Below are 56523 nucleotides of genomic sequence, written 5' to 3'. Positions count from 1 at the left end.
CGGTGGTCGAGCCCTCGCCGAGCCCGTCCCCCAGCCCCTCGCCGACACCGACGCCGACGACCAGCCCGAGCCCGTCGCCGAGCCCGTCCGTGAGCCCCTCGCCGTCGCCCAGCGCGTCCGCGCCGGTGGTCCCGCCGCCGACTGGCGGACCGACGACCGGGCCGAGCTTCCCGGGCGAGCTGCCGCGGACCGGCGCCGACCTGGGGCCCGTGGCCGTCCTCGCCGCGGTGCTGCTCGCCCTCGGCGCGCTCGGCGTCGGCGTCGCGCGCCGCCGACGGAGCTAGTCGGGATGGCCCGAGCGTCGTCGAGCAAGCCCCAGACGGTCACCGTCGAGGGCCGACGCCTGCAGCTGACCAACCTGGAGAAGGTGTACTTCCCCGCCACGGGGACGACGAAGGGCGAGGTGCTGGCGTACCTGGCCCAGGTGGCGCCGGCGCTGCTGCGGCACGCGGCGTACCGGCCCGCGACGCGCAAGCGGTGGCCGGACGGCGTCTCCGGGCAGATGTTCTTCCAGAAGAACCTGGACGCGTCGACGCCGTCGTGGGTGCCGCGGCACGCCATCCGCCACCGCACGTCGACCAACGACTACGTCCTGGTCAACGACCTGGCGACGCTCACGTGGCTGGGGCAGACGGCGACGCTGGAGATCCACGTGCCGCAGTGGCGGTTCGGGCGCACCGGCGCGCCGATGCCGCCGGACCGCCTGGTGCTCGACCTCGACCCGGGGCCGGGCGCGGGCCTGGCGGAGTGCGCGGAGGTGGCGCGGCTGGCCCGCGACATCCTGCGGGGCATGGACCTGGACCCGCTGCCCGTGACGAGCGGCTCCAAGGGCATCCACCTGTACGCGGCGCTGACCGGCCACGACGAGTCGCTGACCACGGACGCGGTGTCCGCCGTGGCGCACGAGCTCGCGCGGCACCTGGAGTTCGAGCACCCCGACCTCGTGGTCAGCGACATGAAGAAGTCGCTGCGCGCGGGCAAGGTGCTCGTGGACTGGTCGCAGAACAACGGCGCCAAGACGACCATCGCGCCGTACTCGCTGCGCGGGCGCGACGAGCCCACGGTCGCCGCGCCGCGCTCGTGGGCGGAGCTCGACGACCCGGGCCTGCGCCAGCTGTCGTTCACGGAGGTGCTGGAACGGCTGGAGCGCGACGGCGACCTCCTGGAGCCCCTCGCGGCCGGGCACCTGGCGCAGCTCGAGCCGACGCCGGAGCGGATGGCCACGTTCGAGCGCACCCCCGCCGAGAAGCTCGAGACCTACCGCGCCAAGCGCGACCCCGACAGGACGCCCGAGCCCTTCGGCCCCGAGGTGCCGGGCGAGCGGGACGGCGCCCCGACGTTCGTGATCCAGGAGCACCACGCCCGCCGCCTGCACTGGGACTTCCGGCTGGAGCACGAGGGCGTCCTCGTGAGCTGGGCGCTGCCGCGGGGCGAGCCCACCGACCCGAAGCAGAACCACCTCGCGGTGCAGACGGAGGACCACCCGCTCGAGTACGGGTCGTTCGAGGGCAGCATCCCCGCCGGCGAGTACGGCGGCGGCGAGGTGACGATCTGGGACGCCGGCACGTACGACCTGGAGAAGTGGCGCGAGGGCGAGGTGATCGTCACCCTGCACAGCGACCGGCGCGGCTCGCGGCGCCTCGCGCTCATCCGCACGGGCGGGCGCGGCGGGGACGACCAGAACTCGTGGCTCATCCACCGCACCAAGGCCCAGCCGGGCGACGACGAGGACACGGCCGAACCCCCGACGGTGCCAGCCAGACCGGTGCCCCCACCCCAGGCGACCGAGGCCCCGGCCGAGGCGCCCCGCCCGATGCTGGCGTCGACCGCGCCGCCGGCGGAGCTGGCCCGCCTGGACCCGGCCGGCTGGGCGTTCGAGGTGAAGTGGGACGGCTTCCGCGCGGTGGTGCAGGTCGACGCACCGCAGGAGGCCGACGACGCCCCGCGGGTGCGGCTCACGTCGCGCTCGGGGCAGGACCTCACGCCGACGTTCCCGGAGCTGCAGGCGCTCGGCGGCATGGTGTCCGCCGACGACCTGCCTTTGGCGCTCGACGGCGAGATCGTGGCGCTCGACGCCGACGGCCGCCCGTCGTTCCACCGCCTCCAGCAGCGGGCGAACCTCGCCAAGCCGCGCGACGTGGAGAAGGCGCGCCGCCGCGTGGGGGTCGACCTCGTGCTGTTCGACGCGTTGTCCGTCGGCGGCCGCGCCGTCACCGACCGGCCGTACGAGGAACGCCGGGCCGAGCTGGCGCGCGTCGTCACGCCGCGCCGCCCGGTGCACGTGCCCGACGCGCTGGACGGCACGCTCGACGAGGCCCTGGAGACGTCCCGCCTCATGCGGCTCGAGGGCGTCGTCGCGAAACGGCGGGGCGCGCCGTACACGCCGGGCCGCCGCTCCCGCGACTGGCTGAAGATCAAGCACGCGCGCACGCAGGAGGTGGTGGTGGTCGGCTGGCGACCCCTGCACGCGGGCACGGGCCGGGAGGACGCGACGGTCGCCGGGTCGCTGCTGCTGGCGGTGCCGGACGACGGCGGCGCGCTGCGCTACGTGGGCAAGGTCGGCACCGGCTTCAAGGAGGCGGAGCGGCGCCAGGTCGTGCGGCGGCTGCGGCCGGTGGACGACGCACCGCTCGACGGCGTGCCGCGGGCCGAGGCCGTGCACGCGCGGTGGGCCGCCCCCGAGCAGGTGGCCGAGGTCGAGTACGGCGACTGGACTCGCGACCCGGGCGACCTGGGCGAGGCCGACGACGACCTCCCCGACGACGAGGGCCCGCGGCTGCGGCACTCCGTGTGGCGCGGGTGGCGCGACGACAAGCGGCCCGCGGACGTGCAGGTCGAGGGCTGAGCCGGCGGCGGGACCTCAGCGCACCGTCTGCCCGCGCAGGGCGTGCGCCACGGCGGCGGCGCGCGACTCCACGCCGAGCTTGGCGTACACGTGGGCGAGGTGGGTCTTGACGGTCGCCTCGGAGATGAACAGGCGCCGCCCGAGCTCGCGGTTGCTCAGCCCCTGGGCGAGCAGCGTGAGCAGCTCGGCCTCGCGCGGGGTGAGCGCGCTGCCGGGGTTCTGCGCCTGCTGCAGCAGGCGGGACGCGACGGGCGGGGACAGCACGCTGCGCCCGACGGCGGCGCCGCGCACCGCCGCGAAGATCTCGGCGGGCGGGGCGTCCTTGAGCACGTAGCCGATGGCGCCGGCGTCGACCACGCGCACCACGTCGGCATCCGTGTCGTAGGCGCTGAACACGAGCACCGGCACGTCCGGGTGGGTGGTGCGGATGCGGCGGGTGGCGGCCACGCCGTCCTCGGCCGCCCCGAGCTCGAGGTCCATGACGACGACCGCGGGCGCGAGCCGTCCGACGGCGTCGAGCGCCTCGTCCGCGGTGCCGGCCTCGCCGACCACGCTGATGTCGGGCTGCGAGTCGAGCAGGGCGCGCAGCCCGGCGCGGACCACGTGGTGGTCGTCGACGAGCAGCACGGTGATCGGGTCGCTCATGCGTCCTCCTGGCTCGTCGGGCCGGTCGCGGGGCCCGCGGACGTCGGGCGCGGCGCGGGGAGCTGCACCCCGACGACGGTGCCGTCCCCGGGCGCGCTCTCCACCGTGATCGTGCCACCGAGCTGCTCCACGCGCTGGCGCATGGCCCGGAGGCCGAACCCGCCGGCCGGCCCGGCGGCGCGCGAGGCCACGGCGTCGACGTCGAAGCCCCGCCCGTCGTCGAAGACGTCCAGCGCGACGGCGTCGGGCAGGTAGGTGAGGGTGAGCCCGAGCCGGGCGGGGCCGGCGTGCCGGTGCACGTTCGCGACGGCGCTCTGGGCGATGCGCGCGAGCGCGTGCGCCACCTCGGGCCCCACCGGCACCGGGTCGCCCACCACGGTGAGCCCGGCGTCGGGCACGTGGCGCCGCGCGGCCGCGCGGATCGCGGCCTCGACGTCGGCCGGCGCCACGCCCCCGGTCGCCGGGGACGGGTCGACGAGGTCGTGGACGAGCTCGCGGGTCTGTCCGAGGCTGGCCCGGACGGCGACCGCGGCCTGCCGCGCGTCGTCGCGGGCCGCGTCGGGGTCGACGTCCCAGCGCTGGTCGGCGGCCTCCAGCCGGAGCACGGCGGAGGAGAGCGACTGCGCCACGGTGTCGTGGATCTCGCGCGCCACGCGCTCGCGCTCCGCGAGGACGGCGACCTCGCGCTGGAGGCGCACGCGCTCGCCGGCCTGCCGCACGATCGCGTCGTAGGCGAGGCTGAGGAGCACCGCGACGACGAGCGGCGCGACGGCCGCGGCCCAGTCGCTGCGGCCCGACAGGTCGAAGAGCGCGACGCCGGTGACGACCGCGACGGCGCCCACCAGCACGTGCGCCGTCGGCACGGGCACCAGGCTGCGGCACACGAAGAACAGCGGGACGGCCGACCAGGCGAAGCTCGGCGCGACGAGCACCAGCGCGGCCCACGCGACCAGCAGGACACCGAGCACGGTGCCCGCGACGGCGCCCGGCCCCGCGCCCTCCGGCGCCGGGCGGCGGGTGAGCAGGACGAGCCCGGCGTAGGCCGCGACGACGCCCAGCAGGAGGGCGACCACCAGCCACCACCGGCCGTCCAGGCCGTGGTTGGTGAGGTAGCGCACCGCCGACGTCGCGACGAGGGCGGCGAAGGCGAGGTGCACCCCGCGGGTGAGTGATCCGGGCACGGTCAGCCACGCTAGCCGGGCGGGGGCGGTGCGCACCTCATCCGTTCGGACGATCCCGCGCGCCCCGGAGGCCCGATGCGCGCCCGCCGTGGTCGCCGCGAGGCTGGCGGCATGACCTCAGGCGCGACGCTCCGTCACCGCGGTGCGGCTGGTGCCCAGGTGCTCGGCCGCCAGCCGGGCCGCGGACTCCTCGTCGCCGCCGCGGACGGCGTCCAGGAGGGTCCGGTGCTCGTCGGCCATGGCCGCGAGGTCGGTGTGCTGGCCCAGCAGCCAGCGCACACGGCTGGCGGTCACGACGTGCAGCTCGGCGAGCACCGGGTTGCCCGCGGCGTCCACCACCCGCTCGTGGAAGTCGGCGCCCGCCCGTCGTGCGGCGGGCGCGTCGCCGGCCCGGGCGGCCGCGTCCTCGCGCTGCCACGCCTCGGCGAGCGCGGCGAGCTGCGCCTCGGTGCGGCGCCGCGCGGCGAGCCGGAACTGCAGCGGCTCGGTCGCCTCCCGCACCTCCTGGAGCTGGGCGACGTCGGCGTCCGTGAACTCCCGCACCACGGCCCACGTGCGCGGTCGCGGGGTCACGAGGCCCTCCGCCACGAGGGTGCGGAGCGCGTCGCGCACCGGGATGCGGCTCACGCCCAGCTCGGCGGCCAGGTCGCGCTCGACGAGCCTGCTGCCGGGTTCCCGCGTGCCGTCGACGATCTGCTCGCGGACGGCCCGCGCCACCCGGACGGACTCGGGTTCGAAGACCGCGGCGTGCTCGGAGGTCATGCGCTCATCCTGCCAGCCCATCCGGAGGAAAAATGGCATACCATCCCGTCGTGACTTCCCGCTCCCGAGCCGCGCGCCACCCCGCGCGCACGGGACGGCTCGCAGGCTCGGCGGCAGCCACGACCGCCGCCCTGCTCACCCTCGCCGCGTGCGCCGCGCCCGGTGCCGCGCCGGGCCCCGCGGGCCCGGCGGAGACTTCACCCACCGCGTCACCCGCACCCACCGAGCCCGCCACCGAGCCCGCCACCGAGCCCGCCACCGAGCCCGGGCCCGCGCAGCTGCTCCTGGCCACGCAGGCCGAGCGCGACACCCTCGCCGTCGTCGACCCGGCCGCACGCCGCGGCTCCGCCGTCGTGGACGAGATCGCCGTGGGCGCCGCGCCGTGGGACGTCGCCGTCGACGAGGGCTCCCGGCGCGCGTTCGTCTCCACCGCCGAGGGCGTCGCCGTCGTGGACCTGGACTCCCGCGTCCGCACCGACCTCTTCCCCTACGACCACCGGCCCGCCGACGTGGCCTTCGGCGAGTACCGCCGCGGCGGGCTCGGCCTGGCCGTCTCCCCCGACGGCGAGCGCGTGCACGTCGCCGTGAGCACCGGGGACGCCGCGTTCCTCGAGACGCTCGACGCCGGCAGCGGCGAGGTCGTCTCCTCCGTGCCGGTGGGCCTGCGCCCGTTCGACGTGCTGGTGAGCGACGACGGCGACGAGGTCTACACGGTCGACCACGACGGCTTCACCGTGACCGTCGTCGACCCCGAGCGCGGGCGCACCCGCGCGATCGAGGTCGCGCCGTCCGGTCGTGAGGGCGGCCTCGCGTCGTTCGAGAAGCCGCACTACGCCGTCCTCGACGCGAACGGGGACCTGCTCCTGCCGTACCAGGGCCGCGCCCTCGCGCGGGTGGACCCGGGCACCGGCCGCGTCACGACCACCGACCTGGCCGCCGACACCCACCAGCACGGCGTGGCCCGGGCCGACGACGGCACGCTCGTCGTCGCCGGGAACGGCCCGTTCGGCAACGCCGCGTCGGGGCCGAGCATCGAGGTGGTCGGCGCGGACGGCACGGACGTCGTGCTGCCCACGGAGCGCCGGCACGAGACGGTGGCGGTGTGGCGCGGGCCCGACGGGGCCGAGCACGCCGTCCTGGCCGGCGGGTACACGCAGCAGGGCGCCTGGGACGGCGCCACCGTCGTCCCGCTCGCCGAGGCGCTGGACGGCGCCGACGCGAGCTACGAGATCACGATCCCCGGGCGGCCGCAGACGGTCGCCCCTTTCGAGGAGGAACCCCGATGACCAGCTCACCCACCACCGTCACCGTGCTGCGCGACGTGCGGCCCTGGGGCGGCGAGCGCTCCGACCTGCACGTGGCGGACGGCGTGATCACCGCCGTCGTGCCGCACGACGCGGCGGCGCCCGCCGCGGGCACGGACGGCGTGGTGGACGGCGGCGGGCTGCTCGCGCTGCCCGGCCTGGTCAACGCGCACGCGCACGTCGACAAGTCGTGGTGGGGCAAGCCGTGGGTGAGCTACGGCGGCGAGGGCGGCACGCAGGGCCGCATCGCGCACGAGCGCGCGCACCGGGACGAGCTCGGCATCCCCGGCGTGGACGTCACGCTGGCCGTGCTGCGCGAGTCGGTGCGCACGGGGACGACGGCGGTGCGGACGCACGTCGACGTCGACCTCGGCGTCGGGCTGCGGGGCATCGAGGTGGTGCGGGAGGCCGTGGCCGCGCTGGGCGGCGCCGTGCACGCGGAGATCGTCGCGTTCCCGCAGGACGGCGTGCTGCGCCGACCGGGCGTCCTGGAGCTGCTGGACCAGGCGGCGGCCGCGGGCGCGGAGCACGTCGGCGGCCTGGACCCGGCGTCGATCGACCGCGACCCGGTGGGCCAGCTCGACGGCCTCTTCGCGATCGCCGAGAAGCGCGGCGTCGGCATCGACGTGCACCTGCACGACGGCGGCGACCTGGGCGCGTTCCAGATCGAGCTGATGATCGACCGCACGCTGCGGGCGGGCCTGCAGGGCAGGGTCAACGTGGCGCACGGCTTCGCCGTCGGCCAGCTGCCGGCCGCGCGGCAGGCGGACCTGGTCGCCGCGATGGGCGAGGCCGGCATCACGATGACGACGGTGGCCCCGATCGGGGCCGCGCCCCTGCCGCTGCTGCGCCTGCGGGAGGCCGGGGTGGCCGTCGGGCTCGGCACCGACGGCATCCGCGACCTGTGGTCCCCGTACGGCACCGGCGACCTGCTGGCGCTCACCACGCAGCTCGCCCGGCTGTCCGGCCTGCGCCATGACGAGGACCTCGTGACCGCGGCCCGCGTCGCCTCGGCGGACGCGGCACGGTTCGTGGGTCGCGACGTCCACGACCTGGTGGCCGGCGCGCCCGCGGACGTGCTGCTCGTGGACGCCGAGAACGTGCCGGACGCCGTGGTGCGCGCGCCGCGCCGCGCCCTCGTCGTCGCGGGCGGCCGCGTGGTGGCCCGCGACGACGAGGTGCTGGTCTGACGCCAGGTGTCGGTCGGCCTCAGGCGGGCGCGGCCTCGCCCGTGAGGTCGTCCGCGGTGGCCACGACCACCCCGTACAGGTCCGCGACGGTGGCGAGGGCCCCGCGGTGCAGCTGCGCCGCGGGGGCCTCGCCCGCCGCGCTCGCCAGGGGCCGCGTCGCGCACGCCGCGGCGACGACGGTGGGCCGCAGCCCGCGCAGGAACGCGCCCTGGGCGGTGAACGTCACGCACATGTGGGTCATGAACCCGACCACCACGACGTCGTCGTGCCCGGCGGCGGCGACGAGGTCGCCCAGCTCGGTCCGGACGAAGGAGTCCGGCGCGGTCTTGGTCACCACGGACTCGCCGGGCGCCGGCGCGACGCGGGGGTGGATCTGCCCGAGCTCGTCGTCCAGGTCGTAGGGCGACCCGGCGCCGCCGTCGTGCCGCACGTGGATCACGGTGGTGCCGGCCGCGCGGGCCCGGGCGAGGAGGTCGGCCGCGGCGTCGAGGGCCGGCTCCCAGCCGTCGAGCTCCATCACGCCCCGCGTGTAGGTGTTCTGGTAGTCGACCAGGATCAGGGTCGATCGGGCGAGCGACGCGGGGGCCTGGTCCAGGCCGGAGAGGTCGCGCAGCGTCGTGCTGGTCGTGCCGGTCATCGGTGGTCCTTTCGAGAGCGGGCGGGGCGTCGTCGGACGCCGCCCCTCCACGCTACGAAGCGGCTATCGTGTCGGCAATGTCGTGCAACCTGCAGATCCGGACATCATGATCGAGCGGCTCGTGGTCGTCACGCTGTTCGAGGGCGTCGACCTGCTCGACGTCACCGGCCCGGCCGAGGTCTTCGCGCTCCTGGCCCGGGAGCTCGACGGCCCCACGGGGTACGAGGTGGTCCTCGCCGCCGAGACCGCCGGCCCCGTGCGCACCTCCGCGGGCGTGCGCGTGCTGCCCGACGCCACCTTCGACGACCTCGCCGGGCGCCGCGTCGACACCCTCGTCGTGCCGGGCGCCGTCGAGGTCGACGACTCCCGCCGCGTCCGGGCCCTCGTCGACCCGGCCCTGGTGCCGCGCGTGCAGGCGCTGGCCGACGGCGCCCGCCGCGTGGCGTCGGTCTGCGTGGGCGCGCACGTGCTGGCGGCCGCCGGGCTGCTGGAGGGCCGCCGCGTCACGACGCACTGGTCCACCGCACCCCAGCTCGCCGCCGAGCACCCGGGCGTCCGCGTCGACGCCGACCCGATCTTCGTGCGCGACGGCGACGTCTGGACCGGGGCCGGCCTCACCGCCTGCCTCGACCTCACCCTGGCGCTCGTGGCCGACGACCACGGGCAGGAGGTGGCGCTGCGCGTGGCCCGCCAGCTGGTGATGTTCCTGCAGCGCCCGGGCGGGCAGAGCCAGTTCTCCGTGTCGGTGGAGCCCGCCTCCGCCACCCGTCGGATGGCCGGGCTGCGGCAGCACGTCGCGCGTCACCTCACCGACCCGCTGACCGTCCCCGACCTCGCGGCGCACGCCCACCTCGGCGAGCGCCAGCTCGCCCGGCTGTTCCGCGCCGAGCTGGGCACCACCCCGGCGGCCTACGTCGAGCGGGCGCGGGTGGAGCGGGCCCGCCAACTCCTGGAGACCACCGACCACTCCCTGGCGCGCGTCGCCACGTCGTGCGGGCTGGGCACCACCGACACGCTCGCCCGGGCCTTCCGGCGGCAGCTCGACACCACGCCCGCGCAGTACCGCGAGCGCTTCCGGATCACCGCCTGACGCCTCGGCCGGCGCGGCGCGGCCCGCCTCAGCGCCAGCGCTCGAGCAGCCGCGCGACGGTCGCCGTCGCGCGGTCCAGCACGCCGTCCGCGCCGGAGGAGGCCGCCGTCAGCAGCGCCGCGTCGACGAGGTGCGCCACGAGGTCGACGTCGCGCGGGTCGGCGCACGCGTCCTCGAACCCGGAGGCCGCCAGCACCGTGCGGGCGGCGGCCAGCAGCCTGGGCCGCGAGCGCCGCATGATCGGCTGCAGGGCGGGGTCGCGCATCGCCGTCATCATCGGGTCGAGCCGCCGGGCCACGACCGCGTCGTCGACGTGCGGGGCGTACAGGACCTCGACGAGCAGCCGCGCCGTCGTGGCCGCGGACCGGCGGCGGCGCGGGAGCGCGTCGGCCGCGGCCTGCGCGGACGCGCCGCGCAGCTCCTCGGCGGCCTCGACGGCCGCGGCGACGAGCGCGGCGCTGCTCGGGAAGTAGTACGACGCCGAGCCCTGCGGCAGGCCCGCCGCCTCGGCGACCCGGCGGTGCGTGATCGCGCCGAAGCCCTCGTCGATGAGCAGCACCGCGGCCGCCCGGACCATCCGGTCCTGCTTGTCGGCGCCGCGGTCCTGGACCATGCGGCGGCCCCGCGGACCGCCGGTCCCGGGGCCCGTCGCGGGCTCGCTCTCGGTCACCGGCCCATCGTAGGCGCCGGGTGCCGACTGCACCGGAATTATTCATACGCACGTATGGTTTAGCCCGATCGACAGACCCGCCGCCGGCGGCACGAACCGAGGAGATGAACCGACATGGCCACGGAAGGCCTCGTGATCGACTGGGCGCAGATGCCCACCTACAACACCGTGATGTCCGTCGCCGTGGGCGCCGGGCTGCTGCTGCTCGTCTGGCTCGGGCGCGAGCTGCTGCGCTCGCCGCGCAAGGTCGTGGCCGAGGGCTGGGCGCTCGCGTTCGGCGTGCTGGGCCTGATCCTCACCGCCACCGGGCTGCACATGACGCTCACGTGGCCCCTGGCGGCGGGCGGCTTCCCGTTCGACAACATCATCTTCGGCGAGACGAGCCTCGCGTTCGGCGTGCTCCTGCTCGCCGCCGCGTTCTACCTCTGGACCCGCGGCAAGGAGGCCCTCGCCCGCGAGGACGCCACCGACCACCTGCGCGCCGTCGCCCGCCCGGTCTCGGTCTTCGTGCTGGGCATGGGCCTCGGCCTGGTCGCCATCGCGGTCGCCGGCGTCACCTACCAGCTCTTCGCCGCCCCGCCGCAGGAGCCGATCTCGGGCGCCTTCGCGGCCTACCCGCTGGTCGAGGCGATCTTCATGTCCGGCCTCATCGCCCTGGTGGGCCTCGGCGCGATCCTCTTCCCCCTCGCCCTGCGCGACGGCGCCGGCCGCGGCCTCCGGGTCGTCATCGGCTGGGCCTGGGGCCTGGCCGGCCTCGCGTTCCTGCTGTTCGGCGCGATGAACTTCTTCACCCACATCGGCCTCATCGTCAACACGATGGGCTGACGCCGACGTCACACCGGCCGGGCCGGGCACGCGGGAAGCCCCGCGGCCCGGCCCGTGTTGTGCGCACCATGCGAGCGATCACCTACTCCCGCTTCGGCGGCGCCGACGTCCTCGAGCTCACCGACCAGCCCGACCCGCACCCCGGCGCCGACGCGGTGCTGGTGCGCGTGCGCGCGGCGTCGGTCAACCCCGTGGACTGGGTGGTGCGCCAGGGCCACCTCGAGGGCCTGATGGACACCCAGTTCCCCGTGATCCCGGGCTGGGACGTCGCGGGCGTCGTGGAGCAGGTCGGCCTCGACACCCCGGAGTACGAGGTGGGCGACGAGGTCTACGGCTACGTCCGCAAGGACTGGGTGCACGCCGGGACGTTCGCCGAGCTGGTGGCCGCGCCCGTGCGCACGCTGGCGCGCAAGCCCGCGTCGCTGAGCTTCGAGGAGGCCGCCGCCGTCCCGCTCGCCGGCCTCTCCGCCTACCAGTCGGTGCTGCGCTCCGGCGTCCGCGAGGGCCAGACCGTGCTGGTGCACGCGGCCGCCGGGGGCGTCGGGTCCTTCGCCGTCCAGATCGCGCGCAGCCTCGGCGCCCGCGTGATCGGCACGGCGAGCGAGGCGAACCACGACTACCTGCGCGGCCTCGGCGTCGAGCCCGTGACGTACGGGGACGGGCTGGCCGACCGCGTCCGCGCCCTCGCCCCGGGCGGCGTCGACGTGGCGCTCGACTACGCGGGCGGCGACGCCGTCGCGGTGAGCGCGCAGGTGCTCGCCGGCGGCGGCACGATCACCTCGATCGTGGACGCGACCGCCCGCACCGAGCACGGCGGGCACTACGTGTGGGTGCGCCCGTCCAGCACGGACCTCGAGGCGCTCGGCGCCCTGATCGACGCCGGCAAGGTCGCCGTGGAGGTGGGCCAGGTCTTCGACCTCGCCGACGCCGCCGACGCGCACCGCGCCAGCGAGTCCCGGCACGGCCGCGGGAAGATCGTCGTGCGCGTCTGAGCGCACGCCGGGTCCGGCGACGGCGGGGTGCGGAGCGGGGCACCGGGCGGCACGCTGGGCACATGACGCCCTTCCCCCCCGCCGTGTACGCCGAGCGCCGCCGCCGCGCCGCCGCGCAGGCCGCCGCCGCCGGGCTCGCCGGGGTGCTCGTCACCCCGGGCCCCGACCTGCGCTACTTCCTCGGCTACACCCCGGCCGCCGACACCGAGCGGCTCACGCTGCTGACCATCCCCGCCGACGGGTCCGACCCCGTCGCCGTCGTGCCGAAGCTCGAGGCGCACGACCTCGAGGTCGGCGCCGTCGGCGGTATCGACGCCGTGGCCTGGTCCGACGGCGAGGACGAGCACGCCGTCGCCGGCCGGCTGCTGCGCCCGGACGGCCGCTACGCGATCAGCGACGCGGCGTGGGCGCTGCACGTGCTCGGCCTGCAGCGCACGCTGCCCTCGTCGTCGTACGCCGCCGTGACCACCGCCCTGCCGATGCTCCGCGCCGCCAAGTCGCCCGAGGAGATCGCCCGCCTGGCCGCCGCCGGCGCCGGGGCGGACGCCGTCTTCGGCGAGATCGTGCGCCGCACGTTCGCCGGCCGCGCCGAGCGCGAGGTCTCCGAGGACCTCGACGCGCTGCTGCGCGCCCACGGCCACGAGCAGGTGGACTTCACGCTCGTGTGCGCCGGGGAGAACGGCGCCGACCCGCACCACGAGGCCGGCGACCGCGTGATCCGCGAGGGCGACATGGTGGTCATGGACTTCGGCGGGCTGGCGGACGGCTACGGCTCCGACACCACGCGCACCGTGCACGTCGGGCCGCTCACCGCCCGCGAGCAGGAGGTGCACGACGTCGTGCGGGCGGCCCAGCAGGCGGGGGTCGACGCCGTCCGGCCGGGCGCCGCGTGCCAGGACGTGGACCGCGCGTCGCGCCGGGTGATCACGGAGGCCGGGTTCGGCGAGTTCTTCGTGCACCGCACCGGCCACGGCATCGGCCTCACCACGCACGAGCCGCCGTACATGGTGGAGGGCGAGGGGACCCCGATCGAGGCGGGGATGTGCTTCTCCGTGGAGCCCGGGATCTACCTGCCGGGCGAGTTCGGCGTCCGGATCGAGGACATCGTCGTCGCGTTCCCCGCGGGCGTCGCCGGCCTGCCGGACGCACCCGGCTCCGGCGCGCGGCTCAACACGTCGCCGCACGAGGTGACCATCGTCGAGTAGCCCGCAGACCCCGTTCCAGCAGGTCAGCTGGGCGAGGCCTTGCCGTGCCGCCAGTACCCGACGAAGTCGACCTGGCCCTTCGGCCAGTGGCGCTCGGCCACCAGGTGGCGGCGCACGCCCGCGGCGAGCGCCTGCTCCCCCGCGACCAGCGCGTACCCGTCACCGGGCGGGAGCTGCTCCCCGCGCACGAAGGCGAGGGCGGCGCGGCCGGGGACCTCGCCGAGGGCGGGGTCGCCCGCCGCGGCGCGGTCCCGCTCCACCCAGCGCACGTCGACGCCCGCCGGGGCGCGGAAGTCCTGGCGGTCGTCGGCGGTGGGCACCTCGACGACCACGACCCCGCGGGCGTCGTCGGGCAGGGACTCGCAGACGCCGGCGACGGCGGGCAGGCCGCTCTCGTCGGCGACGAGCAACCGCCACGCGCACTCGGCGGCGGGCCGGTGGTAGGCGCCCTGGTCGAGGATGCCGACGCGGTCGCCGGCCTGCGCGGACAGCGCGAAGCCGGCGCCCGGCCCGAGGGGCTCGTCGGCCGCGGCCGGCCCGTCGTGGCCGTGCAGGACGAAGTCGACGTCGATCTCTCGCAGCTCGGGGCGCGCCGACCGGATCGTGTAGTTGCGCACCAGCGGGCGCCGCGAGCGCGGTGTCGCGAGGTACTGCGCGTACCAGCCGAGGTTGGAGGTGCGCGTGGGCAGGCGCAGCGCGTCCTGGCCCGGGCGCGGCAGGAACAGCCGGAACCACTGGTCGTGACCGACGAGCGTCAGCTGCTCGATGTCCTCGACGCCGAGCGTGACGCGCTGCAGGTGCGGGCTGAGGCGCTTGGCCGTCACGACCTCCGCGACGAGGACGTGCGGGTCGACGGGCTTCGACAGGGTGCGGGTGCTCACGGAAGTAAGGTTAGGCGACCCTCACTTCTTTGGCCAGGACGGGCCGGCCCGCGGACGTGACGGAGACTGGGCGGGTGCACCCCCGCCCGTCGCGAGCCGCCCTCACGCTCGCCGTCGTCGCCTCGCTCGGCACCGCCCTCGGCGCGTGCGCGCCGGCGACCCCCGCGCCCGCCGACCCGACGGCCAGGGCGGACGCCTCCCCCGCGCCCCCGCGACCGACCCCGACGCCGGCCGCCGGGGCGCGCGTCGTCGTCACGGCCGGCGACGTGACCCTGGAGGTCACCGTGCCGGGCGCGTCGGACGACGACCCGCGCGTCACGGTCGACCGCGACGACGACGCGGGGACGGCGGCGATCACGTTCGCGGCGGCGGCACTCGGCGACGACGCCGCCGGCCCGCCGCGGATCGCCCTCACCTCGGGCGGCACGCTCGCGCCACGCCCGGACGGCAGCATGGGCGTGCGCGCCGGGGGCACCGCGACCGGCGGGCTCGCGGCGCCGCGGGGCGCACGCCTGGTCGCGGTCGACGACACGCACCTCGAGGTGCGCGCCCCCGCCGGGTCCGACCCGACCGGCGCGACGACCGTCCTCGGCACGGACGGCGTGCGGTCGGCCGACTGGGGCGACCGGGAGGGCGGCCGCTCCCTGGCCGTCGACGCGACCGCGTGGGCGCGCGGCGCGGGGCAGGCGGGCGTCGACCTCGTCTGGGCGGAGCTGGTCGCCGAGGACCCCGAGGTCGACACCACGACGATGCACGACCAGCTCGAGTGCCACGCGATCGGCGCCCCCGGCAAGGCCACCTGGAACCTGGAGCCGTGGCGGCCCGACGTCGGCCTCGTCGCGACGATGGCGGCGCGCTGCAACCCGACCTCTTGACACATTCCGTTATAGGCATACATTGAGAAGGTGGCACGCGCAGCGACGACGACGGACGCGTTCAACGCGGTGGCCGAGCCCCGGCGCCGCGAGATCCTCGACGCGCTCGCGCAGCAGGAGCGCAGCGTCGGCGAGCTCGTCGAGCTGCTCCACGTCGCCCAGCCGGTCGTCTCCAAGCACCTGAGGGTGCTACGGGAGGTCGGGCTGGTCGAGGTCCGCGACGACGGCCGTCGTCGCCTCTACCGCGTCGACAGCCGGCCCCTGCAGGAGATCCACGCGTGGGTCGGCCGGTACGAGCGGCTCTGGGAAGAACGGTTCGCGCTGGTCGACGAGGTGCTCGCCGACCTGGCCCGCGAGGACGCCGACGCCACCGGGACCACGCCCGGGGCACCATCCGAGGAGACACCATGACCGCCACCACCCCGGCACAGCAGAGGGGCAGCGCCGTCCTGACGCTGCCGAACGACACCGACATCCAGGTCGTGCGCCGCTTCGCCGCGCCGGCCGCCGCCGTCTGGCGGGTCTTCACCGAACCCGACCTCGTGGCGCGCTGGTGGGCCGGGCAGCGCGGCACGGTGTCGAGCGTCGAGATCGACCTGCGCGTCGGCGGCGCGTACCGCTACGTCATGCAGGCCGACGGCGGCTTCGAGGTCGCGTTCCACGGCGAGTTCACCGAGATCGTGCCCGCCGAGCGCCTGGAGCACACGGAGGTGTTCGAGGGCATCCCCGACGGCGACGCCGCGGCCACCCTCAACACCTACTCCTTCGTCGAGGAGGACGGCGCCACCACGCTCACGCTGGTCACCCGCGCGCCGAGCCGCGAGGTCCGCGACGCCATCGTCGGGTCGGGCATGGAGGGCGGCCTGCAGGAGGGCTTCGACCTCGTCGACGAGCTGGCCGCCGGGCTCGCGGCCTGATCCGCACGCGAGGTCGAGGCGAGGGGCTCGCCGTCAGACGGTCGTGTAGCCGCCGTCCACCAGCCAGTACGCGCCGGTGACGAACGACGCGTCGTCGGACAGCAGGAAGCGCACCACCCGCGCGACCTCCTCCGGCTCGCCGAGCCGGCCGAGCGGGTGCCTGGCGACGAGGGCCTCGCGCGCCTCGGGCGGCAGGCTCGACTCGACGAGCGGCGTCTTGATGTACGCCGGGCCGACGGCGTTGATGCGCAGGCCCTGCGGGCCGTACTCGGCGGCGGCGTTCTTCGTGACGCCGACGACGCCGTGCTTCGCCGCGGTGTAGGCGCCGTTGCCGAGGGCGGCCACCGTGCCGTGGATCGACGCCATGTTGACGATGGCGCTCTCGCCGGCACCCTGCTCGAGCATCGCGGGGATCTGCGCGCGCATGCCGTACAGCACCCCGTTGAGGTTGATGCCGATGACGCGGTCCCAGTCGTCGAGGTCGGTCTCGCCGGCCGGCGCCTGCTTGCCGCCGATGCCCGCGTTGTTCACCGCGTAGTTCAGCCCGCCGAACGTCTCCTTCGCGAACGCGACCGCGCGGGCCGAGTCCTCCTTGACGGCGGTGTTCTGCTCGAACGCCGCGGCCTCGCCCCCGGCGGCCTTGATCTCGTCGGCGACGCGCTGCGCCGCGTCCAGCCGGATGTCCGTCACGACGACCTTCGCGCCGTGGGCCGCGAGCTCCTTGCTCACCGCCTCGCCGATGCCGGAGCCGCCGCCCGTCACGAGCGCGACCCGTCCCTGGAAGCTGCCGCCTGTGGCCATGTCCGTACTCCTTCGCACCACGCCCCGGCGGGCGGGGTGCGGGGTGCGCGACGACGGCCCGGACGGGACGAACGACCGCCCCGTCGGCCCTGGTGAGGGCGGGGGCGCTGACACCTCGACCGTAACCCCGGTCGACGGTCCGGGGACCCCGATCCCGGCCGAAAGTGACGCATCGCACCTCGCGCGTCAGATCCTGCGACCGTCAGGCCGAGGTCGCGCGGATCCCGGCCAGCACCTCGGCCTCCTCGTCAGCGGTGAGCCCCGTGACCGCGGCCCCCGGCGTCGCGGCCAGCCAGGCGAGCGTGTCCCGGGCGGTCTCCTCGACCGGCCGCGGCGCCAGCCCCGCGGCGATCGCCGGCGCCGCGTCGTGGGCGGGCATCCCGTCGTACTCCGGCCGCGGCAGCCACAGCGGCAGCGAGCGCTCCCCCGACCACGGGCGGACGTCGGCCGCCTCCAGGCGCGCCCGCCCCGCCCACTCCCACCGCGGCGCCGCGCCCACGCCGCGGGCCACCGCCGCGAGCAGGTCGCCGATCGGCGTCACCGGGCCCACGGCGTCGAACACCCCGGTCGTGCGACGCTCGGCGAGGTCGACGACCCACGACGCGAGGTCGCGCACGTCGATCACCTGCACGGGGTCGACCGGGTCGCCGGGCGCCAGCACGTCGACGGCGCCCTCGAGCGCGCGGCCCATCCGCGCGGGCCAGTAGGCGAACCGCCCGCTCGTGTCGTCCGGGCCGACGATCAGGCCGGGGCGCACGACGGCGGCCCCCGCGGTGCCCGCCAGCACGGCCTCCTCGCACGCGACCTTCATCGCGCCGTAGGCCTCGGAGCCCGACGCCGGGTCGACGTCGTCCGTCTCGGGAGCACGGAGCACGCCCGCCCCCGGGCCGCCGGGGTCGGAGTCGTCGGCGTAGACGTTCACGGTCGAGACGAACACCCAGTGCGCGCCGGGCAGCGCGGCCACCGCCTCGCGCACGTGCGACGGCGTGCGGGACACGTCGACGACGGCGTCGAAGCCCTCGTCCGCGAGCCCCGCGGGGAACGGCTCGGACCGGTCCAGCGGCACGTGCCGCGCGCCGTCCGGGACCGGGCCCGACCGGCCGCGGTTGGCGGCCACCACCTCGTGGCCGCGCGCCACGGCGTCCGCCGCGACGGCCTTCGACAGGAACACGGACCCACCCAGCACCAGGAGCTTCATGGGCCCACCCTGGCGCGAGCCGGCGCCCGGCGCCCGTCCTTTCTGCGCACCGCAGAAACCGGCCGGTCACCAGCGCTGCGCGACGTCCTCCGCCCAGCCGTCGAGCCCGTCGACGGTGATGCGCGACCCGTCGTCGGCGGCGACCCAGCCCGACCAGGTGCCGAAGCACTGGTGGGTCGACGACGCGACGACGCCGAGCTGGGTGCGGCTCACGCGGTCGTGCGCGGGGACGAAGGCGAGGTCCAGCCGCTCTCCCCGCACCTGCCACGGCGCGGTGTACGCGGCCGGGTCGAAGGTCCAGTCGAGCTCGTCGTGGATCTTGTGGAGGACGCCGTCCACGAAGACGCCGTTCTCGGTGGTCGGCCCCTGCCGGGTCCAGGTGCCGCCGAGCTGCAGCGCCACCTCGTGCCCCGCGCCGGCGGCGTCGACCCCGCGGCCGAGGCCCACGCCCCACTGCCACGCGGCGCGGTACGGCCACCGCCCCCGACCGTGGTCCAGCACGGCCCACGACCCGGCCGGCAGCGCGCGCTCCACGCCGTCCACGCGGAGCCCGCCGGCGGCCGGCCGGCCGACGTCCTTGACCGTGTACTGGAACCGGCGGTCCGACCAGGGCACCACCACCCCGAGCAGCTCTCGGCCCGCCGGCCGGGCGACGGTCACGTCGAGGTCCACGCGGGACGTCCGGGCCCGCAGGCGCGTGCCGCGGGGCTCCTCGTCCACCGCGATCGCCACCGCGCGCGTGCTCGACCGCACGGGCCCGGCGCCGAGCCGCCCGGGCAGCGTCGCCGACCGGTTCAGCGGCGCGATCGCGACGGCGTCGACCTCCGCCCCGGACGCCCGGTCCCACACCCACACCTGGTGCAGCGCGGCGTAGTCGAGCGCCGAGGTCGTGAGCGCGACGACGTGGTCCGGCGTGACGACGGCCCAGTACTCCCACCGCTTGGTCCGCCCGAGCCCGCGCAGCCCGCGGCCGACGCCGGACGTGTCGTGCAGGGGTGCGCGCGACCACCCGACCGCGTCCGGGTCCAGGCGCCCGTCGGGGAGGCACAGGGCCACGTCCGCGGTGATCTCGGGCTCGCTCACGTGCGGGGTCACGGGGCGAGGCTAGCGGGCCCTGCTACCGTCCGGGCGTGCCCGACTCCCCCGCCCCGCGCGTCCTCTTCCGCACCGCCACCCGCGACGACCTGCCCCGCGTCGTCGAGCTCATCGCCGACGACGCCGTCGCCGCCACCCGCACCGGGTCGTACGGTCCCGCGCACGTCGCCGGGTTCGAGGCGATCGAGTCCAGCCCCAACGACGAGCTCGTCGTCGCGGAGCTGGACGGCGCGGTGGTGGGCGTCATGCAGCTGACGTTCGTGCCCGGCATCTCGCGCAACGGCGCCACCCGGCTGCTGGTCGAGGCGGTGCGCGTCGACGCGACGCTCCGCGGCCAGGGACTGGGCCGCGCGCTCATGGAGCACGCGCACGAGCGCGGCCGCGAGCGCGGCTGCGCGCTCGCCCAGCTCACCTCCGACAAGCAGCGCCCCGACGCGCACCGCTTCTACCGGTCGCTGGGCTACGCCCAGTCGCACGAGGGGTTCAAGCTGCCCCTGTGACCTCCGGCCCTCCGGCCTCGGGGCCGGCGACCGTGGGAGGCCGACGCACGTCGCGGATCCCGACCATGCTCACCAGGCCGCCGAGCACCAGCAGGCCTGCGGTGACGAGCAGCGCGCGGTGGAACGACGCGACGTCGAGCACGCCGCCGAGGATGACGCCGGCGAACGCGACCGTCAGCAGGCCGGCGACGCGCGAGACGGCGTTGTTCACGGCCGACGCGATGCCGGCGTCCGCGGGCGGCGCCGCGCCGAGGATCGCGGCGGTCAGCGGCGCCACGGTGATCGACAGGCCCAGGCCGAAGACGAGCAGGCCGGGCAGCACCTGGGTGACGTAGGTGGCGCTCTCGTCCATCGCGAGCAGCAGCAGGTAGCCGACGCCGGCCACGACCGGGCCGACCGTCATGAACCACCGCGCGCCGTACCGGGCCGCGAGGGTGCCGAACCGGGTGGACAGCGCGAGCATCGCGATCGTCGACGGCAGCTGCGCCACCCCGGCGGCCGTCGCCGAGTAGCCCGCCACCTGCTGCAGGAACAGCCCCAGCACGAAGCCGCCCAGCGACAGCGCACCGTAGACGGCGAACGTCGCCACGTTGCCCCACGCGAAGTTCCGCGCGGCGAACAGCCGTGGCGGCATCATCGGGTCGCGGGCCCGGCGCTCGTAGACGACGAACGTCACGAGCAGCACGACGCCGAGCCCCGCGGCCGCCCACACCTGCTCGATCAGCCCGTACACCCCGGCCGCGAGGCCGGTCGCGGCGAGCAGCGCGCCCGGCACGTCGAGGCGACGGCCGGTGGTCTGGCGCACCTCCGGGACGGGGCGCAGCAGCAGGAGCGTCACCACGACCACGGGCAGGTTGATCCAGAACACCCACCGCCACGACAGCAGGTCCACCAGCCCCCCGCCGACGAACGGCCCGACGATCATCGCCGTGCCGGTCCACGCGGTCCAGCGTCCGATGGCGCGACCCTGCGCCTCGCCGTCGAACGTGGAGATGATCAGCGCCAGCGAGCTCGGGACCAGCAGCGCGCCCGCCACCCCCTGGAGCAGGCGGGCGCCGACGAGCACCGGCCCGGTCGGCGCGAGGGCGCACAGCACGGAGGCCGCCGCGAAGCCGACGAGCCCGGCGACCAGCACGCGCCGCCGCCCGTAGAGGTCCGAGAGGGAGCCGGCCAGCAGGATGAGCGACCCCAGGGTCACGAGGTAGCCGTCCACCACCCACTGCTGCAGGCCGAGCCGCGCCTCTCCCGACCCGCCGAGCTCGTCGCCGATGGCGGGCAGCGCCACGTTGACGACGGTCCCGTCGAGGAACGACACGAACGACGCGAGGATCGCGACCACGAGGACCCGGCTGCGCAGCCGGGCCAGCGTCGCGTCCGGCACGGACGGCTGGCTCACCGGATCACGGTACGGCGCAATACCGGTGACGCGCCGGGCGAGGCGCGCTAGCGTCGCCGCCGTGAGCAGCGACACCCGAGAGTTCCGGCGCACCACCATCGCGGACGTCCCCACGTCACGCCGCCTCGGCGCGGAGGCCTTCGGCGCGCCGGCAACCCCCCTCCCGGACCCGGACCCCGCCGCCTGGCCGTTGCCGAACATCCGGCCGTGGGTCGCGACGGACGACGGCGAGGTCGTCGCGGGCCTGGGCGTGCGCTCGTTCACGTCGTGGTTCCACGGGGCCCGGCTCCCGACGGCGGGCTTCGCCGGGGTCACCGTCGCGGCCGAGCGTCGCGGCTCCGGCCTGCTGCGCCCGCTGATGACGGCCGCCCTCGCCGAGGCCCGCGCGCTGGGCGACGTCGTCTCGACCCTGTTCCCGTCGTCCACGGGGATCTACCGCGGGCTCGGGTACGAGGTGGTCGGCGCGTTCGAGGAGGTCCGCGTCCCGATGTCGGCGCTCGCCGCCGTGCCCCCGGCCGAGGGCGGCGTCCGCGCCCGCCGCGCCACGGCCGCGGACGTCCCGGCCGTCCGGCGCGTGTACGAGGCGTGGGCGTCCGCGCAGAACGGGCCCCTGTCGCGCGCCGAGGAGCCGTTCGCGATGGAGGCCGGCGACCTGGTCGGCCCGGACGCCGAGTACACGGGCGTCACGCTGGCGGTGCGGGGCGCAGGCGACGACGAGGAGGTGCTCGGCTTCGCGAGCTGGTCGCGCGGCCAGGGCTACGACTGCAGCACCGCGCTCGAGGTCGACGACCTGGTCGCCCTGTCGCCCGACGCGGCCCGCGCCCTGTGGCGCGTGCTCGGCTCGTTCTCGGCGGTGGTCGGGTGGGTGCAGGTGTGCACCTCCGGCGGGTGGTCCGGGCTGGACGTGGCGCGCCTCGTCCTGCCCGACCACGCGGCCACGCCCGCCCCGCAGCCGTACATGCTGCGCCTGCTCGACGTCCCCGGCGCGCTGGGCGCGGCCCGTGTGGCGCCCGTGGCCGCCCAGGTGCCCTTCGCCGTGGCCGACCCCCGCACGCCCGACCTCGAGGGCGCGTGGACCCTGGAGGCCGCCGACGGCGCGGTCCGCGTGGTGCCCGACGCCGACGCCGTCCCCGGCGACCGGCCGACCTTCACCTCCGGCGGCCTCGCCCAGTCGTGGGCGGGCGCGCAGTCGGCGGCAAACGTGCGGCTCGCGGGCGGGCTGAGCGGCCCCGACGCGCACGACGCCGTCTGGGACGCCCTGTGGGGCGGCCGCCAGGTGCACGTGCGCGACAGCTTCTGACCGGCCCTCCCCCGCCGGCGCCCCGGCCTGGGCGCGCCGACGGTCGGGGCTGGTCATCATACCTAGAGGTAGGTATGGTGGCGCCATGAGCACGTCGACCGATGCGCGCGCCCGGCTCGTCGCCGCCGCGCAGGAGATGTTCGCCGCCCAGGGCGTGGGGGCCACGAGCCCCCGCCAGGTGCTGGCCGCCAGCGGGGTGGGGCAGGGCAGCCTCTACCACCACTTCCCCACCAAGCACGACCTCGCGACCGCCGCCGTCGGCGCCACGGTCGAGAGCGCGCTCACCGCCGCGCGGCGCGACCTGGAGGGCCCGACGCCGGCCCTCGACCGCGTCGTGGCGTACCTCGAGCGGCCCCGCGACGCGCTCGCGGGCTGCAAGATCGGGCGCCTCACGAGCGACCAGGCGGTCATGGACGACGACGGCCTGCACGACGTCGTCACCGCCTACTTCGTGCGCCTGCTCGACGTGGTCGCGACGACCCTGCGCGAGGCAGGCCTGCCCGACGACGACGCCCGGGACCGCGCGCACGCCGCCGTCGCCATCGTGCAGGGCGGCTACGTCCTGGCCCGCGCCACCGGCGACCCCGACGCGATGCGGGCCGCCGTGCGCGGCTTCGTCTCGATCCTCACGACCCCGGGCAGCCCTGCCCCCGGCCGGACCGCCACGAAGGAGACCGCATGACCTTCCGCGAGCGCCTGCGCGCCCTGCCGACGTTCCCGCCGGACCTGCCCCCGTTCGGCGTCGACCTCGACGACCTCGCGACGGCGCCCGCCACGCCCCAGGAGCTCTTCGGTCGCTGGTTCGACGACGCCCTCGCGGCCGGCGTCGGCGCCCCGCACGCGGCGACCCTCTCGACGGCCGACGCCGAGGGGCGGGTGCACGCCCGCACGCTGGTGATCAAGGACGTGACCGACGACGGCTGGTGGTTCGCCGGCCACGCGTCCAGCCCCAAGGGCCGCGACCTGGACGCCAACCCGTCCGCGGCGCTCACCGTCTTCTGGCGGGACCTCGGGCGCCAGGTCCGCGTCACGGGCCGCGCCGCCTCGGCCGGTCCGGACGCCGGGGCGGCCGACTTCCGCGCCCGGCCCGAGGGGTCGCGCGCGGCCGGCCTCGTCGGCCACCAGAGCGAGCCGCTCGGCTCCCGCGACGAGTACTGGGACGCCTTCGCCGACCGGCTCGCCGACACCCGCGCGGACCCGGCCGTCGTCGCCCCGGGCTGGACCGCCTGGGTGCTCGCCCCCGAGACGGTGGAGTTCTGGGCGGCCAGCGACGACAAGGGCCAGTCCCGCCTCCGCTACCGCTCGACCGGCACCACCACCGAGAACGACCCCGCCTGGACCAAGGAGCTCCTGTGGCCGTGAACGCCGAGACCACCCCTGCCATCCCCGCGCCCGCCGCCCTGGCGCACGCCGCCGCCGACGCGGACGCGGCGCTGGGCGCCCTGATCGACGTCGTGCGCACCCTGCCCGACGACGCGGGCTCCGCGCCGTCCCCCCTGGAGGGCTGGACCCGCGGGCACGTGCTGTCGCACGTGACGAACGTGGGCGCCGCCCTGGCCCGGCAGGCGGAGTACGCCGCCCGCGGCGAGAAGGTGGCCCCGTACGACGGCGGCCAGGCCGGGCGCGACGCCGGCATCGAGGCGGGCGCCGCCCGCACCGTCGCCGAGCACGTCGCGGCGCTCGAGGCCTCGCGGGCCCGGCTCGCGGCGGCCTGGCCCGCGCCGGACGACGCGCTGTGGTCGGCGCCGGTGGCCTACCGCGACGGCGTGCTCGCGGACGCGCTGCTCGCCTGGTGGCGCGAGGCCCGCATCCACGCCGCGGACGCGACGGCAGGGCTCGACGACCGGACCCTCGGGTCCGGCTCGTGGGACGAGGCGTTCTGCGCCCACCTGGGCGACTTCCTCGCGGTGCGCCTGCCGGACGCCGGGGCGGGCCTCGCGCTGGTCGGCGACCCGCGGGACGTGGCGGCGTGGCTCGCCGGCCGCGCGCCGTCGGGCCCGGTCTCGGCGACCCGCGACGGCGCGCCCGTGCCGCTGCCCGAGCTCGGCCCGTGGCCCTCGTCGGCGGCCCCGCGGCCCTGACCTGCGGGGCGGTCGGGGCCCCGGTGTGACGCACGTCACTGCAGGTCAGAGCGCTGTGTGAGGTTGCTCTCATTCTTTGTGACAGTTTTCACGCGCGGCGTATGGTGGCCCGGTGACTTCGAGTGCTACGACTGCTGGGGCCCCCACAGGGGCCGACGTCGACGTCGTCCTCATCGGCGGCGGGATCATGAGCGCGACCCTCGGAACGCTGCTCCAGCAGCTCGAGCCGTCGTGGTCCATCCGGATCTACGAGCGGCTCGACGACGTGGCGCAGGAGTCGTCGAACCCGTGGAACAACGCGGGCACCGGCCACGCGGCGCTCTGCGAGCTGAACTACACGCCCGAGCGCAAGGACGGCTCGATCGACATCACCAAGGCGGTGGCGATCAACGAGCAGTTCGAGATCTCGCGCGAGCTGTGGCAGCACCTGCTGGCCACCGGCCGGCTCCAGGACGACTCGTTCCTCAGCAGCACCCCGCACATGACGTTCGTGCGCGGCGCCAAGAACGTGGACTACCTGCGCCGCCGCTACGAGACGCTGCGAGTGCACCCCCTGTTCCGCGACCTCGAGTACAGCACCGACCGCGCCGCCATCGGCCGCTGGGCCCCGCTGCTGACCACCGAGCGCGACGCCGACGAGCCGATCGCCGCCACCCGCGCGACCTCGGGCACCGACGTCGACTTCGGCAACCTCACCCGCCAGCTCGTCGACGGCCTCGTCGCGAACGGCGCCGAGCTCAAGCTGCAGCACGAGGTGAAGAGCCTCAAGCGCACCAAGGACGGCCGCTGGCGCCTGCGCGTCAAGGACCGCTCCTGGAACGCGCGGAACCGCACCAGCACCGTGACCGCGAAGTTCGTCTTCGTCGGCGCGGGCGGCGGCGCGCTCCCCCTGCTCCAGTCGGCCGGCATCCCGGAGATCAAGGGCTTCGGCGGCTTCCCGATCTCGGGCGAGTTCCTGCGCACCTCCGACCCGGAGCTCGTCGCGCAGCACCAGGCCAAGGTCTACGGCAAGGCCGACGTCGGCGCCCCGCCGATGTCGGTGCCGCACCTGGACACCCGCGTGGTCGACGGCAAGACGTACCTCATGTTCGGCCCCTACGCCGGGTTCAGCCCCAAGTACCTCAAGAAGGGCAAGTACCTGGGCCTGATCACCTCCCTGCGGGCGAACAACGTCACGTCGATGCTCGGCGCGGGCCTGAAGAACCTCGACCTGACCCAGTACCTCGTCGGCCAGCTCATGGCCGCGCCGGAGACCAAGTTCCAGGCGCTGCAGCAGTTCATGCCGACCGCGCACCCCAAGGACTGGGACCGGATCACCGCCGGACAGCGGGTGCAGGTCATCAAGCGCGACGCCGACGGCAAGGGCGTGCTGCAGTTCGGCACCGAGATCGTCACCGGCGCCGAGGGCTCCATCGCCGGCCTGCTCGGCGCCTCCCCGGGCGCCTCGACGGCCGCCTCCGCGATGGTGGACCTGCTGGAGCAGTGCTTCCCGTTCCGGTTCACCAAGTGGCGCCCCGAGCTCGCCTCGGTCATGCCGAGCCTCGACGGGGTGCCCGCCGACGCCAGCACGATCGACGCCGCCGGCACCGCGATCCCGGAGCGCCCCGCGTACCTGCACGCGGACGGCGTCCTGGACGCGGCGGTCTACGAGTCGCAGGCCGACTCCCGGATCTGAGCCCGCGCGCACGACCCCCTCGACGGCGGCGTCAGAGAGCCTGGACGATCTTGTCCACCTGCTCCCTGGCGTCGCCGAAGAGCATCCGGGTGTTGTCGCGGAAGAACAGCGGGTTCTGCACGCCCGCGTAGCCCGTGGCGAGCGAGCGCTTGAAGACCACGACGTCGCGCGCCTGCCACGCCTCGATCACCGGCATCCCCGCGATCGGCGAGGACGGGTCGTCCTGCGCGGCCGGGTTCACCGTGTCGTTCGCGCCGATGACGAGCACGACGTCGGTGTCGGGGAGGTCGCGGTTGACCTCGTCCATCTCGAGCACCAGGTCGTAGGGCACGCGCGCCTCCGCGAGGAGCACGTTCATGTGCCCCGGAAGCCGTCCGGCCACCGGGTGCACGCCGAACCGGACCGTGACGCCCCGGGCCCGCAGCCGCTCGGCCAGGTCCGCGACGGGGTGCTGCGCCTTCGCGACCGCCATCCCGTAGCCGGGCACGACGACGACCGACCGCGCGGCGGCGAGCAGCGCCGCCACCTCGTCCGGCGACGTCTCGTGGACCTCCCCCGCCTCCGCCGCCCCGGCCCCGCCCGCCGGGCCGCCGGACGCCCCGGCGCCGAACCCGCCGAGGACGACGGACCAGAACGACCGGTTCATGGCGCGGCACATGAGGTAGCTGAGGATGGCGCCGGACGCGCCGACGAGCGCCCCGGTGACGATGAGCAGGTCGTTGCCGAGGGTGAAGCCCGCGGCGGCCGCGGCCCAGCCGGAGTACGAGTTGAGCATCGACACCACGACGGGCATGTCACCGCCGCCGATCGCGGCCACGAGGTGCCAGCCCAGGGCGAGGGCGACGAGCGTCATGAGCGCCAGGGCCACCACGCCCCCGCCCGCCAGGAACCAGGCGAGCAGCGCGGCGCACGCGACCAGTGCCAGGAGGTTGAGCAGGTGCCGGCCCGGCAGCGTCAGCGGCGCGGACGCCAGGCGGCCCGACAGCTTGCCGAACGCCACCACGGACCCGGTGAACGTCACCGCCCCGATGAGCACGCCGAGGAACACCTCCACGCGGTGCACGGTGTCCCCGCCCGCGGCGGGCGCCGCGAGGAACGAGCCGTAGCCCACCAGCACCGCGGACAGCCCCACGAACGAGTGCAGCAGCGCGATGAGCTCCGGCATCTGCGTCATCTCGACGCGGCGTGCCCGCCACGACCCGACGGCGGCGCCGACCACGAGCACCAGCAGGATCAGCCCGGCCGTCACCGGCCACGGGCGCTCCGAGCGGGAGAGGGCCAGCGCGATCGTCGCGACGATCGCGAGCCCCATCCCCACCATGCCGAGCACGGTGCCCCGCCGGGCGGACTCCTGGGCGGACAGCCCCGCCAGCGACAGCACGAACAGCAGCCCCGCGACGACGTACGCGGCCTGCGCCACGGACTCCACGCTCACGAGACACCTCCGTCGCGGCGGAACATGCCGAGCATGCGCCGGGTCACGAGGAAGCCGCCGAACACGTTGACGCTCGCCAGCGCCGCGGCGACGACGGCGAGCGTCGTGACCAGGGGCGACGCGTCGCCGATCTGCAGCAGCGCGCCGACCATGATGATGCCGCTGATCGCGTTGGTCTGGGCCATGAGCGGCGTGTGCAGGGCGTGCGTGACGTTCGAGATCACGTAGAAGCCCACCACCACCGCGAGCGCGAAGACGGTGAGGTGCGCGACGGCGTCGGGCGGGGACGCCGCGATCAGCAGCCCGAACGCGACGGCGCCGAGCGCGCCCAGCACCGTCCGCCGCATCGAGCGCCGGCGGCGCTCGGCCGCGGGGTCGACGACCGGGGCCGCGACGGGCTCCGGCTCGGGCGGGGGCGGCGCGGCCGACACCGGCACGGGCGGGGGCGGCCAGGTCACCTCGGACCCGTGGGTCACGGTCATGCCGCGGACCACCGCGTCGTCGAGGTCGAGCACCAGGCGCCCGTCCTTGCCGGGCGTGAGCAGCGTGAGGAGGTTGACCACCACCGTGCCCAGCAGGCGCGAGCTGTGCTGCGGCAGGCGCGCGGCCAGGTCGGTCCAGCCGAGGACCACGACGCCGCGGCCGGTGACCACCCGCTGCCCGGGCACCGTGGCCTCGCAGTTGCCGCCGCCCGGCGCGGCGAGGTCGACCACCACCGAGCCGGGGCGCATCGCGTCCACCATCGCGCGGGTGATGGTCGTCGGGGCGGTGCCGCGTACGAGGGCCGTGGTCACCACGACGTCGGCCTGCGCGGACTGCTCCGCGTACGCGCGCAGGGCGGCGGCCTCCTGGTCGGCGCTCTGCGCGCTCGCGTACCCGTCGGCGCTGACCTGCTGCACCGCGTCGTCGGCCCGCACCACGCGCGCGCCGAGCGACTCGATCTGCTCGGCCGCCTCGGGCCGCACGTCGAAGGCGTAGACCTCCGCGCCGAGGCTCACGGCCGTGCCGATCGCGGCGAGCCCGGCCACGCCGGCGCCGATGACGAACACGCGCGCCGGGGGCGTGCTGCCCGCGGCCGTCACCTGCCCGGCGAACATGCCGCCGAACTCCTCGGCCGCCTCGACCACCGCGCGGTAGCCCGCCACGTTCGACAGCGCCGAGAGCACGTCGAGGGACTGGGCGCGGGAGATCCGCGGCACCGCGTCGAGGGCCAGGGCCGTCACGCCGCGCGCGGCGAGCTCCTCGAGCAGGCCGGGGCTCGTCGCGGGCGCGAGCTGGGACACCAGGACCGCGCCGGGGCGCAGCAGGCCGAGCTCCGCGGGGCCCGGCGGGTGCAGCGTGACCACGACGTCCGCCGCCCACACGTCGGCGCGGTCGGCCACGCGGGCGCCCGCGGCGACGTAGTCGTGCGCGGGCAGCCGCGCGCCGTCGCCGACGCCGGGCTCCACGACGACGTCGTGACCCAGGTCGGCGAGGCGGCGCGCCGCGTCGGGGGTGACGGCGACGAGGCGCGGGTCCGCGCCGGCCGTGCGGGGGGCACCGATGCGCATGACCGTCTCCTCAGCGGGCGTCGCGCAGGGCGCCCCAGGCCGTCCAGCGGTCGACCTCGACGACGGCGGTCACCCGGGCCCTGTCCCGCACCGGGTACGGGTCGCCGTTGTAGTGCCGGGAGATCCGGTCGGTGTCGGCGAGGTCCGGGTCGTCGCGCCACGCGGCGACGCGACCGAGCAGCGTGACGTGCGTGTACCAGCTGTCGCCCAGCACGGTGAGGCTCACCTGCGGGTTCGCGCGCAGGTGCTGCACCCGCTTGCGCGTGTCGTCGAGGTTGACGAGCACGTGCCACCCCCCGGCGCCGTCCTCCTCGAGCAGGTACCACGTCGCCGCGGTCACGGGGCTGCCGTCGGGGCGCACCACCCCGATCACGGCGACCTGGGGGCCACGCAGCAGATCGAGCACGGGGGCCGGGAACGGCGGACGGGGCATCGCTGACTCCTCCGGGGGACGGGCGGGTGTGCGGTCGCTCGGCGCCGACGCTACGCCCTGGACGTGCAGGGACGCACGCGATTCCGGCGCGGCGCGGCGGAGGGGCGCTCGCTAGGGTGACGCCTGCGCTCGCCGAGCGCGCCCCGACCCCGCCCGCGCCCTCCCGGAGGTCCGCATGCCCCGCACCGTCCACCTCGCCGGCGACTCGACCGCGGGGCCGAAGTCCCGCGCCGCCGCCCCCGAGACCGGCTGGGGCATGGCCCTGCCCTACTACCTCGCCGACGACGTCGCGGTCGTGAACCACGCGCGCAACGGGCGCAGCACGCGCAGCTTCGTCGTCCAGGGGCGCCTCGACGACGTGGCGCGCGACCTGCGGCCCGGCGACGTGCTGCTCGTGCAGTTCGGGCACAACGACGCGAAGGTCGACGACCCCGAGCGGCACACCGAGCCCTGGACCAGCTACACCGAGCACCTGCGCCGCTACCTCGACGCCGCCCGCACCGCGGGCGCGCGGCCGGTCCTCGCGACCTCCGTCGAGCGGCGCCGCTTCGACGACGCGGGCGACGCCGTCGCGGGCCATGGCGACTACCCCGCTGCGATGCGCGCCCTCGCCGAGCAGGAGGGCGTGCCGCTCGTCGACGTGCAGCGCGCGTCCCTGGCGCTGTGGCAGGACCTCGGGCCCGAGCGCACGCTGCACTACTTCTTCCACGCCGACGACGGCCGCCGCGACGACACGCACTTCAACCCGCCCGGTGCTGCGGCCGTCGCCCGGCTCGTCGCCACCGGCCTCCTCACCGCCGGCGTCCTCGCGGGCGACGAGGTGCGGCGCCTCGACGAGGACGTGCCCCACGACTGGTTCCGCTGGCTCGACGACGAGCCGGCCTGAGCTCAGTCGACGACCCGCACGATCGTCTTGCCGGGGGCCCGGCGTGGCGCCGCGAACGCCGCCGGGGCCTCCGTCAGCGGCACGACCGTGCCGATGACGGTCCGCAGCCGGCCCTCCCGCACGCGCTGGGCGAGGTGTGCCAGCTGCCCCCGGGCGGGCTCGACGACGAAGAACACGGCGCGCCCGTCGGCCGGCCGCGCCTCGGGCGGCCCCGCGATGGTCACCAGGGTGCCGCCCGCGCGCACGAGCGCGGCGGAGCGGACCGCGACGTCCCCGCCGATCACGTCGAAGACGAGGTCGACCCCGCCGACGGCCGCGAGGTCCTCCCGCTCGAGGTCGAGGAACTCGTGCGCGCCGAGCTCGAGCGCGGCGTGCCGGTCGCGGGCGCGGCCGGTGCCGACGACGTGCGCGCCGGCCTCGCGGGCGAGCTGCGTGACGACGGAGCCCACGCCCCCGGCCGCCCCGTGAACCAGCACGCTCTGCCCGGCCTGGAGGTTCCCGTGCACGAACAGGCCCTGCCAGGCGGCGAGGCCGGAGACGGGCAGGCTCGCCGCCACGGTGTGCTCGACGTCGGCCGGCAGGGGGGCCAGGTTGCGCGCCTCGACCGCGACCTGCTCGGCGAGGGTGCCGTCGCGGGTCCAGTCCGCCAGGCCGAACACGCGCTGCCCCACCGTCAGCCCGGTGGTGCCGTAGCCGAGCTCCGCGACGACACCGGACAGCTCGTGCCCGGGGACGCTCGGGGTGCGGTCCCGGCCGGCCCGGTCGGTCCACGTCCCGGGCCAGGTGAGCTCCCCGGGCGTGTACCCGGAGGCGTGCACCTGGACGACGACGTCGTTTTCCGCGGCGTGCGGCGCGGGTCGCTCCGCGAGCCTCATCCCGGCGACGCCGGCCTCCTGGTCCTCCACGACGACGGCCTGCATGGTCTGCTCCTTCGGTCGACGGGTTGTCGGTAGGTCGACGACGCAGCCCCGCGGAACGTCAGACCGGCGGGTTCCAGCGGGTGAGCTTGTCGGGGTTCCACTGCACCCAGACCGCGGTGACGCGCCCCGCGACGACGGCGACGTTCACCACGCCCGTGACCCGCCCGCCGCGGACGAACGCGAGCGCCGCCCCGTCCGCCGTGCTGCGGGGCTCCAGCCGGGCGTCCGCCTGCCGGTGCAGCACGCCGAGCAGGAACCGCGCCACCTTCGGCGCCCCGTGGACCGGGTTGAGGGCGGCGCGTGCCACGCCTCCGCCGTCCGACCGCAGCTCGACGGACGGGTCGAGCAGCGCCGTGAGGGCGGCCAGGTCGTCCCCGCCGGCGGCCCGCGCGAACGCCGCGACCACGCGGTCGTGCTCCCCGGCGGCCACCTCCCCCGACCGGCCGGCCCGCGCGTGCGCCCGCGCGGAGCTGGCCAGCTGGCGTGCCGCGGCCGGCGTGCGGCCCAGCACCTCGGCGACGTCGGCGAAGGTGTGCCCGAACACGTCGTGGAGCACGAAGGCCACGCGCTCGGCGGGCGTCATCGCCTCCAGCACCACCAGGAGCGCAGTGCTCACCGACTCGTCGCGCACGACCCGGTCCGCGGGGTCGGCGACGTCGGCCCCGCCGTCCCGGGCGAAGAGGTCGCCGGGCACCGGCTCGGGGAGCCAGGGGCCCACGTACCGCTCGCGGCGCACCCGCGCGCTGCCCAGCACGTCCAGGCACACGCGGCTGGTGACCCGGGTCAGCCAGCCGGCCGGGTTCGTGATCGCCGACCGTGCGGCGTCGTCGAGCCGGTACCAGCGGACGAACGCCTCCTGGACCGCGTCCTCGGCCTCGGCCGTCGTGCCCAGCATCCGGTACGCCAGCCCGACGAGCCGGCCCCGCTCGCCCTCGAGGGCCGCGCCGTCGCGCACGTCGCCCGTCGGAACTCGTTCCTCCACCGCGCCCCCTCCCGCTTCGGCACCGCGAGCCTATGCCCGGGCGCCTCGCCCCACGTCCGGCTCCGATGCATCGTCAGGAGGGCACGGCGTCACGCGGTAGGCTGAAACACGCTGGAACCGGTTCCAGCGTCGACACCAGCCCTGGAGGTCCGCGTGGTCACGCTCCGCGACGTCGCGCGTGCGGCGGGCGTCTCCCCCGCCACCGCGTCGCGCGCCCTCAGCGACGCGCCGCACGTCTCGCCCGCCAACCGCGAGCAGGTGGCCCGGGCAGCGGCGTCGCTCGGGTACCGCCCGCACCCCGCCGCCCGCGCCCTGACCACCGGCAGCACCGGCACCCTGGGCCTGGTCGTCCCGGACCTCGCCAACCCGTTCTTCGCCGCCGTCGCCAAGGGCGTGCAGGCGCGGGCGCACGAGACCGGGCGCGACGTGCTGGTCGCCGACACCGACGAGGACGTCACCGCCGAGCCGGACGTCATCACCCGCCTCGGCGACCGCGTGGACGGCCTCGTGCTCTGCTCGCCCCGCATGCCCGCGGACGACCTCGGCGCGCTCGTCGGCGGCGGCCGGGTGGCGCTGGTCAACCGCGAGACGCCGTTCGCGCCCTCGGTGTCGTTCGACCTCGCCGACGGCGTGCGGCAGGCGCTCGACCACCTGCGCGCCCTCGGGCACGAGCGCGTCGCCTACGTGGGCGGCCCGGCCACCTCCTGGTCCGACGGCGAGCGCCGCCGGGCGCTCGCCGGGGGCGCGGCCGCCCACGGCGTTCCGCCGGTCACCGACCTGGGCGCCTTCCGCCCCACGCACGGCGGCGGCGTCCAGGCCGCCGACCTCGCGCTCGCGGCCGGCAGCACGGCCGTGCTGTGCTTCAACGACCTCGTCGCCCTCGGCGTCCTCGCCCGCCTGCACGCGCGCGGCGTCGCCACCCCCGACGACGTCTCCGTGGTCGGGTTCGACGACGTCCCCGCCGCCTCTCTCGTGACGCCCGCGCTCACCACGGTCGCCGTCCCGCTGGCGCGCGCCGGCCGGGAGGCGGTCGACCTGCTCGCGGCCGACCCCGCCGGCGGCTCCCCCGAACACCGGCGCCTGCCCGTCGAGCTCGTCGTCCGCGCGTCCACGGCGCCCCTCGGCACCGCCGCCCGCGCCGTCGCCCCCACGAGCACCCCCACCACCAGCACCGATCCCGAGGTCGTGATCCGATGAGCACCGCCCCGCACCACCCCCTGCTGCCGCTCGCTGCCACGCCGTCGGCCGCCGCCGAGCCGCCGCTCCCCGACGTGGTCGACCTCGCCGACGTCGCGCTGCTGCTGCGCCCGGCGGACGACGTCGCCGTGACGACCCGGCAGGTCCCCGCGGGCACCACCGTGCGGCTGCCCGGCGGGCACGAGGCGACCGCCCGCTCGACGCTCCCCCGCGGCCACAAGCTCGCCGTCCGGGCGGTCGGGGCGGGCACGGAGGTGCGCAAGTACGGTCAGTCCATCGGGCGGGCGACGCGCGACGTCGCGCCGGGCGACCACGTGCACACGCACAACCTCGGCATGGACGACGGCGCCCGCGCCCACGAGTTCGGCACCGCGCGCACCACGCTTCCCGCCCCCGCCGCGCGGCGCACGTTCCAGGGCTACCGCCGCTCGGACGGCCGCTGGGGCACCCGCAACTACGTCGGCATCCTCACCTCCGTGAACTGCTCGGCGTCGACGGCGCGGATGATCGCGGACCAGTTCCGCGGCCCGGTGCTCGACGCCCACCCGCACGTCGACGGCGTCGTCGCGCTCACCCACGACACCGGCTGCGGGCTGGTCCCCACCTCCGAGGGCGCGCAGGTCACGCTGCGCACGCTGCGCGGGTACGCGTCGCACGCCAACATGGCCGGGCTGCTGGTGGTCGGGCTGGGCTGCGAGATGCTGCCCGCCGAGTCCGTCCTCGACGGGCTGGAGCTGCGCGACGACCTGCCCGTGCGCACCCTGACCATCCAGGACACCGGCGGCATCCGCGCGACCGTGCGCGCCGGCGTCGCGGCGATCACCGCGATGCTGCCCGAGATCGACGCGCTGCGGCGCGAGGAGGCGCCCGCGTCCGAGCTGGTGCTCGGCCTCAACTGCGGGGGGTCCGACGGCTTCTCCGGGATCACCGCCAACCCCGCTCTCGGGCACGCGTCCGACCGGCTCGTCGCCCAGGGGGGCACGTCGATCCTCGCCGAGACGCCCGAGGTCTTCGGCGCCGAGCACCTGCTGCTGCGCCGGGCCGTCTCCGAGGAGGTGGGCCGGCGCCTGCTGGACCGCCTCGACTGGTGGCAGGGGTACGCGGCGGCCGGTGGTGGCACCCTCGACAACAACCCGTCGCCCGGCAACAAGGCCGGCGGCCTCACGACCATCCTCGAGAAGTCCCTCGGCGCCGTCGCCAAGGCGGGCACCGCGGACCTCGTCGCCGTGCACGAGTACGCCGAGCCGGTCACCGAGCGCGGCATGACCTTCATGGACACCCCCGGCTACGACCCCGTGTCCGTGACCGGGATCGTGGCGGGCGGCGCCACCGTGGTGGTCTTCACCACGGGCCGCGGGTCCGTGCTGGGGTGCAAGCCGGCGCCGTCGATCAAGGTGGCCACCAACTCCGACACCTACCGCCGCATGCGCGAGGACATGGACCTCGACGCCGGGCGGATCGTGGAGACGGGCCTGTCCGTGGAGGAGGTGGGCGACGAGCTGTTCGAGAAGATCCTCGCCGTCGCCTCCGGCGAGCAGACCGTCTCCGAGGAGCTGGACCTCGGCGCGGACGAGTTCGTGCCCTGGCAGCTGGGCGCGGTCACCTGACGCGCTGACGCGGGGCCGCTCGGGCCCGTCAGGCCGCGATCCCCCGCAACAGGCGGCGCAGCGCCTCCCACGCCTGCGCGAGGGCGCGGTCGCGGTCCGGCGCCGCCGCGACCCACAGGGCGGCCTCGTTCATCGCGCCCGACAGCAGGGCGGACGTCGCCGCGACGTCCTCCGCGCGGACCCTCCCGGCCTCGGCGAGCTCGGCGAGCACGTCGTCCAGCAGCCGCCCCGAGCTGCGCGCGTCGTCCTCGCGCCAGCGGGCCCAGCCGAGCACGGCGGGCCCGTCGACCAGCACCACCTGCCGGGCGTCGTCGGCGACGACGGCCGCGAGGAACGCGCGGCACCCCGACTCGAGGCTCTCCCACGGGTCCACCACGCCGTCCGTGGCACGCTCGATCGCGGCGCCGACGCCCGCGGTCACGTCCGCGTGCACGGCCGCGAACAGCCCGGGGCCGCTGCCGAAGTGGTGGTAGACGGCGCCGCGGGTGACGCCGCAGGCCGCCGCCACCTCCTCCACCGACACCACCGCGTAGCCGCGCCGCGCGTAGAGGTCGCGCGCGGCGGCCAGGATCGCGGCCGCCGTCGCCTCGCTCTGGGCCTTCGTCCTCCGGGGCATGGTCGACAGGTTACCGACATCGTGAATGTATAGTTACGTACACGCTGCATGTATCACCTGCACCCGCAGGCCGTCACCGACCGGGAGCCACGATGATCACGAGCCTCTACCCCGTCCTCGCCGTCTCCGACGTCCCGACCGCCGCCCGGTTCTTCACCGGGCTGCTGGGCATGGCGCCCACGTTCACCTCCGACTGGTACGTCAGCCTGCGCGCGGGCACGGCGGAGCTCGCCGTCCTCGACGCCGACCACGCCACGATCCCCGAGGCCGCCCGCGGGGCCCGGGCGGCCGGCGTCCTCGTGACCGTCGAGGTGGAGGACGTCGACGCCGTGCACGCCCGCGTGCTCGCCGACGGCGCCCACGACGTGCTGCTGCCGCTGCGCGACGAGGAGTTCGGCCAGCGGCACTTCATCGTCGCCGGGCCGGACGGCGCGCTGGTCGACGTGGTCACCCCGATCCCGCCGTCCGCGGAGTTCGCCGCCCTCTATGCCGGGCCGGGCGCGACGACCGGCGCGACGACGGGCACGGACGCCGGGGCCTAGACGCGCTCGCGCACCCGGGCCACGCCGTCGCCGGCGAGCTCGTCGCAGAACACCGGCCGGCCCGCCAGCACCATGACGAGCGCCAGGGTGGAGCCGCGCACCGCCGGCCCGTCGCCGTGGACGAACGGCCCGTCGGTCGCCTCCAGGCGCAGGCCGCGCGCGACCGTCCGGCCGGAGACGGTGAAGTCCCGGGCGGCGAAGAAGCGCGCCACCTCGGTGGTCGTGGCCACGGGCGGGACGCGCGGGAGGCCGAGCGGGGTGCGCACGTCCTGCCCGTGCACCACGACCTCGCCCAGCCATGCGGCGGTGTGCCCGCTGGGCGCGACGGTGCTGGTCGCGACCGCGCGGAAGCGCTCCAGTGTCTCGGCGGGCGTGGCGCCACGGTGCTCGGCCAGGCGGCGCGCGTTGTGCAGGTCGGCGTCGAACCGCGCCCCGACGATGCTGCGCAGCCACGCCCACCGGCCGGTGCTCGCGCCCGCCGTGAGGTGGGCGACGACGTCCCGCACCGCCCACTCCCCGCACAGCGACGGCGTGGCCCACGCCGCGTCGTCGAGGCCGGCGAGCTCGCCCGCCAGGGCCTCCCGCTCGGCGTGGATCATGGACCAGGTCTCGGCGCGCGGGGTGCTCGTCGTCACGTGCGCAGCCAACCACGGGGCACCGACGCGCGGTTAGGCTCGACGGTGCCCACGACGACGCCGAGTGCTGGAGGTCTGCCCACGTGTCGGGTTCGATGAATGACGGGGCGCGGGTGGCGTTCCTGGACGTGGACGGCACGTACGCCGACCACGGCTCCGTGCCGGAGGTCCACGCGGAGGCGGTCCGCGCGGCCCGGAGCGCGGGGCACCGCGTGCTGCTGTGCACGGGCCGGCCCGAGTCGATGCTCCCGCCGTCGCTGCTGGCGGCAGGGTTCGACGGCGTGGTCGCGGCCGCCGGCGCGTTCGTCCGGCTCGACGGTGAGGTCGTCTCCGACCTTCGCTTCCCCGAGGACCTGGCCGACCGCGTGCGGCACGTGCTCGACGCGCACGACGTCGCCTACCTGCTGGAGACCCCCGACGCCGTCTACGGCCCGGTGGGGCTCGACGCCCGGCTCGGCGTCCGCGGCGACGCGGCGCCCCACGAGATCCTCGACGTGCTGCGGATGCCCGGCGACCTCGCCGGCGTCCGCTACGCCAAGATCAGCTACTTCGACTCCCGCGTGCCCATCGCGGCGCTGCGCGAGGAGCTGGGCCCGGAGGTCGGCATCCTCCCGTCCTCGTACGCGAACACGGGCGACAACGCCGGCGAGATCCACCTGGCCGGCGTGCACAAGGCCGTCGGGATGGCGGCCGTCGTGGAGCACCTGGGCATCACGCCCGCGCAGGTGGTCGGGATCGGCGACGGGTACAACGACGTCGAGATGCTCGCCTACGCGGGCACCGCGGTCGCCGTCGAGGGCGCGCCGCCCGCCGTGCTCGCCGAGGCCGACCTCGTCGTGCCCGGCCCGGCCGGCGGCGGCGTCGCCGAGGCGTTCGCCCGGCTCGGGATGGTCCCCGCCCGCGGCTGACCGGAGGCCCGTCGGCCCGGAGCTGCAAGCCGGCGCCGCCCCGCGACACGGGAAGGGCATGAGGAGCACCGCACCGCGCGCCCTGGCGCTCGCCGCACTGTCCGCCGCGCTGACCGGCGGGCTCGCGGCGTGCGCGCCGGCCGGGGCGGCCGGCCCACCGCCGGGGGTCCCGTCCCCCACCGCGACGGCGACGCACGGCCTGTGGCCCCCCGACGCCGAGGGGATCGAGCAGCCCCGCCCGTACGAGGTGCGGTACGACGACCGGGCGCTGCTGCTCTACCCGTTCACGTTCTGCGCCGACCAGGGCTGCGCCGACGGGTTCGACGACCACCCGCCGTCCGTGGGCGACGTCTCCGAGCTGTTCGTGCACGTCCCGCTCGACGGCGACGCCGAGCTGACCGTGACCGAGGTCCCCGCGGACCTCGCCGACGTGGTCGAGCCCGACGGGAGCACCGCCACCGAGGTCGAGGCGGCGACCGAGCGCCTCGGCGACGGCTGGTGGCACGTCCGCGTCGACGGCCCGCCCGGGGAGCACCGGCTGAGCCTCTTCGCCGGCGGCGACGGGGCCGGGGACATGATCGCCGACGTCGTCTGGACGGGCCTCGGCTGAGCGCCGTGCGCCCACCGGGCGAGCCCCGCCCGCGCCCCCGGGTACGGTGAGGTCGGCGGGCCTCGTCGACGCGGCCCGCACCGCGAGCCGCCCGACGGATGGAGCCCCCGATGGCCGACCTGGACGCCCTCACCGCGACGCACCTCGACAAGGCCCGCGCCGCCGAGCACGGCCGCAGCGCCGAGATCGTCGTGCACGACGGTCCGCTGCGCCAGACCGTGCTGGCCCTGCTGGAGGGCATGGAGCTCGGCGAGCACAACTCGCCGCCGGCGGCGTCCGTCCTCGTGCTGCACGGGCGCCTGCGCGTCACGGCGCTGGAGGGCGACGAGGAGGTGCGCGCCGGCCAGCTGCGGGTGCTGACCCACGAGCGCCACGCCGTGCGCGCGCTGGAGGACTCGGTGTTCCTCCTGACCACGGTGACGAGCATCCCGAAGCCCTGACGTCACGACCCCGACCGGACGACGGCGGGCGGGGCCCGGCGCCCCTCGTGGGAGCGCCGGACCCCGCCCGTGAGCGGCCCGCGAGCGTCAGCCGCAGCCGAGCTTCGCGCCCGCCCAGTCGGCGTGGTCGTTGCCGTTGCCGTCCCCGCCGTCGGTCACGACGAGGTCGAGGTAGCGCACGCCGGTGACGTCGACCGCCAGGTCGACGGTCTCCCCCCGGCCGCGCAGCACGGGCGTGGTGGCCAGCGACGCGCCGTCGCCGAGCACCTGGAAGGCGACCGACCCACGGGTCTGGACGTCGTCCACCCCGACGGTCGCGGTGAACGACTCGCACCGCTCGCCGAGGAACAGCCGGACCGTCGACGGCGCGTGCGCGCCGATGCCCTTGGGGTACACCGTCCCCCGCAGGGTGAGGGGCGACCCGTCGCCCGACCCCTGCTCGCCGTTCGACAGGTCGCGCTCGACCGGCCCCCACCCGTTCGACTCGGAGACGAACGGCAGGTCGCTGGCCCAGTGGTCGCCCGCGGCCGGCGGCACGACCACGTGCACGTCGCTGCTCGCCTCGACGGTCCGCGGCCCGACCGGGTCGGCCGTGGTCGTGTACGTCGCGGTGGCGGTCAGCGGGTAGGCGTCGGTGGTGACGTCGCCCCGCGGCGTGACCTTCCAGGTGGTGACGAGCTCGCCGCCGCTCGGCAGCGTCCCCGCCGTGGTGGCGTCGGTCGCCTCGACGTCCCAGCCGTCGGGCACGTCGAGGGCGACCTCGACGTCGGCGACGTCGGTCGGCTCGAAGACGCTGAGCGTGGTGGTCACGGTGTTCGCCACGTCGGGCTCGAGGGCGGACCTCTCGGCGTCCACCTCGAGCGACGCGCACGCCGGGACCTCGTCGGCCGTGCCGAGGTCCTCGACCAGGAAGTCGTCGAGGACCAGGTCGGCCTGGTCCCCGCCGCCGACGGCCTTGCGCAGCCCCACCCAGGTGTCGCCGCAGGCGGAGCCCACGACCTCCTGGCTGAACCGCTTCGTGCTGCGCTGCTCGCCGATCGCCGTCGCGCCGGTCTCCACCGACACGGGCTTCCCGGAGGCCACGGAGTCGTACCCGGTGACCCACTGGTAGTACCCGCCGCGCCCGGACTGGTAGTCGAAGCTCACGCGGTAGCGGTGCCCCGGCTCGAGGTCGACGGTCGCGGGGGTCGTGCGGTACACGAGGCCCTGGTTCTCCTCGTGCGCCTTGAGCGACCAGGCGTCGCCGAGGACGTCGTCCACGAGCTTGCCGTTCCAGCCGGCCTGCGTGTACGGCGCGTGCTTCGACGCGAGATGGGTGCGCGGGTCGGTGACGCCGCCGGCGTCACCCTTGACGAACGGGCCCCAGCCCTGGGGCACGGACTCGAAGTCGTCGAACGCGACGACGTCCGCGCCGTCCGTGCGCAGGTCGGCCGGCGCCGTCGTCCGGTCCGTCGCGACGACCCGCAGGTCGTCGAGCCGCACCACGGCGTCGCCCGCGCCCGCGCGGACGGTGAGGGTGGGCCGGGTGGCCTCCTTGACGTCGAACACGACCTGCACGCGCTGGTAGTACCGGCTGTGCTTGTCGTCGGCGGCCACCTCGTTGCGGGCGGTCGACCGGTCGACGGTCACCGACGCGCCCTCGACCGACCGGCCGGGGCCGGTGACCTCGAGCGTCGTCGGCCGGGACGCGCCCGGCTGCACCTCCACCCACGCGCTGGCGGCGTAGGTGCCGGGCCGCAGCTCGGCGGTGCGCTGCGCCAGCGAGGCCTTGCCCGCGCCGAGCTGCGCCACGTGCTGGCCGTTGCTCAGCCGCTCGCGGGTCACGGCGCCCGACGTGCGGTAGGCGGCCAGGTCGGCGGCGTCGAAGCCGGGGTTCACGACGGGCGAGCCCTCGCCCCACGCCACCTTCCCCGCGGTCGGGGTGGTGAAGCCGTTGCCCGGCACGTCGGGGTAGAGCACGTACGGCTGCCCGGCCTCGGCGTCGACCGTGACCTGGCCGTCGCGCACCTTCACGACGCCGACCTTCGCGCGGCCGGTGTCGGTGAGCCGGTAGACGGTGAGGGACGACGCGTCGGCGAGGGTGCCGGGCAGGTCCCACGTGGTGGAGCCGCCGGCGGGGTTGTAGTGGTAGAGCTTGTCGCCCTTGGCCACCTTGCCCTTGGCGCCGGGCGCGTCGGCCGCGCTCCACGGCAGCAGGTACGTGTCGCCGCGCGCGACGACGGCGTCCCCGACCCGGATCTCCCGGTCCGCCGCGCTGGTGCCGCGCGCCGAGACCCCGTCGGCGAAGTCGATCTCCTCGTCGGTCCAGCGCTCGATCTCGTGGTGCTGGAGGAACTTCGTGGTCACGTTGTTCGACCAGATGTTCTTCGTGAAGGCGTTCCAGTCGACCTGCCCGGTCCAGCCCTCCCACTCCACGATGCGGGCGTTGCCCAGCAGGGGGTGCGGGTTCCAGGTGTCCTTCTCGCCGTTGCGGATGAAGCGCACGATCTGCGAGTTCAGGCCCTTGTTGGAGGCGCCGCCGTAGTTCTCGTCCGCGGACCAGTGGCTCCACAGCGAGTCGGCCTCGAACTTGTCCGACCACTCCGAGGCGAGCTCGAAGTCGTTCGCCCTCGCGGCGTCCGCCAGGGCGCGCGCCTGCCACCCGTAGTTGTAGTAGACGTCCACGTAGAGCAGGTCGAGGTCGCCGCCGGTCTCGTCGGCGAGCTGGCCGATGCGCGACGCCAGGTCGCCGCTGGTGATGTCGCGGCGCTGGTCGATGTAGTACGACTGGCCGAGCCAGTTCCAGCCCTCGGCGCCCGGGTCGACGAGGTCCTCGGAGAACGCGTTCGCCTCCGCGTACGACTCGGTGGCGTTGATGTGCACCCCGAAGTCGGCGTTCCAGTCGCCGCCGGACCGCAGCAGCCTGCGCATGTCCGTCAGGCCGCCGGCGCGCTCGTTGTAGTTGCCGCCGTAGTCGGGGTGCGCCGAGTCGTGGCCCTCCGACCCGTAGCCCTTGAGCAGCGCCATCTGGCCGAGGCCGTCCGTGGCCAGCGAGATGTGCTTGACGTCGTCGAGCGTCCGCAGGAACGGGTGGGTGGCCTGCGACGCGAAGTTGAACGGGATGTGCGTGACGACCCGGTCGGGCACCTGGTCGGCACCCTTCGCCTTCGGGGCGGCGTCGCGGTAGGCGATCGCGCCGTCCTGCCAGTCGACGACGCCGTCGTCGTTGGCGTCGGGGGTGAGCACGACGGTGGCGTGCGGCAGCTCCTCCGTGACGGACGAGCCCTTGGCCCGGTAGGTCCAGGCCCCGCTCCAGACGCCGACGCGGACGTCGTCGCCGTCGGCGCGCGCCTGCCGCTGCAGCCGGTTGCGCTCCTGCGCGGCCTTGCCCGCCGCCTCGTCGTACACGCTGTTCGTCACCACCGACGCCGCCAGGCCGTTGGCGCTGACGATCGCGTAGGCGGACCCGACGGGCGCCGGGTTGGTCGCCGTGCCGCGGGTGACCGAGGCGAAGGTGTCGCCCTTCGCGGTGCGGTCGGGCGAGATGACCGCCGTGGCGACGCGCGGGTCGGTGTCGGCCGACGAGACCGAGAGCAGGTCGTGCCCCGGGATCTCGAGCGCGCCGACGCGGTGCTCGGCCGTGTCGACGATCTTCGTCACCGCGAAGCGGACCTGGCGGCCCTCGACGCTCAGCGCGGCGTCGATCCGGACGCCGGGCAGGTCCGCGAACGTCAGCCGGTAGGTGGCGGACGAGGCGGTCCCGCCGGTCCGGGCGACCGTCACGTCGTGCGCGGTGCCGTCGATGGTCACCGAGGTGACCGGGCGGGTGCTGCCGAGCATCGTCGCGCCGCTCGACCGGTCGGTGTAGCGCAGCACCCGGGGGAAGTCGTCGGCGACCCGCACGTCGAGCGCGGCCGAGCGCAGCGTGACGGCGTCGCCCGCCGCGGTGGCGGCGGCCGTCGCGGTGGTCGGCGCCGTGGTCGTCGCGACGGCCGCGGGGACCGCCACGAGCCCGGCGCAGCCGGTCGCGAGCGCCGCGGCCACCGCCACGGCGCCGCGCGCCGCGCGGGGTGGGAGGGCGCGGGGTGGGACAGGGTGCGGGAGGGAGCGTCGTGCCATGCGGATCTCTCCTTCGTTCGAGCGGGTCGTCCTCGACCCGCCAAGGCGGTCCGTGCTGGTCAGAACTTGCTGGTCAGAACTTGCTGGTCAGAACTCCTCGACGTACTCCTGCGCGGCGCCCAGGTCGGGGCCGGGGAGCAGCTCGAGGGCCGTGCCGGCGCGGTGCTGCTCGAGCACCGTCACCGTGTTCTCCCCGTGGCGCAGCAGCGGCGCGGGGACGTAGAGGGTGCGCTGCGGGCCGACCTCCCAGTAGCGGCCGAGGAGGACGTCGTTCACCCAGACGAACCCCTTGGCCCAGCCGGGCAGCGCGAGGAAGGCGTCGGCGGGCTCGCCGACCTCCAGGACGGTGCGCGCGAGCACCGGCCGCCCGTCCTGCCCGAGCGTCGTGTCCTCGGTGCCGGCGGCGGTACCGGCGTCGGGAGCGGCCGCCCAGAGCGCGTCCGGGCGGGCGTCGGCGAGCGGGACCGGCCGCGACGACCAGCCGTGCACGATGCGCCGGTCGACCAGGACGTCGCCGACGATGCCCTTGGGCTCGCCGAGGCGCGGGCCGTAGTTGACCCGCCCGAGGTTCTCGACCAGCAGCTCGAGGGTCACCTCCGCGCCCGTCCCGGCGACGACGACGCCGTCCGCGGCGGTCGCACGCTCCAGCACGCCCACGGGCGCGCCGTCGACGAGCACCGTCGCCCGGTCGTGCAGGCCGAGCACGGAGACCCTCGACTCCCCCGCGGGCAGCCGGGTCCGGGCGCGGTAGGCCACCAGGCCCGCGTCCAGGCCGAGCTGCTCGAAGGTGCGCGGGCGCGGCGAGCGGTCGCCCGGGCCTGCCAGCGCGTCGAGGGCCCGCGACGCCGGCCGCAGGGCCGGGGCCGGGAGGGTGCGCGCGGTCAGGCGCGCGGGCCGCGCGAGGGCCACCTCGTCGTCGTCCCGCGGCACGTGGGGCGAGCGGTACGGCGCGACGACGTCCCGCATCGCGAAGAACTTCGCCGTCACGGTGCCGTCCTCGGCCACCGGCGCGTCCGAGTCGTAGCTGGTGACGGTGGGCTGCAGCACGGTGCCGTCATGGTTCGCGCCGGCCCACAGGCCCGGGTTCGAGCCGCCGTGCGCCATGTAGAGGCTCACCGAGCCGCCCAGGTCGAGGATCTCGCCGACCGTGCGCGCCGCGTCGTGCGGGTCGCGCGTGTGGTGCTCCTCGCCCCAGTGGTCGAACCAGCCGTTCCACATCTCCGCGACGAGGAAGGGCTCGGGGTCCGCGCGGCGGCCGGCGAGGAGGTCGCGCGCCTCCCCCGGCCGGGAGCCGAGGGTGGCCGCGGCGAGCACGCCGGGCAGGGACCCGCCGTCCTGCATGAGGTGGGTGGGGCCGTCGGCCGTGAAGACGAGCTCGTCGATGCCGTGACGCGCGAGCGCGTCGCGCACCCAGGACACGTACGCGTGGTCGTCGCCGAAGCTGCCGTACTCGTTCTCGACCTGCACGGCGACCACGGGGCCGCCGCGGCCGGCCTGCAGCGCGGCGACCCGCGGCAGCAGCTCGGAGAACCACCGGTCGACGGCGTCCGTGAAGCGGGGGTCGATCGTGCGCAGCGCGATGCCGGGCGCGCCGGTGAGCCAGGCGGGCAGGCCGCCGTTGGACCACTCGGCGCAGATGTACGGGCCGGGGCGCACGACGGCGTCCATGCCGAGCTCGCCCACGAGGCGCAGGAACCGCTCGACGTCGCGGTCGCCGGCGAAGTCGAACCCGCCGGGCTCGGGCTCGTGCCAGTTCCACGGCACGTACGTGTCGACGGTGTTGAGCCCCATCGCGCGCACGCGGGTCAGGCGGTCGCGCCACAGGTCCGGGTGCACCCGGAAGTAGTGCACGGAGCCCGACAGCATCCGGTGCGGCGCGCCGTGCCTCAGCAGCACCGCGCCGTCGGTGGTCAGGGCGGGCCCGGCGGTCACTTGAGCGCCCCCGTGGCCAGCCCCGAGCGCCAGAACCGCTGCAGGGACAGGAAGGCGACGATCAGGGGCACGACGGCCACGAACGCGCCGATGATCACCATGTGCCGCTCGATCTGGCCGGACTGCACGAGGGCGTTCCACGTGACCAGCCCCACCGTGACGGGCTTGAGGTTCTCGTCGATCAGCACCTGCGAGGGCAGCAGGAAGTTGTTCCAGATCTCGACGAACTGGAAGAGGAAGATCGTCACGAGAGCGGGCGACATCATGCGCAGGCTCACCCCGAAGAAGATCTTGCCCTCGGCGGCGCCGTCGAGGCGCGCGGCCTCCACCACCTCGTCGGGCACCGACTGCGCGGCGAAGACCCGCGCGAGGTAGACGCCGAACGGGCTCACGATGCTGGGCAGCAGCACCGCGAGGTAGGTGTTGACGATCCCCACCTGGGAGAACATCAGGAACAGCGGCAGCGTGAAGAGCACCTTCGGCACCAGCACCGCCCCCAGCACGACGGCGAACAGGACGCCGCGCCCGGGGAACTCGAACTTCGCGACCGCGTACCCGGTGGCCGCCGCCACGAGGGTCCCGATCCCGGCGCCCACGATCGAGTAGAGCGCGGCGTTGCCCATCCAGGCCGCGAAGATGCCGTTCTTGTAGGCGAACAGGTCGGCGATGTTGCCGAACAGGTCGAAGTGGCTGAACCACAGCGGGTTGCCCGCGAACGTGTAGCCCGCGTCCTTGGTGGCCGCGACGAGCAGCCACCACAGCGGGAGGAGGAAGTAGGCGCTGGTCAGCACCAGCACCCCGGTGACGAGCACCCGGCTGCGCAGCGTCGTCTCGACGGAGTCGCGTCGGGGCCGCACGGCCGTGCGCGGGGCGCTCACGAGGACCTCCGGGAGGTGAGGCGGAAGAAGAGGACGGACAACACGGCCACGCCCACGGCGAGGATGACCGACTGCGCCGCGGCGTACGGGTAGTTCGCGGCGGTGATCGACGACTGGGCGGCCATCAGCGGCGTGAACTTGGGGCCGATGGTGCCGGTGCTCGACGACAGCACGAACGGCTCGTTGTAGAGCTGGGCGGACCCGATGATCGAGAACACCGCGGTGAGCAGCAGGGCGGGCCGCACCAGCGGCACCTTGACGTGCCAGGCGATGCGCCACGGGGAGGCGCCGTCGAGCTTGGCGGCCTCGAGCACCTCGCCCGGGATCCCCTGCAGCGCGGCGTAGATGATGATCATGTTGTAGCCGGTCCAGCCCCAGGTGACGACGTTGGCGACGGACCACAGGGTCAGCTCGGTACCGAGGAAGTCCACGGTGACGCCGGTGGGGGCGAGCAGCTGGTTGATGGGGCTGCCCGTCGGCGAGTAGAGGAACGACCACATGAGCGCCGACACGACGGTCGGCACCGCGTAGGGCGCGAAGCTCGCCAGCCGGAAGAACCCCTTGCCCCGCGCGGAGGCGGAGTCGATCAGCAGCGCCAGGCCGAGCGCGAAGCCGAGCATCACGGGCACCTGCACGACGCCGAACAGGAGCACGCGGCCGAGCGACGCGACGAACCCGGCGTCGTGCAGGGCGGCGGCGTAGTTGAACCACGGGTCGAAGACCTCGGTGGGCGGCGTCAGGCCGAGCGCGTCCCGCTCGATGCGGAACAGGCTCTGGTAGACGGCGTAGCAGATGGGCGCGACGTAGACCGCCGCGAACAGGACGACGAACGGCGCGACGAACCGCAGCGCGACGCGGGACGTGCGGGAGCGCGGGCGGCGCGCCCGCGGGGGCACCGCCCCGGGCGCGGTGGCGCGCTCGGGGCGGTGCTCCGTGGAGATCGTGGCGGTCACGGTCACTTGCCGACCGTGATGCCCTGCTGGGAGAGCTCGTCGATCGTGGCGGCCTTGGAGCTCGCCAGCGCGCCGGCGACGGTGGCGTCGCCCTGGCCGGCGTAGGCCTTCTTCATGTCCGCGGCGAAGGTGCCCATGAGCGTGGACACGCCGGGGCCCCACTGCCACCCCTCGGCCACGTCCGCGGCCGCGTCCACGAACACCTCGTCCACGACCTGGCCGCCGAAGTAGTCGTCGCCCTGGGTGAGCAGGTCGGACTTCAGGCCCTCGACCGAGGCGGGCAGCGTGCCGGCCGCCTCGATGACCGCGTCGACCGCCGTCGGGTCGGTGGACATGAAGTGCGCGACCTCCCACGCGGCCTCGGGGTCCTCGCAGCCGGCGAGGACGGCCGTGGCGCTGCCGCCGACGTTGCCGGTGGCGGTGTCGCCCTTCTCCCACGTGGGCAGCGGGGCCACGGCCCACGAGCCGGAGGCCGCCGCGGCCGAGTCCTTGAGGATGCCCTTGAACCAGGCGGCCCCTGCGATCGTCGCGATGCTGCCGTCGGAGAGGCCGGACGCCCACGCGTCGCTCCAGATGCCGGCGCCGACGAGGCCGTCGTCGACCAGGCCCTGCCAGTAGTCCGCGACCTCCTGGTTCTCGGGCGAGTCGTTGGTGATCGACCACGTGCCGCCGTCCACCGTGTACCAGGGCGCCCCCGCCTGCCAGGAGAAGCCGGTGTAGTCGAAGTCCTCGTACGTCCCGGTGAGCGCGACGCCGGCCTTCTTGAGCTTCTCGCCCGCGGCCCGGTACTCGGCCCACGTGGTGGGCACGTCGACGCCGTGCTCGGCGAAGACGTCCTTGTTGTAGAAGAGCACCATCGGACCCTGGTCCTGCGGGGCGCCGTAGACGCGGTCACCGACCGTGACGCCGGACCAGCCGGCCGGGGTGTAGGCGTCCGCGTCCTTGGAGGCGATGTCCGTCACCTCGAGCAGGTTGCCCTCGGAGACGAAGCTCGGCATGGTCTCGTAGCCGACCTGCGCCAGGCAGGGGGCGTCGCCGGCCTTCACCGCGTTGCGGATCTTGTCGTAGCCGCCCTTGTTGCCCGGCTCGATCTCGGTGAACTTCACCTGGACGTCGTCGTGCGCGGCGTTGAACGCCTCGGCGGCCTTGTCGTAGCCCTGCGCCCAGGTCCAGACCTCGATCGTCGTGGGCGTGCCGTCGGCACCGCCCGCCGTGTCGCCGCCGGCGCACGCCGCGAGGCTGACCGCCGCCACCGCGGCCACGCACGCCGCGCCTGTCGCACGCGCCGACCCGTTCGCCGTCGAACGCTTCATCTCTGACTCCTTCTGACCACTGTGTACCGAGGAGCGGCACCGATGCCGCACGAGGAATGCGAGCACCATAGCCGGTTCTGATATCCATAACAACCAGTCGTCAAGGCCCCGTATATGGCCACTTCCCTCCCGAACCACGACTCCCTTGTTATGGTCACCACGACGGGCGGTAGCATCGAGCCCGCAGCGGGCCGGGACGGGCCGCACGACGAGGGACCGGGGTGAGCCGTGGCACGGGCGTCATCGATGAACGACGTGGCGCGCATCGCCGGCGTCTCGGCGCAGACCGTCTCCCGCGTCCTGTCCGACCACCCGCACGTCAACGCCGCCACGCGCGCGAAGGTGATGGCCGCCGTCGAGGAGACCGGGTACCGCCGCAACCGTCTCGCCCGGGCGCTCGTGACCGGCCGCAGCCGCACGCTGGGCGTCGTGACGCACGAGACCGACCACTACTCGACGTCGGCGATCCTGCTCGGCGCGCAGACCGCCGCCCGCGCGGAGGGCTACTTCGTCTCCACGGCGACCACGCCGTCCCTGTCCACCCCGGCGGTGGCGCACGCCGTCTCGCGGCTGCTCGACCAGGGGGTCGACGGCCTCCTCATGGCCGTGCCCGTGCGCGAGGACGCGTCCCTCGGCGACCTCACCCGCGGCCTGCCCACGGTCGTCCTGGACGGCATGCGCTCGTCGGCCACGGAGGTCGTCGCGGTGGACCAGGTCGAGGCGGGCCGGCTGGCGACCGAGCACCTGCTGGGCCTCGGCCACCAGACCGTCTGGCACATCGCCGGCCCCGAGTCCTGGAACGACGCGATCGGGCGCACGGCGGGCTGGCGCCAGGCGCTCGGGGACGCGGGGCGCACCGTGCCGCCGGTGCTGCACGGCGACTGGTCGCCCGAGTCCGGCCACCGCAACGGCGAGCTCGTGGGGCGCATGCCCGAGGTCACCGCCCTCTTCGTGGCCAGCGACGAGATGGCCTTCGGCGCCGTCCGCGCGCTCGTCGAGCTGGGGCGGCGGGTGCCCGAGGACGTGTCGGTCGTCGGGATGGACGACATCGCCCTCGCGGCGTACGCCTCGCCGCCGCTGACCACGGTGCGGCAGCCGTTCCACGACGTCGGCGGGCGGGCCGTGGAGCACCTCCTCGCGCTGCTCGCCGACCCGGACACGGTGCACGAGCCCGAGGTCGTGCACCCGGAGCTGGTCGTGCGCTCCTCCACCGCGCCCGCGCGCTGACACCCGCGCCGTCCCACGTCGTGGGATCAGGGATGCGGCGGGCAACCGGTTGCTGGCAGTCTCGGCGACGACCGATGTGAATCGTCTCAACCGGATCGGAGCAACGATGCTGCCGGCACTCCGCACGACCACCGTCACCGCCTCGGTAGGCGCGCTCTGCGCGCTCGCCCTCGCCTGCCCCGCGCTCGCCGCGGGCGGCGAGGCCCCCGCCCCCGCCGCCGCGGCGGCCGCCACCGCCCCGGACGACGCCGTCCCCGGCGGCCGGGCCGTCGTCAGCACGCCGACCGACGGCGGCAACCGCGTGAGCTGGCGCCTGCTCGCGTCCGACGGTGACGCCTCCGCGTTCCACGTCTACCGCGACGGCGTCCGCGTCCCGGGCCCGCCCGCCACCGGCGCCACCACGTTCCTGGACGAGGGCGCTCCCCCGGACGCGCGCTACGCCGTCGTCCGGGTGGGCGACGGCGCCGCCCGCGCCGCCGCGCAGGGCCCGGTCGCGGGCACGTCCCTGACCCTGCGGCCCGTCGCGGGCGCGCAGGCGAGCTCGCTCGACGTCCCCCTCGACGTCCCGCCCGCCGGCGACGGGTACACCTACTCCGCGAACGACGCCTCCGTCGGCGACCTGGACGGCGACGGCGAGTACGAGATCGTCCTGAAGTGGGACCCCAGCAACGCCAAGGACAACTCACAGTCGGGCGTCACGGGCAACGTCTACCTCGACGGGTACGAGCTGGACGGCACGCGCCTGTGGCGCATCGACCTCGGCCGGAACGTCCGGGCCGGCGCGCACTACACGCAGTTCCAGGTCTACGACTACGACGGCGACGGCCGGGCCGAGGTCGCCGTGAAGACCGGCGACGGCACCGTGTCCGGCACGGGCCAGGTGATCGGCGACGCCGCCGCGGACCACCGGAGCTCCAGCGGGTACGTGCTCAGCGGGCCGGAGTTCCTGTCGGTCTTCCGCGGCACCGACGGCGCCGAGCTCGACACGGTGGACTTCCGCCCGGCGCGCGGCGCGGTCGGCGACTGGGGCGACACCTACGGCAACCGGGTGGACCGCTTCCTCGCCGGCACCGCCTACCTCGACGGCGCGCGGCCCAGCATCGTCATGGGCCGCGGGTACTACGCCAAGACCGCCGTCGCCGCCTGGGACTTCCGCGACGGCGCCCTCACGCGGCGCTGGACGTTCGACTCGGGCTCGTCCACCAACGGTCCCGACTGGACCGGACGCGGCAACCACCAGCTGTCGATCGCGGACGTCGACGCCGACGGCCGCGACGAGATCCTCTACGGCTCGATGGCGATCGACGACGACGGCAGCGGCCTGTGGCAGAACGGCACGCACCACGGCGACGCGTACCACGTGAGCGACCTCGTCCCCTCGAACCCGGGCCTGGAGGTCTTCAAGCCGTCCGAGTCCGGCACCGACCCGGCACACTGGGTGGCGGACGCCGCGACCGGGCGGATCCTGTCCAGCGCGCCGGCCGCGGGGGCCGACAACGGGCGCGGCGTGGCCGCGGACATCACGGCCGACAACCCCGGCGCCGAGGTGTGGTCCTCCCAGGTGTCCGGCCTGCGCAGCGCGACCGACGGCTCCGAGGTGGGCCGCAAGCCGGGATCCACCAACTTCGTCGTCTGGTGGGACGGCGACGGCCAGCGCGAGCTGCTGGACGACACGCACATCGACAAGTACGGCACGAGCGGCGACACCCGCCTGCTCACGGGCTCCGGCGTCGCCTCCAACAACGGCACGAAGGCGACGCCCGCGCTCCAGGCCGACATCCTCGGCGACTGGCGCGAGGAGGTCGTCTGGCGCACCACCGACTCCAGCGCGCTGCGGATCTACACCACGGGCATCCCGACCACCATCGCGCACCCCACCCTCATGGCCGACCGCCAGTACCGGCTGGCCGTGGCGTGGCAGAACACCGCCTACAACCAGCCGCCGCACCCGAGCTTCGCGACGGTGCGCTGACCACGGCGGACGACGGCCGGCCCGCGTCGGGCGTCAGCCCCGGCGCGGGCCGACCCACACCTGCTGCACGTTGACGAACTCCCTGATGCCGTGCGGGCCCAGCTCCCGCCCGTAGCCGGAGCGCTTCACGCCGCCGCTGGGCAGGCGCGGGTCGGTCTTGACGATGCCGTTCACCGCGACCTGCCCGGCGGCGATCCCGCGGGCCAGCTGCTCGCCGCGCTCCGGGGTGCTCCACACGCTCGCCGCGAGGCCGTACTCGGTGGCGTTGGCGGCCGCGAGCGCCGCGTCCGCGTCGTCGGCGCGGACCACCGCGGCGACCGGGCCGAAGGTCTCCTCGCAGGCCGCGGTCATGTCCGGGGTCACGTCGTCGAGCAGCGTGGGCGGGTAGAACCAGCCCGGACCGTCGGGCAGCTCGCCGCCGAGCAGCAGCCGGGCGCCCGCCGCCACCGTCTCGGTGACCTGCCGGTGCAGGGTGGCGCGCAGGTCCTCGCGCGCGATCGGCCCCACCTGCGTGGCCGGGTCGCGGGGGTCGCCCACGCGCAGCGCGGCGAGGCGGTCGCGCAGGCGCCGCACGAGGGCGTCGTGCACCGGCTCCTCGACGATCACCCGCTTGGCGGCGATGCAGGACTGCCCCGCGTTGATGACCCGGGACAGCGCGATCGTGTCGGCGGCCGCGTCGAGGTCGGCGTCGGCCAGCACGACGCACGGGTCGGACCCGCCGAGCTCCAGCACCGCGGGCTTGATCTCGGCCGCGGCCACGCTCGCCACGGCGGCGCCGCCGCGCGACGACCCGGTGAACGACACGGCCTGCACGCGCGGGTCGCGGATCACGGCGGCGACGTCGGAGGTCTCCAGCGGCAGGTTCGCGAAGACGCCGTCGGGCGCGCCGGACTCGGCCAGCGCCCGCGCGAAGACGTCGCCGATCGCCGCCGCGCAGCCGGGCACGTGCGGGTCGTGCTTGAGCACCCCCGTGTTGCCGGCCATGAGCGCGGGCGCGGCGAACCGCAGGGCGAGCCAGAACGGGGCGTTCCAGGGCAGGATCCCCAGCACCGTGCCGAGCGGCAGGTGCTGCACGTAGCTGTGCGTGGCGTCCGACGCGATGTCCTGCGGCGCGAGGTAGGCCGCGGCGTGCTCGGCGTAGTGCTCGGCGCACCAGGCCGCCTTCTCCACCTCGCCGAGCGCCTCCGTGGCCGGCTTGCCCATCTCCTGCGTCATCAGCGGGGCCAGCTCGTCGGCGCGGGCGCGCAGGTCGGCGGCGACCGCGCGCAGCACCGCGGCCCGGCCGTCCAGGCCCCGCCCGCGCCAGGCCGCGCGCGCGGCCTGGGCGGCGGCGAGGGCGGCGTCCACCTCCCCCGGCGTCGCGGCCGGCACCTCGCGGACCACCTGCCCCGTGCTCGGGTCGGTCGCGGTCAGCATGCGTCCTCCTCCTTCTCCGCGGCCTCCGCGGCGTCGGGGACGAGCGCGAGGGGCTCGCCGTCGACCCGCGCGGCGGCGTGCTCGGGCTTGCAGGTGAAGTCCTGGTCGAGCGTGAAGAACGACTCGCACCCGTCGGCCGTGACGTGCACCGTGTCGGAGATGCCGACGGTCTTGTCGCCGTCGACGCCCCACATCCACGGGATGATGTGGAACGTCATCCCCTCGCGCAGCACGCGCGGGTCGCCCTGGTTGAGGCTCACGATGTACCCCTCGTCCCAGCTGGGCGGGAAGGCGATGCCGATCGAGTACCCCGAGCGGGTCACCAGCCGGGCCCCGACGCCGTTGTCGGAGATGATGTTGCGCACGATGTTGTCGGCGTCGGACACCGTGAGCCCGGGCCGGATGGCGGCCTCCACCTCCGCGAGCGCCAGCTTCATCCGCTCCTGCGCCACGAGCAGGCTCCGCGAGAGGTCGTCGAGCACCACCGTGCGCATCATCGCGGTGTGGTAGCGGCGGAAGCAGCCGCCCACCTCGAGGAACACGTGCTCGCCGGGGCGCACCGTGCGCCCCTCCCACGTCGCGTGGCCGATCATGCTCCGCGGCCCCGACGCGACGTACGGCATCACGGCCGGGAACTCCCCGCCCGAGCGGAACATGGCGGCGCTGATCTCCGCGGCGACGTCGTTCTCCGTCACGCCCGCCGCGCACGCCGCGAGGCCCGCCGCCATCCCGACCTCGGTGGCCCGGGCGGCCCGGCGCATCACGTCGATCTCGGCCGGCGACTTGACGATGCGCCCCTCCTCGACGATGCCGAAGCAGTCGAGCAGGCGACCCTCCGTGAACGCCGAGTGCACGTAGTCCTGGTGGTAGGCCGGGAAGTAGTAGCTGTTGCGCTCGTAGCCCACGTCGCCGGTGTGCAGGCCGAACTCGCGCAGCGACTGCACCAGGCTCTGGATCGCGTCGCCCGTGTCCGGGTACGGCCGGGTGAGGTCCACCCACGTGCGGGCGTGCACGTTGGACTCCTCCATGCTGCGCGTGATCATGAACGGCTCGTCCTCGAGCGGCACGACCAGGGCCTGGAAGAACGAGTACCCCGTGGTCTGGTAGTCGGTGAGGTACATGAGGTTCTCGGGGTCGGTGATGACCACCGCGTCGAGCATGCGGTCCGCCATGCGGCGGCGCAGGTCGCCGAGGCGGCGCTCGTACTCCTCGAACGGGAACGTCATGTCGTCGCGCTGCCGCATACCGGCCTCCTGCCAGTCGGGTGGTGTCAGGTGGCGCTGCGCACCGCCGCGCCGAGGATCTCCAGCCCCTCCGCCAGGTCGTCGTCGGGGATCGTCAGCGGCGGGATGAGCTTGAGCACGCGGCCGCCGCTGCCGCACGCGCCGACGAGCAGGCCGTGGTCGAAGCAGTCCGCGACGACCGCCTTCGCCAGGGCGCCGTCGCCCAGGTCGAGGCCCTGGATCATGCCGCGCCCCCGGACGGCGAAGCCGCGGCCCTCGGCGTCCTGCGCGAGGGACCGCAGCGCGTCCGCCATCCGCTCGCCCTTCGCCCGGACCTCGGTCATGAGGGCGTCGTCCTCGAAGTAGGTGAGCGCCTCGCGCCCCGCCACGAACGACAGCCCCTGCCCGCGGAAGGTGCCGGTGTGCTCCCCCGGCAGCCAGTGCGCGTCGTGCTCGGGCCGCACGAGGTTCATCGCCAGGGGCGTGCCGTACCCGCCGATGCCCTTGGCCAGGCAGACGATGTCCGGGTCCAGGCCCATCCCGTCGAAGCTGAAGTAGCTGCCCGTGCGGCCGCAGCCCACCTGGATCTCGTCGATGACGAACAGCGCCCCGACGTCGTGCGCCAGCTCCTGCACGGCCCGGAGCCACTCGACGCTCGCCACGTTGACCCCGCCCTCGGCCTGCACCGTCTCGACGACGAACGCCGCCGGGGCGGCGAGGCCGCTGGAGACGTCGGCGAGCTGGGCCCGGTAGTCGTCCAGCGACCGCAGGCCGCCGCCCGGCGCGGTCTCGAACGGCAGCCGCACCACGTTGTCGAGCGGCACCCCCGCCGCCGCCCGGAAGAACTCGTTCCCCGTGAGCGCCAGCGACCCCAGCGTCATCCCGTGGAACCCGTGCGTGAACGCGACCACCTCGCGACGCCCGGTCACCTTCCGCGCGAGCTTGAGGGCCGCCTCCACCGCGTTGCTGCCGGTGGGGCCCATGAACTGCAGGCGCACCGTCATCACGCGCGGCTCGAGCACGGTGCCGACGAACGCCTCGATGAAGTCGCGCTTGGTGGTGGTGGCCATGTCGAGGCTGTGCGCGACGCCGTCCGCCTCCAGGAACGCGATCATGGCGCGTTTCATCCGCGGGTTGTTGTGCCCGAAGTTGAGCACGCCCGCCCCCGCGAAGAAGTCGACGTAGCTACGGCCGGCCTCGTCCACCTGGCGCGCGTTCGACGCCGAGGCGAACACCGTGGGGTACGTCCGGCTGTAGCCGCGGATCTCGGATTCCCACTTCTCGAAGACCTCCATCTCCCACACCTAGTTGCTCGCGGCGTGGGGCGCAACAGCGGCCGGTCGACGGGTCGCCCTAGCGGCGGCGCACGAGGTTCGCGAGCGGCGAGTAGCGCGGCACCCAGCGCGCGAGGGCGGCGGCCGAGGCGCCGCCGAGGGCGGCGGTGGCCCACACCCCCGCCGCGAGGGAGCCGAGCGCGGCCCCCGCCGACAGGAGCAGCGGACCCAGCGCGTCCCCCGTGTCCTGGAAGAGCCGCCACACGCTGAGGAACGTGGGACGCACGGCCGCGGGCGCGACGTCGGCCCCGAGGGTCATCACGATGCCCGACCCCATCCCGTTGCCGACGCCCAGCACGGCCGCCACGACGGTGACGGCCGCGACGGTGTGCGCGAACGGCAGCAGGGCCAGGCCCACCGCCATCGTGAGCATGGACGGCACCGCCACCCACAGCCGCCCGTACCGGTCCATCACCTTGCCCGCCGGGTAGAACAGGAGCATGTCCAGGGCGCCCGAGACGCCGAAGATCAGGGAGGTCACCTCGGCGTCGAGGCCCAGGTGCTCGCCCCACAGGGGGATGACGGTCTGCCGGGCGCCGCGCACCGCGCTCACCAGCAGGATGGCGACGCCGAGCGTCGCGAACAGCTGGCGGTGGTCGCGGGCCACGGCAGCGATGGAGACCCGTGGCCCGCCGCCCGCGCGCGGCAGCGGGGCCTCCGCCCGGGGCTCCGGCGGCACCAGCGCGAGCACGGCCACCGCGACCAGCGCGGACCCGGTGCCGAGCCAGAACGCGCCCTGGAGCGACGTCGCGGCGATCGTCGCGGCGCCCGCGAACGGCCCGAGGAAGAGCCCGATGCGGTGCACGCCGGCGAGCGTGGACAGCACCCGCGCGCGCCGCAGCGGCGGGGTGATCTCCGTGAGGTAGGCCTGCCGCGCGAGGTTGAAGACCGCGTTCGCCGCACCGAGGGCGAGGACGCCCAGGGCCAGCCCCCAGAGCGCCGAGGAGAGCGCGATGGTGCTGAACGCCAGGACGGCGACACCCCCCGCGAGCAGCATCGCCGTCCGGTCCCCGAGCCGCTGCGCGAGCGCGCCCGCGGGCAGGTCGAAGGCGATCTTGCCGAGCGGCAGCAGCGCGGCCACCAACCCCGCGACGGTGAGGGTCGCGCCGCGGCCCGTGGCGGTCACCGCGACGACCGGCAGCAGCGCGCCGATACCGATCTCCAGCACCAGGGTGGGGAGGAACGCCCCCAGGACGACGCTGCGGAACGGGAAGAGGGGCGGGGACGGCACGCACCATTCCTATCGCACGGGCGCCCGACGGCGGCCGGCCGTCCCAGCCCGGGGTCCTGGACCTGGCCCGGTGACCGGGCCGGGGTCGGTGACGCGCCGACCGGCCGGTCGGCGCGTCAC

General features: G+C 75.6%; 51 protein-coding genes and 1 pseudogene (1 of these 52 only partly in view). 26 read left to right on the top strand and 26 right to left on the bottom strand.

What is annotated here, in order from left to right; genetic code table 11:
* Both ACFU5J_RS08395 and ACFU5J_RS08390 read left to right on the top strand, forming a co-directional pair.
* On the top strand, window positions 1-284 hold the 3' end of the coding sequence (locus ACFU5J_RS08395) for an LPXTG cell wall anchor domain-containing protein (RefSeq protein ID WP_430578429.1). 1297 nt of this gene lie to the left of the window's left edge; the window shows 284 of its 1581 coding nt (coding positions 1298-1581); its start codon lies beyond the left edge, outside the window; it ends in the stop codon at window positions 282-284.
* A gap of 5 nt (window positions 285-289) precedes the next feature.
* Window positions 290-2845, top strand: a complete 2556-nt coding sequence (locus ACFU5J_RS08390; RefSeq protein WP_430578428.1) for an ATP-dependent DNA ligase — start codon at window positions 290-292, stop codon at window positions 2843-2845.
* Between the two features lie 15 nt (window positions 2846-2860).
* Here the strand turns inward: ACFU5J_RS08390 and ACFU5J_RS08385 are convergent, their stop codons facing one another.
* The 3 genes from ACFU5J_RS08385 to ACFU5J_RS08375 all read right to left on the bottom strand — a co-directional run bounded on the left by ACFU5J_RS08385 (window position 2861) and on the right by ACFU5J_RS08375 (window position 5433).
* Window positions 2861-3490 (bottom strand): response regulator, encoded by a 630-nt coding sequence (locus ACFU5J_RS08385; protein WP_430578427.1) that lies wholly within the window; start codon window positions 3488-3490, stop codon window positions 2861-2863.
* Window positions 3487-4671 carry a sensor histidine kinase gene (locus tag ACFU5J_RS08380; protein WP_430578426.1) on the bottom strand — a complete coding sequence of 395 codons (1185 nt, stop codon included), beginning with the start codon at window positions 4669-4671 and terminating at the stop codon, window positions 3487-3489. The genes ACFU5J_RS08385 and ACFU5J_RS08380 overlap by 4 nt, the downstream gene beginning before the upstream one ends.
* A 117-nt stretch (window positions 4672-4788) precedes the next feature.
* Entirely contained in the window at window positions 4789-5433 is a 645-nt protein-coding gene (locus tag ACFU5J_RS08375) for a GntR family transcriptional regulator (protein WP_430578425.1), read from the bottom strand.
* A gap of 50 nt (window positions 5434-5483) precedes the next feature.
* On the opposite strand from ACFU5J_RS08375, the gene ACFU5J_RS08370 reads away from it, so the two are divergent.
* Complete coding sequence (locus tag ACFU5J_RS08370) at window positions 5484-6719, top strand: hypothetical protein (protein ID WP_430578424.1); 1236 nt, start codon at window positions 5484-5486, stop codon at window positions 6717-6719.
* Window positions 6716-7927 carry an amidohydrolase gene (locus ACFU5J_RS08365; protein ID WP_430576197.1) on the top strand — a complete coding sequence of 404 codons (1212 nt, stop codon included), beginning with the start codon at window positions 6716-6718 and terminating at the stop codon, window positions 7925-7927. Before ACFU5J_RS08370 ends, ACFU5J_RS08365 begins: the two co-directional genes overlap by 4 nt.
* A gap of 19 nt (window positions 7928-7946) precedes the next feature.
* Here the strand turns inward: ACFU5J_RS08365 and ACFU5J_RS08360 are convergent, their stop codons facing one another.
* Window positions 7947-8564, bottom strand: a complete 618-nt coding sequence (locus tag ACFU5J_RS08360; protein WP_430578423.1) for an isochorismatase family protein — start codon at window positions 8562-8564, stop codon at window positions 7947-7949.
* 82 nt (window positions 8565-8646) lie between these two features.
* Between ACFU5J_RS08360 and ACFU5J_RS08355 the strand changes: the two genes are divergently transcribed.
* Entirely contained in the window at window positions 8647-9654 is a 1008-nt protein-coding gene (locus ACFU5J_RS08355) for a GlxA family transcriptional regulator (RefSeq protein WP_430578422.1), read from the top strand.
* Window positions 9655-9682: 28 nt separating this feature from the next.
* Here the strand turns inward: ACFU5J_RS08355 and ACFU5J_RS08350 are convergent, their stop codons facing one another.
* Window positions 9683-10324, bottom strand: a complete 642-nt coding sequence (locus tag ACFU5J_RS08350; protein ID WP_430578421.1) for a TetR/AcrR family transcriptional regulator — start codon at window positions 10322-10324, stop codon at window positions 9683-9685.
* Window positions 10325-10438: 114 nt separating this feature from the next.
* Between ACFU5J_RS08350 and ACFU5J_RS08345 the strand changes: the two genes are divergently transcribed.
* The 3 genes from ACFU5J_RS08345 to ACFU5J_RS08335 all read left to right on the top strand — a co-directional run bounded on the left by ACFU5J_RS08345 (window position 10439) and on the right by ACFU5J_RS08335 (window position 13346).
* Window positions 10439-11149: a DUF981 domain-containing protein gene (locus tag ACFU5J_RS08345; RefSeq protein WP_430578420.1), complete on the top strand. Its 711-nt coding sequence runs from the start codon at window positions 10439-10441 to the stop codon at window positions 11147-11149.
* 68 nt (window positions 11150-11217) lie between these two features.
* On the top strand, window positions 11218-12141 hold the full coding sequence (locus ACFU5J_RS08340; RefSeq protein ID WP_430578419.1) for an NADP-dependent oxidoreductase: 924 nt from the start codon (window positions 11218-11220) through the stop codon (window positions 12139-12141).
* A gap of 62 nt (window positions 12142-12203) precedes the next feature.
* Complete coding sequence (locus tag ACFU5J_RS08335; RefSeq protein WP_430578418.1) at window positions 12204-13346, top strand: M24 family metallopeptidase; 1143 nt, start codon at window positions 12204-12206, stop codon at window positions 13344-13346.
* Between the two features lie 23 nt (window positions 13347-13369).
* Here the strand turns inward: ACFU5J_RS08335 and ACFU5J_RS08330 are convergent, their stop codons facing one another.
* Window positions 13370-14227 carry a siderophore-interacting protein gene (locus ACFU5J_RS08330; protein WP_430578417.1) on the bottom strand — a complete coding sequence of 286 codons (858 nt, stop codon included), beginning with the start codon at window positions 14225-14227 and terminating at the stop codon, window positions 13370-13372.
* 74 nt (window positions 14228-14301) lie between these two features.
* Between ACFU5J_RS08330 and ACFU5J_RS08325 the strand changes: the two genes are divergently transcribed.
* From ACFU5J_RS08325 to ACFU5J_RS08315, 3 genes are read left to right on the top strand one after another with little or no spacing between them, the layout of a single operon-like run.
* Window positions 14302-15102 carry a DUF2599 domain-containing protein gene (locus ACFU5J_RS08325; RefSeq protein ID WP_430578416.1) on the top strand — a complete coding sequence of 267 codons (801 nt, stop codon included), beginning with the start codon at window positions 14302-14304 and terminating at the stop codon, window positions 15100-15102.
* 30 nt (window positions 15103-15132) lie between these two features.
* Window positions 15133-15513, top strand: coding sequence for an ArsR/SmtB family transcription factor (locus tag ACFU5J_RS08320; protein ID WP_430576206.1), 381 nt, complete (start codon window positions 15133-15135; stop codon window positions 15511-15513).
* A complete protein-coding gene (locus tag ACFU5J_RS08315) occupies window positions 15510-16019 on the top strand; it encodes an SRPBCC family protein (RefSeq protein ID WP_430578415.1) in 510 nt (169 codons plus the stop codon). The genes ACFU5J_RS08320 and ACFU5J_RS08315 overlap by 4 nt, the downstream gene beginning before the upstream one ends.
* Window positions 16020-16052: 33 nt before the next feature.
* Here the strand turns inward: ACFU5J_RS08315 and ACFU5J_RS08310 are convergent, their stop codons facing one another.
* The 3 genes from ACFU5J_RS08310 to ACFU5J_RS08300 form a co-directional block, all read right to left on the bottom strand.
* Complete coding sequence (locus tag ACFU5J_RS08310) at window positions 16053-16820, bottom strand: SDR family NAD(P)-dependent oxidoreductase (RefSeq protein ID WP_430578414.1); 768 nt, start codon at window positions 16818-16820, stop codon at window positions 16053-16055.
* A gap of 202 nt (window positions 16821-17022) precedes the next feature.
* The gene (locus tag ACFU5J_RS08305) at window positions 17023-18018 is read right to left on the bottom strand and encodes an NAD-dependent epimerase/dehydratase family protein (RefSeq protein WP_430578413.1); all 996 of its coding nucleotides are present in this window, start codon (window positions 18016-18018) and stop codon (window positions 17023-17025) included.
* Window positions 18019-18084: 66 nt separating this feature from the next.
* Entirely contained in the window at window positions 18085-19113 is a 1029-nt protein-coding gene (locus tag ACFU5J_RS08300; RefSeq protein WP_430578412.1) for a DUF2804 domain-containing protein, read from the bottom strand.
* Between the two features lie 35 nt (window positions 19114-19148).
* On the opposite strand from ACFU5J_RS08300, the gene ACFU5J_RS08295 reads away from it, so the two are divergent.
* On the top strand, window positions 19149-19613 hold the full coding sequence (locus tag ACFU5J_RS08295; protein ID WP_430578411.1) for a GNAT family N-acetyltransferase: 465 nt from the start codon (window positions 19149-19151) through the stop codon (window positions 19611-19613).
* Here the strand turns inward: ACFU5J_RS08295 and ACFU5J_RS08290 are convergent.
* Window positions 19597-21009 (bottom strand): MFS transporter, encoded by a 1413-nt coding sequence (locus ACFU5J_RS08290; protein ID WP_430578410.1) that lies wholly within the window; start codon window positions 21007-21009, stop codon window positions 19597-19599. The two genes, ACFU5J_RS08295 and ACFU5J_RS08290, sit on opposite strands and share 17 nt — an antisense overlap.
* 61 nt (window positions 21010-21070) lie before the next feature.
* Here ACFU5J_RS08290 and eis point away from each other — a divergent pair, with 61 nt between their 5' ends.
* From eis to mqo, 5 genes and pseudogenes are all read left to right on the top strand, one after another.
* Entirely contained in the window at window positions 21071-22309 is a 1239-nt protein-coding gene (gene eis, locus ACFU5J_RS08285) for an enhanced intracellular survival protein Eis (protein ID WP_430578409.1), read from the top strand.
* An 85-nt stretch (window positions 22310-22394) separates the two neighbouring features.
* Window positions 22395-22991 (top strand): TetR/AcrR family transcriptional regulator, encoded by a 597-nt coding sequence (locus ACFU5J_RS08280; protein WP_430578408.1) that lies wholly within the window; start codon window positions 22395-22397, stop codon window positions 22989-22991.
* Window positions 22988-23671 (top strand): pyridoxal 5'-phosphate synthase, encoded by a 684-nt coding sequence (locus tag ACFU5J_RS08275; RefSeq protein WP_430578407.1) that lies wholly within the window; start codon window positions 22988-22990, stop codon window positions 23669-23671. The genes ACFU5J_RS08280 and ACFU5J_RS08275 overlap by 4 nt, the downstream gene beginning before the upstream one ends.
* Window positions 23662-24390: a maleylpyruvate isomerase family mycothiol-dependent enzyme gene (locus ACFU5J_RS08270; RefSeq protein WP_430578406.1), complete on the top strand. Its 729-nt coding sequence runs from the start codon at window positions 23662-23664 to the stop codon at window positions 24388-24390. Before ACFU5J_RS08275 ends, ACFU5J_RS08270 begins: the two co-directional genes overlap by 10 nt.
* Window positions 24391-24496: 106 nt before the next feature.
* A pseudogene (gene mqo / locus ACFU5J_RS08265) lies at window positions 24497-26065 on the top strand (malate dehydrogenase (quinone)); the annotation flags it as partial.
* 31 nt (window positions 26066-26096) lie between these two features.
* On the opposite strand, the gene pntB reads toward mqo, so the two are convergent.
* The 3 genes from pntB to ACFU5J_RS08250 are packed head-to-tail and all read right to left on the bottom strand — an operon-like array spanning window position 26097 to window position 29483.
* Window positions 26097-27500 carry a Re/Si-specific NAD(P)(+) transhydrogenase subunit beta gene (gene pntB, locus ACFU5J_RS08260; protein WP_430578405.1) on the bottom strand — a complete coding sequence of 468 codons (1404 nt, stop codon included), beginning with the start codon at window positions 27498-27500 and terminating at the stop codon, window positions 26097-26099.
* On the bottom strand, window positions 27497-29050 hold the full coding sequence (locus tag ACFU5J_RS08255) for a Re/Si-specific NAD(P)(+) transhydrogenase subunit alpha (RefSeq protein WP_430576218.1): 1554 nt from the start codon (window positions 29048-29050) through the stop codon (window positions 27497-27499). The genes pntB and ACFU5J_RS08255 overlap by 4 nt, the downstream gene beginning before the upstream one ends.
* 10 nt (window positions 29051-29060) lie before the next feature.
* Window positions 29061-29483 (bottom strand): pyridoxamine 5'-phosphate oxidase family protein, encoded by a 423-nt coding sequence (locus ACFU5J_RS08250; protein WP_430578404.1) that lies wholly within the window; start codon window positions 29481-29483, stop codon window positions 29061-29063.
* Window positions 29484-29658: 175 nt separating this feature from the next.
* Here ACFU5J_RS08250 and ACFU5J_RS08245 point away from each other — a divergent pair, with 175 nt between their 5' ends.
* Window positions 29659-30369, top strand: coding sequence for a rhamnogalacturonan acetylesterase (locus ACFU5J_RS08245; protein WP_430578403.1), 711 nt, complete (start codon window positions 29659-29661; stop codon window positions 30367-30369).
* A 2-nt stretch (window positions 30370-30371) separates the two neighbouring features.
* Here ACFU5J_RS08245 and ACFU5J_RS08240 read toward each other — a convergent pair whose 3' ends face one another.
* Both ACFU5J_RS08240 and sigJ read right to left on the bottom strand, forming a co-directional pair.
* Window positions 30372-31289 (bottom strand): NADP-dependent oxidoreductase, encoded by a 918-nt coding sequence (locus ACFU5J_RS08240; RefSeq protein WP_430578402.1) that lies wholly within the window; start codon window positions 31287-31289, stop codon window positions 30372-30374.
* A gap of 58 nt (window positions 31290-31347) precedes the next feature.
* Entirely contained in the window at window positions 31348-32271 is a 924-nt protein-coding gene (gene sigJ, locus ACFU5J_RS08235) for an RNA polymerase sigma factor SigJ (RefSeq protein ID WP_430578401.1), read from the bottom strand.
* A gap of 153 nt (window positions 32272-32424) precedes the next feature.
* On the opposite strand from sigJ, the gene ACFU5J_RS08230 reads away from it, so the two are divergent.
* Both ACFU5J_RS08230 and ACFU5J_RS08225 read left to right on the top strand, forming a co-directional pair.
* On the top strand, window positions 32425-33468 hold the full coding sequence (locus ACFU5J_RS08230; RefSeq protein ID WP_430578400.1) for a LacI family DNA-binding transcriptional regulator: 1044 nt from the start codon (window positions 32425-32427) through the stop codon (window positions 33466-33468).
* Window positions 33465-35075 carry a UxaA family hydrolase gene (locus tag ACFU5J_RS08225; RefSeq protein ID WP_430578399.1) on the top strand — a complete coding sequence of 537 codons (1611 nt, stop codon included), beginning with the start codon at window positions 33465-33467 and terminating at the stop codon, window positions 35073-35075. The genes ACFU5J_RS08230 and ACFU5J_RS08225 overlap by 4 nt, the downstream gene beginning before the upstream one ends.
* A 28-nt stretch (window positions 35076-35103) precedes the next feature.
* Here ACFU5J_RS08225 and ACFU5J_RS08220 read toward each other — a convergent pair whose 3' ends face one another.
* Window positions 35104-35691: a TetR/AcrR family transcriptional regulator gene (locus ACFU5J_RS08220; RefSeq protein ID WP_430578398.1), complete on the bottom strand. Its 588-nt coding sequence runs from the start codon at window positions 35689-35691 to the stop codon at window positions 35104-35106.
* A 92-nt stretch (window positions 35692-35783) separates the two neighbouring features.
* Here ACFU5J_RS08220 and ACFU5J_RS08215 point away from each other — a divergent pair, with 92 nt between their 5' ends.
* Window positions 35784-36233 (top strand): VOC family protein, encoded by a 450-nt coding sequence (locus tag ACFU5J_RS08215; protein WP_430576226.1) that lies wholly within the window; start codon window positions 35784-35786, stop codon window positions 36231-36233.
* Here ACFU5J_RS08215 and ACFU5J_RS08210 read toward each other — a convergent pair.
* A complete protein-coding gene (locus ACFU5J_RS08210; protein WP_430578397.1) occupies window positions 36230-36868 on the bottom strand; it encodes a maleylpyruvate isomerase family mycothiol-dependent enzyme in 639 nt (212 codons plus the stop codon). The two genes, ACFU5J_RS08215 and ACFU5J_RS08210, sit on opposite strands and share 4 nt — an antisense overlap.
* A 113-nt stretch (window positions 36869-36981) precedes the next feature.
* Between ACFU5J_RS08210 and ACFU5J_RS08205 the strand changes: the two genes are divergently transcribed.
* From ACFU5J_RS08205 to ACFU5J_RS08195, 3 genes are all read left to right on the top strand, one after another.
* Window positions 36982-37776, top strand: a complete 795-nt coding sequence (locus ACFU5J_RS08205; protein WP_430578396.1) for an HAD hydrolase family protein — start codon at window positions 36982-36984, stop codon at window positions 37774-37776.
* A gap of 58 nt (window positions 37777-37834) precedes the next feature.
* Window positions 37835-38386 carry a hypothetical protein gene (locus tag ACFU5J_RS08200; RefSeq protein ID WP_430578395.1) on the top strand — a complete coding sequence of 184 codons (552 nt, stop codon included), beginning with the start codon at window positions 37835-37837 and terminating at the stop codon, window positions 38384-38386.
* Window positions 38387-38496: 110 nt separating this feature from the next.
* Window positions 38497-38826: a cupin gene (locus ACFU5J_RS08195; protein WP_430576230.1), complete on the top strand. Its 330-nt coding sequence runs from the start codon at window positions 38497-38499 to the stop codon at window positions 38824-38826.
* Between the two features lie 87 nt (window positions 38827-38913).
* On the opposite strand, the gene ACFU5J_RS08190 is transcribed toward ACFU5J_RS08195, so the two are convergent.
* The 5 genes from ACFU5J_RS08190 to ACFU5J_RS08170 form a co-directional block, all read right to left on the bottom strand.
* On the bottom strand, window positions 38914-42924 hold the full coding sequence (locus ACFU5J_RS08190; protein WP_430578394.1) for an endo-alpha-N-acetylgalactosaminidase family protein: 4011 nt from the start codon (window positions 42922-42924) through the stop codon (window positions 38914-38916).
* A gap of 87 nt (window positions 42925-43011) precedes the next feature.
* Complete coding sequence (locus ACFU5J_RS08185) at window positions 43012-44856, bottom strand: glycoside hydrolase family 35 protein (protein ID WP_430578393.1); 1845 nt, start codon at window positions 44854-44856, stop codon at window positions 43012-43014.
* Window positions 44853-45734 (bottom strand): carbohydrate ABC transporter permease, encoded by an 882-nt coding sequence (locus ACFU5J_RS08180; protein WP_430578392.1) that lies wholly within the window; start codon window positions 45732-45734, stop codon window positions 44853-44855. Before ACFU5J_RS08180 ends, ACFU5J_RS08185 begins: the two co-directional genes overlap by 4 nt.
* Window positions 45731-46693, bottom strand: a complete 963-nt coding sequence (locus tag ACFU5J_RS08175) for a carbohydrate ABC transporter permease (RefSeq protein ID WP_430578391.1) — start codon at window positions 46691-46693, stop codon at window positions 45731-45733. The genes ACFU5J_RS08180 and ACFU5J_RS08175 overlap by 4 nt, the downstream gene beginning before the upstream one ends.
* On the bottom strand, window positions 46690-48000 hold the full coding sequence (locus ACFU5J_RS08170) for an ABC transporter substrate-binding protein (protein ID WP_430578390.1): 1311 nt from the start codon (window positions 47998-48000) through the stop codon (window positions 46690-46692). The genes ACFU5J_RS08175 and ACFU5J_RS08170 overlap by 4 nt, the downstream gene beginning before the upstream one ends.
* 246 nt (window positions 48001-48246) lie before the next feature.
* Between ACFU5J_RS08170 and ACFU5J_RS08165 the strand changes: the two genes are divergently transcribed.
* The gene (locus tag ACFU5J_RS08165; protein WP_430578389.1) at window positions 48247-49227 is read left to right on the top strand and encodes a LacI family DNA-binding transcriptional regulator; all 981 of its coding nucleotides are present in this window, start codon (window positions 48247-48249) and stop codon (window positions 49225-49227) included.
* 106 nt (window positions 49228-49333) lie between these two features.
* Window positions 49334-51199 (top strand): rhamnogalacturonan lyase, encoded by a 1866-nt coding sequence (locus tag ACFU5J_RS08160; RefSeq protein ID WP_430578388.1) that lies wholly within the window; start codon window positions 49334-49336, stop codon window positions 51197-51199.
* A gap of 33 nt (window positions 51200-51232) precedes the next feature.
* On the opposite strand, the gene ACFU5J_RS08155 is transcribed toward ACFU5J_RS08160, so the two are convergent.
* From ACFU5J_RS08155 to ACFU5J_RS08140, 4 genes are read right to left on the bottom strand one after another with little or no spacing between them, the layout of a single operon-like run.
* Window positions 51233-52615 (bottom strand): aldehyde dehydrogenase family protein, encoded by a 1383-nt coding sequence (locus tag ACFU5J_RS08155; protein ID WP_430578387.1) that lies wholly within the window; start codon window positions 52613-52615, stop codon window positions 51233-51235.
* On the bottom strand, window positions 52609-53859 hold the full coding sequence (gene doeA, locus ACFU5J_RS08150) for an ectoine hydrolase (protein WP_430576239.1): 1251 nt from the start codon (window positions 53857-53859) through the stop codon (window positions 52609-52611). Before doeA ends, ACFU5J_RS08155 begins: the two co-directional genes overlap by 7 nt.
* A gap of 26 nt (window positions 53860-53885) precedes the next feature.
* Window positions 53886-55133 (bottom strand): aspartate aminotransferase family protein, encoded by a 1248-nt coding sequence (locus tag ACFU5J_RS08145; protein ID WP_430578386.1) that lies wholly within the window; start codon window positions 55131-55133, stop codon window positions 53886-53888.
* 58 nt (window positions 55134-55191) lie between these two features.
* Window positions 55192-56403, bottom strand: coding sequence for an MFS transporter (locus tag ACFU5J_RS08140; protein ID WP_430578385.1), 1212 nt, complete (start codon window positions 56401-56403; stop codon window positions 55192-55194).
* Window positions 56404-56523 lie beyond the last annotated feature (120 nt).

The sequence above is a fragment of the Isoptericola sp. NPDC057559 genome (genome assembly GCF_042801555.1).
Taxonomy (GTDB): Bacteria; Actinomycetota; Actinomycetes; order Actinomycetales; family Cellulomonadaceae; genus Isoptericola.
Note: the sequence above shows the minus strand (reverse complement) of the source record. Positions and strands in the feature narration are given on the sequence as shown.

Coding starts and splice junctions, on each gene's coding strand:
- ACFU5J_RS08390 (WP_430578428.1), top strand. CDS start 290: ATGGCCCGAGCGTCGTCGAGCAAGCCCCAGACGGTCACCGTCGAGGGC.
- ACFU5J_RS08385 (WP_430578427.1), bottom strand. CDS start 3,490: ATGAGCGACCCGATCACCGTGCTGCTCGTCGACGACCACCACGTGGTC.
- ACFU5J_RS08375 (WP_430578425.1), bottom strand. CDS start 5,433: ATGACCTCCGAGCACGCCGCGGTCTTCGAACCCGAGTCCGTCCGGGTG.
- ACFU5J_RS08365 (WP_430576197.1), top strand. CDS start 6,716: ATGACCAGCTCACCCACCACCGTCACCGTGCTGCGCGACGTGCGGCCC.
- ACFU5J_RS08360 (WP_430578423.1), bottom strand. CDS start 8,564: ATGACCGGCACGACCAGCACGACGCTGCGCGACCTCTCCGGCCTGGAC.
- ACFU5J_RS08345 (WP_430578420.1), top strand. CDS start 10,439: ATGGCCACGGAAGGCCTCGTGATCGACTGGGCGCAGATGCCCACCTAC.
- ACFU5J_RS08340 (WP_430578419.1), top strand. CDS start 11,218: ATGCGAGCGATCACCTACTCCCGCTTCGGCGGCGCCGACGTCCTCGAG.
- ACFU5J_RS08335 (WP_430578418.1), top strand. CDS start 12,204: ATGACGCCCTTCCCCCCCGCCGTGTACGCCGAGCGCCGCCGCCGCGCC.
- ACFU5J_RS08315 (WP_430578415.1), top strand. CDS start 15,510: ATGACCGCCACCACCCCGGCACAGCAGAGGGGCAGCGCCGTCCTGACG.
- ACFU5J_RS08310 (WP_430578414.1), bottom strand. CDS start 16,820: ATGGCCACAGGCGGCAGCTTCCAGGGACGGGTCGCGCTCGTGACGGGC.
- ACFU5J_RS08305 (WP_430578413.1), bottom strand. CDS start 18,018: ATGAAGCTCCTGGTGCTGGGTGGGTCCGTGTTCCTGTCGAAGGCCGTC.
- ACFU5J_RS08280 (WP_430578408.1), top strand. CDS start 22,395: ATGAGCACGTCGACCGATGCGCGCGCCCGGCTCGTCGCCGCCGCGCAG.
- ACFU5J_RS08275 (WP_430578407.1), top strand. CDS start 22,988: ATGACCTTCCGCGAGCGCCTGCGCGCCCTGCCGACGTTCCCGCCGGAC.
- ACFU5J_RS08255 (WP_430576218.1), bottom strand. CDS start 29,050: ATGCGCATCGGTGCCCCCCGCACGGCCGGCGCGGACCCGCGCCTCGTC.
- ACFU5J_RS08250 (WP_430578404.1), bottom strand. CDS start 29,483: ATGCCCCGTCCGCCGTTCCCGGCCCCCGTGCTCGATCTGCTGCGTGGC.
- ACFU5J_RS08245 (WP_430578403.1), top strand. CDS start 29,659: ATGCCCCGCACCGTCCACCTCGCCGGCGACTCGACCGCGGGGCCGAAG.
- ACFU5J_RS08240 (WP_430578402.1), bottom strand. CDS start 31,289: ATGCAGGCCGTCGTCGTGGAGGACCAGGAGGCCGGCGTCGCCGGGATG.
- ACFU5J_RS08225 (WP_430578399.1), top strand. CDS start 33,465: ATGAGCACCGCCCCGCACCACCCCCTGCTGCCGCTCGCTGCCACGCCG.
- ACFU5J_RS08220 (WP_430578398.1), bottom strand. CDS start 35,691: ATGCCCCGGAGGACGAAGGCCCAGAGCGAGGCGACGGCGGCCGCGATC.
- ACFU5J_RS08215 (WP_430576226.1), top strand. CDS start 35,784: ATGATCACGAGCCTCTACCCCGTCCTCGCCGTCTCCGACGTCCCGACC.
- ACFU5J_RS08200 (WP_430578395.1), top strand. CDS start 37,835: ATGAGGAGCACCGCACCGCGCGCCCTGGCGCTCGCCGCACTGTCCGCC.
- ACFU5J_RS08195 (WP_430576230.1), top strand. CDS start 38,497: ATGGCCGACCTGGACGCCCTCACCGCGACGCACCTCGACAAGGCCCGC.
- ACFU5J_RS08190 (WP_430578394.1), bottom strand. CDS start 42,924: ATGGCACGACGCTCCCTCCCGCACCCTGTCCCACCCCGCGCCCTCCCA.
- ACFU5J_RS08170 (WP_430578390.1), bottom strand. CDS start 48,000: ATGAAGCGTTCGACGGCGAACGGGTCGGCGCGTGCGACAGGCGCGGCG.
- ACFU5J_RS08165 (WP_430578389.1), top strand. CDS start 48,247: ATGAACGACGTGGCGCGCATCGCCGGCGTCTCGGCGCAGACCGTCTCC.
- ACFU5J_RS08160 (WP_430578388.1), top strand. CDS start 49,334: ATGCTGCCGGCACTCCGCACGACCACCGTCACCGCCTCGGTAGGCGCG.
- ACFU5J_RS08155 (WP_430578387.1), bottom strand. CDS start 52,615: ATGCTGACCGCGACCGACCCGAGCACGGGGCAGGTGGTCCGCGAGGTG.
- doeA (WP_430576239.1), bottom strand. CDS start 53,859: ATGCGGCAGCGCGACGACATGACGTTCCCGTTCGAGGAGTACGAGCGC.
- ACFU5J_RS08145 (WP_430578386.1), bottom strand. CDS start 55,133: ATGGAGGTCTTCGAGAAGTGGGAATCCGAGATCCGCGGCTACAGCCGG.